Source organism: Pseudomonas sp. IT-P2, assembly GCF_949767575.1.
GTDB classification, from domain to species: domain Bacteria; phylum Pseudomonadota; class Gammaproteobacteria; order Pseudomonadales; family Pseudomonadaceae; genus Aquipseudomonas; species Aquipseudomonas pharyngis.
Map to the genome: position 1 here is coordinate 692,060 of NZ_CATKQA010000011.1, position 57,671 is coordinate 749,730.

The following is a 57,671-nucleotide window of genomic DNA, read 5'->3' on the forward strand; positions in this document are numbered from 1 at the left end:
GAAGGTCTCCTGGACGGCCTGGGCTCAAGGTTGCTGAGCATCGTCGAAGAAAAGGGCATCAAGCGTTTATTCATCGACAGCCTTAGCGGCATGACGCGCGTCTCGACGAATCCAGCCCGAATTACTGACTTTTACAGTGCCCTCATGAACGAATTACGTTCCAGGGGCGTGACCGTGTTTGCCTCTTGGGAGATGCGAGATCTGTTCGGCTCCGAGATCAGTTCACCAAACTCTGACCTGTCCAGCATCGTCGACAATCTGATGCTGATGCGGTTCTTCGAGAATGACTCTGAACTAAGCAGAACCATTTCCATTCTTAAAGTCAGAGATAGCTCTTATGACCCTTCGCGATTTGAAGTGGTCATCCGTGACCAGGACGTTGATCTGAAAAAGGCTTCAAGAAATGAACCGCCAGTTCCTAATCCTGCAGCCCTGCCAGGTTCATTTTCCTAGGTCTTCTATTCAGGTTGCATTCTCATGACCACCATCCTGGTTGTCGACGACGAATATTTGATCGCTGACATTCTCGGCTTTGCGCTGGAGGATGAAGGCTTCATGGTCGTGAAGGCCAGCAATGGCAAAAAAGGGCTTGAGGTACTTGAGCGAGAGCGCCCTGACCTGATCATTACCGACTTCATGATGCCGGTAATGGACGGACTCGAATTCGCCACGGCCGTCCGCGCCCTGCCCTCAGCGCATCTCTTGCCCATCATTCTGATCAGCGGCGCACAAGCCCACCTCGGCATGGAGAGATCGGACTTGTTCAATGCTGTCCTGGAAAAGCCTTTCAATATCGATTCAATCCTTGCTACCGCCAGGCGACTGCTGGCTGCAAAATGAAACGGATTGAATCCATCTCCAAGACTGAACCTGCCCGCTCGGCCCTGCATGCCTGATGGCATGCAGCTTTCACCCTTTGCTGGAACCGCTCGAGATTCATCGATGATTCGCCCAATCACCGAAGTCATGTCGAGTGGGACTCGATGGATCGTAATCCTGCCACCTGCTTGTGATCGGTTGAAGTCGCAAAGGTCTCCCACGATGTGCGAGGCACAAAGGCGCAACACGGCAATACCGCCTACGCTGATGAGGTAACCTCTGGGCCCGTTTCCGAGTTGACGGTATCGAGCCGGGAGAGGATTCCTTTTACCGTCCGCTTATCACCCATCCGGACCTGCCCGCGCATATCGCCAGCAACTGGCTCCTCAATCCAGTCCACCCGACCGGCAGTACGGCGCAATGGGCAAAGCTGCACTCAGTCCCCCCACCTGTCGTTCCCAAGCGACCGATGCCGCAGCACCTCTGGCAACGGGGCGCTGTTCACGTTCTGCCACTGAGGAAAATCAGTATGTATCGGCCGAGCACGATTCCTTATCAGCAGCATCGAGGGTTCAGCCGAACCTTCACGCCGGGGCATTTGAGCCTTGGATTGTTCTTTCCCATGGAGGCCTTCGACGGCGACACGCCGAGCATGCTCAACCAGGTCGCATTGGCGAAACAGGCCGAGGCATTGGGTTTCAGCGCGCTCTGGTTTCGTGACGTGCCGCTTCGCGATCCCGGATTCGGCGATGTCGGCCAAGTCTTCGACCCCTGGGTCTACCTGGGTTATATGGCCGCCCATACATCGGAAATTGCGCTTGGCACCGCCTCCATCGCCATCCCTTTGCACCATCCCCTGCACACGGCCAAGGCGTCAGCCAGCGTCGATCAGTTGAGCGCAGGTCGCTTGATTCTTGGGGTGGCGTCCGGCGACCGCCCGGTGGAGTTCTCGGCTTTTGGCGTCGATCCCGAAAGGCGCGGGGATATCTTTCGCGAGCACTACGCGGTGATTCGCCGAGCCCACAGCACCAGTTTCGAACCCATCCACTGGAGCGCCGGGGAAATGCGCGGCGCGGATCTGATTCCGAAACCGACCACCCAATTCATTCCAATGCTCGTGACCGGCAATAGCCGTCAGTCACTGGATTGGATCGCGCGCGAAAGCAACGGATGGATCAACTATCCACGCATACCGAACATGCAGAGACTGGTCGTGGAAGATTGGCGGCTGGAGGTCACGAAGCAATGTGGTTCCGTCTATAAGCCCTTCACTCAGTCGCTTTACATCGACCTTGATGAAAACCCGTCTACGCCACCCACTCGCATTCATTTGGGGTTCAAACTCGGACGTTACCATTTGCGTTTTTTGCTGGAGTCGCTTGAGGAAATCGGCGTCGATCACGTCATCCTGAATCTCAAATACGGAAAGCGCCCGGCAGCGGACGTTATTGAGGAGCTGGGTACTCACATCATTGCGCAATACGGTGCACAGCCAAGTCCGACAGCGCATTGATCTGTCGGCCACTCCTATCCCCGCAGGATGCTCACTGAGCATCCTGCGCCTCACGGTCCGGCGTTCACTGCACTGGATATTGCCCAGTACCAGCGCTCGCCCGGCAGACCGACCAACCGCTGTTTCCAGGGCAAAACGTTCGGCATCGCGTTAAGGCGCAGCAAGCGCCCTGCGTGGGGGAAGAAGTATTGTCAGATGGTTTTTTTCAGCCTATCTTGATTTATACCTATACAGACCATCCAACCACGTACAACTATTTCGCGATGGCTTGCCCTCACGTACATCGCTGCCGCGAGAAAAACAAAGCCGGCCATCGCCGTAAGACTCTCGTTGACGTCGTCAAAAGTCGAGCGTCAAGACCAGCCGGGGAAAACGATAAACCTGTACATATCCAGCCCACCGTACAAGCAAATGGTTCGAACATGGCCTTCGACACCTTTGCAATCAGGGAGCAAGGCAATGACGCGATTACTGCTGTTACTGACACTGATGCTCAGCATCGCAAGCTGCACCAGCGTGGACGTCGCCCGTTATGCCGATCAACAACCAGCCCTGGATCTGCATCGGTTTTTCAGCCAGCCCGTCAAGGCCTGGGGAATGTTTCAGAAGCGCAGCGGCGAAGTGACCAAGCGTTTCGAAGTCAATATCGTCAGCCGTCGCGAAGGCAACAACCTGATACTTGACGAGCGCTTTCTGTACAGCGATGGCACCCGCCAGCACCGCGTATGGACATTGACGCCCGAGGGCCAGGGACGCTGGAGCGGTCGCGCTGGCGATGTAGTCGGCGTTGCCCAAGGCCAGATGGCGGGCAACACATTTCACTGGCGCTATCGGCTGAACGTACCGGTCGACGATTCGACCTATGAAATGAGCATGGACGACTGGATGTACCTGATGGACGAGGACACGTTGATCAACCGCACCCGCATGTCCAAGTTCGGCGTGGAGGTCGGCCAGGTGACCTTGTTCTTCCGTCGCCAGAGCACCGAAGCAAGCCAATGAACCGCAAAATGAACACTATCCGCCGCTTGTGCCTGGTCCTGGGCGACCAGTTGTCCTTCGACCTCGCTTCCTTACAGGCACTCGATGCGGAGCGCGATACGGTGCTGCTGGTCGAGGTCATGGAAGAAGCCAGCCATGTGCCCCACCATCCACAGAAGATTGCTCTGATCTTCAGCGCCATGCGCCATTTCGCTCAGGCGTTGCGAGACCAAGACATACGTGTTGAATACGTGACCCTGGATGACCCGCAAAACAGCGGCTCGGTGCCGGGTGAACTAAATCGCTGGCAAGCGCTGTTGCAGGCCGAGCAAGTGCACATCACCGAGTGTGGCGACTGGCGGCTGGAGCTTTCGATGAAGGAATCCGGCTTGCCGATTCACTGGCACGCCGACACGCGTTTTCTGTGCAGTCGCGAAGAGTTCGCCGCCTGGGCCGAGGGCAAGAAACAGCTGCGCATGGAGTTTTTCTACCGTGAGATGCGGCGCAAGAGCCGCTTGCTGCTCAATGGTGACGGCTCGCCAGTGGGCGGCGCATGGAACTTCGATGCCGAGAATCGCAAGGCCCTGCCCAAAGGCGTCAAAGCGCCCTACCCGGTACGCTTCAATAACGACGCCATCACCCTCGATGTGCTGGCACTGGTCAAGGCGCGCTTCAGCCAGCACTACGGTGCGCTTGATGACTTCAACTATCCCGTCACCCATGCCGATGCGCAGGCACTCTGGGCGTACTTTCTCGATTATGGCCTGGCGGGGTTTGGCGATTACCAGGACGCCATGGCCAGTGACGAGCCGTTCCTGTTTCATGCGCGCATCAGCGCAGCGCTCAACATTGGCCTGCTGGATTTGCGGCAAATTTGCAGTGATGTGGAGTCGGCGTACTGGGCCGGCAGCGTTGCGCTCAATGCCGCCGAAGGCTTCATTCGGCAACTGATTGGCTGGCGGGAATATGTGCGGGGCGTGTACTGGCTGAAGATGCCGGATTACGCGCTGGGCAACTCTTTTGGCAACAGCCGGCCGCTGCCCGAGTTCTACTGGACGGGTGAGACGCAGATGAACTGCATGCGCCAGGCCATCGGGCAAAGCCTGCAGCATGCCTATGCGCATCACATTCAGCGGCTGATGGTCACCGGCAACTTCGCCCTGCTCGCCGGTATCGCGCCGAGCCAGATCTGCGAGTGGTATCTGGCGATCTACATGGATGCTTTTGACTGGGTCGAGCTGCCCAACACGCTGGGCATGGTCATGCACGCCGATGGCGGTTATCTCGGTTCCAAACCCTATTGCGCCAGCGGCCAGTACATCAATCGCATGTCGGATTACTGCCGCGGTTGCGCGTACAAGGTCAGCGAAAGCACGGTGGACAATGCCTGCCCATTCAACGCGCTGTATTGGCATTTCCTGATGCGCCACGGTGAGCTGCTGCGCGGCAATCAGCGCATGGCCATGATGTACAGGAACCTCGACCGCATGCCGCAAACCAGGCAACAGGCACTCTGGCAACGTGGCCAGGCACTGTTGGCGCGCCTGGATAACGGTGATTCGATTTGAAATCAGCGTTCACCCGAAGCGACCTTGCTCCATCAGTGAAACTTAACGACGACGCAACCTGTCAACGGATGAGCAACCACAGAGCCACACCGCTTCGCGCTGATGGTTGCACCTGACGGGCTTACCCACCCCATGAAAAACCTGACCAAGAAGGCGAGATGGACACCCTCAAACACCTTAGTCGCGAAGCGCTCGAATGCGAGGTCAAGCGATTACGCGCCGCGCTGCAGAGCAATGAAGTCGACATTGAGCGCGACATCACGGCGCGACTGCACGCCAGTCAAGCCGCGCTCGCCCGCAGTGAAGCGCGGCAGCGGGCGGTATTCGAAAGTGCCGTGGATTTTGCCATGGTCGTCACCGACCTTGCCGGGTACATCACCGAGTGGAACTGCGGCGCGACCAACGTGCTCGGCTGGTCTGCCGAAGAGGTTCGCGGCCAGAGCGCGGCCTGCTTTTTCACACCTGAGGACCGCGCTGCCGGCCGTGTAGAAGATGAAATGCAGCGCGCCCTTGGCGAAGGCCGTGCTTACGATGAGCGCTGGCATTTGCGCAAGAACGGCGAGCGATTCTGGGCCTCCGGCGAGCTGATGCCGCTTTACGATGCAGACCAGACTCACTTGGGTTTCGTGAAAATACTCCGCGACCGTACTCAGGAGCATCTCTACGGGCGCGCCATCATCGAAACAAAAGAACGCTATCGACTGGCCGTCATGGCGACCAGCGATGCGGTGTGGGACTGGGACCTGCAAACCAACCAGATCATCTGGAACCAGGCGTTGCAACAGGCGTACGGTTTCCCGCTGGAGAAGGTTGATCCCAGTGGCGACTGGCGGTTCGCGCGGATCCATCCGCAGGATCAGGCGCGGGTGCAGGCATCGATGCGCGCCGCCATCGAAGGCGACGGCACGACATGGAGCGCGGAGTATCGGTTCTGCTGTCAGGACGGCTCCTACGCCGAGGTGCTCGATCGCGGACACTTGATCCGCAATCCCGCCGGCCAGGCCGAACGCATGATCGGCGCGATGCTTGACCTGACGCGCTCGCGCAGTGCCGAAACGGCGCTGCGCCAGAGTGAGGAACGCTTCAGTACCATTCTGGAAACCATCGAGTCGGCGTTCGCTATCGTCAAAGTCAAATTCGACGCCAACGACGAGCCTGTCGACTACTACTTCGTCGAGGCCAACCCGGCGTTCGAGCGCCAGTGCGGGGTCAACCTGCGCGGTAAATGGGTCACCGAGTTCGCGCCCAATCTTGAACGCTTCTGGTTCGAAACCTACGGCCACGTGGCCAAGACCGGGGAACCGGCGAACTTCGAAAATTACGCCAATACCTTTGAACGCTGGTTCGATGTGCGCGCGGTGCGGGTCGGCGATCCGGCCGACCGGCAGATCGCGATCCTGTTCAACGACGTCACCGAGCGGCGCGCCGCCGAGGAACGCTTGCGCGCCAGCGAGGCAATCGCCCGGGAAAACGTCGAACGTGTGCAACTGGCCCTTGCCGCCGGCGCCATCATCGGCACCTGGCACTGGGACCTGCTGACCGACCGTTTTGCCATCGACGAAGGCTTCGCCCAGGTGTTCAACCTCGACCCGGCACTGGGGCGCGAAGGCCTCAGCCTCGAACAAGTGATCACCAGCGTGCACCCCGACGACCGCGATAGCCTGACCATGGCAATCGACGAAGCCATTGGCCGCGGTGGCGCCTATTCCCATCAGTACCGTGTACGGCGCGAGGACGGCAGATTCCAGTGGATCGAAGCCAACGGACGCGTTGAGTGTGCAGATGACGGAGTTCCCCTGCGGTTTCCCGGCGTGCTGATCGACGTCGAGGAGCGGCGCACCGTCGAGGCGGAGCGCGACCGGGCTCTTGCCGCGTTGCGTTCGCTCAACGACACCCTCGAGCAACGGGTTTCATCGCGCACTTCCGAGTTGATGCAGGCAGAGGAAAAACTGCGTCAGTCGCAGAAGATGGAAGCGGTCGGCCAGCTGACGGGAGGCCTCGCTCACGATTTCAACAACTTGTTGGCCGGCATTTCCGGCGCACTGGAGCTGATGGGCGCGCGGATCAATCAGGGCCGTTTGAACGAAGTCGACAAGTACATGGTGACCGCCCAGGGCGCGGTCAAGCGAGCCGCCGCCCTTACCCACCGCCTGCTGGCGTTCTCCAGACGCCAGACCCTCGATCCACGACCGACCGACGTCAACACACTGATGACCGGCATGACCGAGCTGATCCAGCGCACCGTGGGCCCGAGCATTCTCCTGGAAACCATTGGCTCGCCCGTGCTTTGGCCGACACTTGTGGATGCCAGTCAACTGGAGAACGCGCTGCTCAATCTGTGTATCAACGCGCGCGATGCAATGCCCGACGGCGGACGCATCACCATCGAGACGGCCAATCGCATCATGGATGCCGAGATCGCCGGCGCGCTGGACATGCCCGAGGGCGAGTATGTGTGCCTGTGCGTCACCGATACCGGCACCGGCATGTCGGCCGATGTCATCGCCAAGGCCTTCGACCCGTTCTTTACCACCAAGCCGCTGGGCCAGGGCACGGGGCTGGGCTTGTCGATGATCTACGGGTTCGCCAAACAGTCCGGCGGCCAGGTGCGCGTGCACTCGCAGGTCGACCGGGGCACCACGATGTGCATCTACCTGCCTCGTCACCGTGGCGATCCCGTGCAGAGCCACGATGACAAGCACATCGCACCGGCGGTGGTGCCCAAGGCCAGCGAGACCATTCTGGTGGTGGACGACGAGCCGACGGTGCGCGCGCTGCTGACCGATGTGCTTGGCGATCTCGGCTACAACTTGCTTGAGGCGGGCGACAGCGTTGCCGGGCTGAAAGTGTTGCAATCAAACGTGCATATCGACCTGCTGATCACCGATGTCGGCCTGCCGGGTGGCATGAACGGTCGGCAGCTGGCCGACGCCGGCCGGGAGATCCGCCCGAACCTGACGACCCTCTTCATTACCGGTTACGCGGAGAACGCAGTAATCGGCGCCGCCCAACTGGGCCCGGGCATGCAGGTGCTGACCAAGCCGTTCGCGGTCGATACGCTGGTGGCGCGGGTCAGTGAACTGATGTGCTCAAGATCCGAATGAACGACCGCTGCGGCGGAACAAACCAGGCAAACGGGCTGCGGCCAAGGAGTGTGAAATGGTGACTTTCCTGATTTTTCTGATCGCGTGCGGTGCGGCGGCAACCACCGGCATGGTTTTCAAGCCCGGCCAATGGTACGCGCAGCTCAACAAACCGAAGTTCACGCCACCCAACTGGGTGTTTCCGGTGGCCTGGACGACGATCTACCTGCTGCTGGCCTGGGTTGGCTATCGCTTGACCATGATTCCCGGCAGCGAACAGGTGCTGGCATTGTGGGCGGCGCAGATTGCCCTGAACACACTGTGGACGCCTGTGTTCTTCGGCGCGCAGCGGATCGTTGCCGCGATGATTATTCTCGTACTGTTGTGGCTGGTCGTCGCCGTGATGGTGGTCCTGGCCCTGCGCCTGGATGTGATCACCGGGTTGATCCTGTTTCCTTATCTGGCCTGGCTGTGTGTTGCTGCGGCGCTTAATTTTTCGATCATGCGCAACAACCGGGTGGGTCTCGGCTCATGACCGTACTCCAGGCGCATGAAGCACCGCTCAAATTCGATAGTACTGGCGATACCAACTCACAAACTGCGCCACACCCTCTGCAACTTCCACTCGCGGAGAAAACCCGATCCATTGTTCCAATGCCGAAACATCAGCCCAGGTCTTGATGACATCGCCGGCCTGCATCGGCAACAGATTGCGCTGGGCTTTTATGCCCAGTGCCTGTTCGAGGCAGTCGACGAAATCCAGTAACGCGACCGGTTTGCCGCGCCCCAGGTTGAAAATCCGGTTGACGCCACTCGCCTCCTTCTCCGGCGCTGGCGGTTTCAGACACAGGCGGACGATGCTTTCGACAACGTCATCGACGTAAGTAAAGTCCCGCGCCATCTGACCCTGGTTGTAGATGTCGATCGGTCGTCCCTGAAGAATGGCTTCGGTAAATTTGAACAGCGCCATATCCGGCCTGCCCCAGGGCCCGTAAACCGTGAAAAAGCGCAGGCCGCTGGCCTTCAAGCCGTAGAGATGGCAATAGCTGTCGGCGAGAAGCTCATTGGCGCGCTTGGTGGCGGCATACAGCGAGACAGGGTGCTCGACCGCATCATCGACGCTGTATGGCAACTTGCTGTTGGCCCCGTATACCGAGCTGCTCGACGCGTAGATCAGATGCGCGGGCGGATAATGTCGGCAGGCTTCCAGCACATTCAGAAACCCCACCAGGTTCGATTGCGCATAGGCATCCGGGTTGTCGAGCGAATAGCGCACACCCGCCTGAGCGGCCAGATGCACCACCTCGGTGAAATCGTGCGCTTTGAATAACGCCATCAAGGCAGGCTTGTCGACAATATCCAGTGTTTCAAAACTGAAACTCTGCAGACTGCTCAACTGTTCAAGCCGCGACTGTTTGAGATCCACACTGTAGTAATCGTTAAGGTTGTCGATACCGACAACTTCCTGGCCTTGCTGCGCCAATCGTTTGACCGCGTGATAGCCGATAAAGCCCGCAGCGCCTGTAACAAGAACGGTCATAATCCCTGCTCCACACAAGCCGACAGGCGATAAGTTATAGCGCTGGATGACTTATTCAGTCCAGGTTTTATAACAGCACCCAATAGTGGGGAAAGCTTTCGATCTAAATAATAGTCGCGACCATAACAGGCAGAAAAAGTTTCTACCGTTCAGCCAAAAGAATAAGTCATTAAAAAACAGTTAGTTATCCATCGGCAAAAGCATTACTGGATGGATGGCGTGTTTTTTGACTGCTAACGTTTGACAGACCAGAAAGACTGGCCGATAACTACCAAGGTTGATTTTTTGCAGGGCGCGAGCAGTTACTTACTCGCGCCCTGTCGCTTCAGGGACAACTACTTAGTTACCTAACCTTAAGCCTGCATGAACAGACCGTGCGGTAGCTTTGCCCTCTAAAAAGTTGAACCGATGACTCCTCCAGAGGTGCCGCATAACAGAGCGAAACTTCACTGCTCGATGCACACCAATGAAACACTTTGTGATTCATGTTTGAAACACTTCAATAACCCATAATAAAAAAGCACTTTCGCTGACTGCCCTTACTTAGCCCTCAATAGAGCTTCTGCCTGCCATAAACTTTCGATCATTACAGAGTTTACCAGCATGCCAGTCATCAGCTCGGACCACCCCAATTGGTACCTTTTGCAATGCAAGCCACGTCAGGATGAGCGTGCTCATCTCAATCTGCTTCAACAGAATTACGTGGTCTTTCATCCCCAACTCGTCAGCGAGCGCATTATTCGCGGAAAACGCCAGCGAGTGCACGAATCCCTCTTTCCTGGATATTTGTTCATCCAGCTCAGTCGTGACGACAACTGGGCACCCTTGCGTTCCACCCGAGGGGTCAGTCGCTTTGTCGAATTCAATCATGGTCCCGCGACCGTGCCTGAGCACGTCATCGAGCATCTGCGTACGCGTTGCATCGAATCAATGACGTCGGAGCCGGATGAAGCGCTGAAACCCGGAGAGAATCTACAGATTGTCAGCGGCCCGCTCGCGCCACTGGAGGGCGTGTTCCTCGGATTGCACGGAACCGACCGCGTGATGATCCTCCTGCAGTTTCTCAACCGTGAGCAGCCTGTCTGCCTGCCATTGAGCGTGATTGAACGACAACAAGCCGGTTTTCACCCCTACAACTAACGACTTGCCTTATATGCCCTTGCTCAGGAGCTATAACATGGCTTTGAAGTCACGATGCCCTGTCGCGCTGATGATGGCCTGTCTCTATCCCGAAATGGCCTGGAGCATCAATCCGCAAGCCATTGATGTGTATGGATTCGACTTCACGCCATCGTTCCTGTTTTCAGAAAGTTATGACGACAACTTTCGCGAACTGGAAAACAGCAAACAGTCCTCCATGGTCACCAAGCTGGCGCCTTCTTTCGAGCTCAAGGCCGAGGATCGCAACAGTGCCACGCGACTGATCTGGCAACCCACTCGCTACATTTATCACGACGAGTCGGATGCCTCGAACACGGCACAACGCGTGCGTGCCGACAGCATCATGGAGTTCACTGACCGGCATCGTCTGAAGCTCGACGCCGAGTACCGCAAATGGGAGCGCACGGAATCGACGGCGGTCGAAGGCATCAACGACAAGCTCAACAACAAACGGGTGGGCGGTCTCTACACCTTCGGGGCGAAAAGCGCTGACAACCAAATCGATCTCGGGGCCAGTTACGCACAACTGCGCTACGACAACGCCGATGGCATCAACGACGACAAGGAACGCAATACCACTGCCCTGACGAGCACCTGGTATCACCGCATCGGCAGCAACACCCGGGGTCTTGTCGAATATAACCACACCGACTTTGATTACCAGCAGGCCAACAGCCCGCGCAGCAGTAAATCCGACGCCGTCATGGCCGGTGCCGTATGGGATTTCACGGCACGCACGACGGGTAAAGTCCGCGTCGGTTACGAGAAAAAGAACTTCGACAACAGCGAATCCAAAGACCTCGACAACCCGACCTGGCAAGTCGATCTGCAATGGAAACCGCGGACCTATTCGACATTCACCTTCGTCGCTCGCCAGGCCCTCGCCGAGGGTGACGACGGCGCTGATGCCGTGAAGTCGACCTTCACCCAGGTCGGCTGGCGTCACGGCTGGACTGAACGGATTACTACCGTGGCCCAAGCCGGTTACGGGCGTTATGTCTACGAAGGCCAAAGCCGTACCGACAATCTTCAGGACTACAACCTGGCCGTGGTGTACGCCATGCGCCGTTGGCTGGATATTGAACTGGGTTATCGATATCGCGACAACGATTCCGATGCCGACAACGAAAGCTTCACCCGCAACGTGTTCCAGATCAGCTTCAACGTCAGCCTTTAAGAGGGTCTCGACATGAACACTCGCACACTTGTCCTTTTGTTCGCGTTGTTTCTCTTGCCTCACGTCCATGCGGCAGATCCTGCCACGCAATACAAACTCGCTGCCGGCGACGTGTTGCGAATCATCGTTTTCGGTGAACCGGAGTTGAGCATCAAAAAGATCCGACTCAGCGATGCCGGCACCTTCTCCTATCCGTTTCTGGGAGAGATTTCCGCCAAGGGACTGACCCCCAGCCAGGTCGAGAAAATCATCGTCGACGGGCTCAAGCAGGGTTATCTGATCGACCCGAAAGTCAGTCTCAGCCAGATTGAATACCGCTCGTTCTACATCAATGGCGAAGTGAAAAAGCCCGGCAGCTATCCGTTCGTGCCCGGACTGACACTGGAAAAAGCCATTGCACTGGGCGGTGGTTTGACCGAGCGGGCCTCGATGAAGCGAGTGACCATCTTGCGCAGCGAGAGTGGCGAAAGCGTCACCGATAACATTTCACGCAGCACCACGATCGCCCCCGGCGACACCATTTCCATTGCACAAGGCTTTTTCTGATCATGGACAACAGCCCAAGCAACTACGTCGAACGTCCTCTTCAAGCGCATCTGCATCCGCAGCACGCCGAAGACAAGGACACCCTGGATCTGCTCAATCTGTGGAGGATCATCTGGCGCGCCAAGTGGCGCATCGGCTGGCTGGTGCTGCTGAGTTGCGTATTGGCGGCCGTGGTGGTCTCCAATATCACGCCGCAATACATTGGCAGCACCACCCTGCTGTTCAACGACAAAACACCTCCGCTGATGTCGTTCCAGCAAGTCAAGGACTCAGGCGGCAACGCCACAGATTACTTGCAGACTCAGCAGGCGCTCCTGCAATCGCGGGACCTCGCCGAACGCGCGGTGAAAAAACTCGGGCTGACGACTCACCCGGTCACCGATCCGCGCCAGCAGCCAAAGTCCTGGTTTGCGCCGCGCCAATGGCTGGCCGATCTGGACCTTGATCAATGGATCCCGGGGCTAGGTCGATATCTACCGCAAAAGAAAGAGCCACTCACTGAAGCAGACGTTTTCAACCAGGTCACGCAGAACCTCATGCTGCACACCAGCGTCAAGTTCGTTGGCAAAAGCCAGTTGCTCGAAATCGAAGTCGAGTTGCCAGACCCTGTTCTGGCAGCGGCGGCGGCCAACGCACTGGCTCAGGGCTTTACCGACAGCCAGCTCGATACCAGCGAGAAATCGTCGCAAACCACCACGGCCTGGATGAACACGCGTCTGATCAAGCTGCGCGACAACCTGCGTGCGGCCGAGAAAAAACTCCAGGGTTACCGCGAAGAACAAGGTCTTGTGGATGTTGGCGGCGTTGCCACCATCAGCGCCAACGAACTGGAAATGACCGGCAACCGCATGGTCGACGCCCGACGCAACCGCGCTGAAGCCGAGAGCGAGTACCGGCAGGCGAAGGCCCTGGGCAACGGCGACCTGAGCCGACTGTCCAGCGTGCCGGCGGTCTTGAGCAACCCTCTGGTGCAGAAATTCCAGGCCGATCGCGCGGTGGCCCAGGCCAAGGTTGATGAACTGGCCGGGCGCTATGGTCCGAAGCACCCCAGCCTGATCTCCGCACAAACCGAGTTGCGCACCGCCACCACCAGTCTGCAATTGCAGGTGCAGCAAGTGGTGGCCGGTATCGAGCGGCAATACCAGCTCGCCACGGCGAGTGAAGCGTCGCTGCGTCAGTCCTTCAACAGCAACAAGGCGCAAATCCAGGACATCGCGCGCAAAGAGTTCCAGTTGCGCGAATTCCAGCGTGAAGTCGACAGCACGCGCGCGCTGTATGAAACCTTCGTCACACGCCTGAAAGAAACCACGGCCACCGCCGACATGGACTCGACGAAAGTGCGCATCGTCGACCCGGCCATCGTTCCCGTCGACGCGAGCAAACCGCGCAAGACATTGATTGTCGCGATCGTCGGGCTGATTGCAGCGGTGATCGGCGTCGGTTTGGCACTGCTCTTCGAGAGTCTGAGCAATACCTTCAAAACCGATGAATCGATCGAGAGCGTGTTGAATGTTCCACTGCTCAGCGTCGTGCCGCTGGTGATAAAGAAAAGTCGTCGGCAACTGGCGCGCCTGTTCGAGGACAACGACAACCCGCGCTTTTCCGAGACCATTCGCAACCTGCGCACCTGGCTGATGCTGCAAAGCAGCGAAAAACCGTCACAAGTGGTGCTCGTGACCTCCACGGTTGCCGGCGAGGGTAAAAGCACCATCGCCACCAACCTCGCCAGTTCGCTCACGCCGCTGGAACGCGTGCTGCTGATCGATGCCGACATGCGTCAGCCAACCCTGTCGCTGAACTTCGATTTTCCGCCGGACAGCCCCGGACTGGCGAATGTCATTGCCGGCACGGCCAGACTTGAAGACTGCATTGTTTCAGTGGGCAATCTGGACATGCTGCCGGCCGGGAAGGTCTTGCCGCCGTCGCTGGATATGTTCGTTGCGCCACGCCTGCCGTCCCCTGGCGATCCGCTCAACCCGGTTCAGCCACCGCCACAGGATTTGCTCAGCTCGCCGCGCATGGCGCGCATGCTCGAGGCGCTCAGGTCACGTTATCGCCACATCATCATTGATTCTCCCCCAGCGGAGATGATCAGTGACGCGCTGCTGCTGGCAAAACATTCGGACGCGGTGATCTATGTCGTCAAGGCTGACAGCACCTCGATCAGCCAGGTTCAGCGAGGGATTGCCATGTTGCAACAAAGCCATGTGCCGGTCTTCGGCACGGTGCTCAACCAGGTCGACCTGCGCAAGGCGCGCAAGTACGGCTACCACCACTCCCGGGCGTTCTATAACTACGATTTCGCGCCCAGGTAACCATCGGGCGCATACGCCCGCCGCTACGCCCTCTTCTGCCAACGCACCACTCGCTTCACCTCCGCCGAGCTACGGAAAAGCCATCGGGAGGCACGCCGTGCCTGCTCGATTCGCGCTGATGCATGAATGCTGTCTCGAGGTTAAGCCCATGACATCGCTCTATACCGCTCACATGACACACCGCCGAGGCCTGACGTTCTGGGGCCAGTGGCTTTGCGCGCTGTCGCTGGTGACGGCGCTGTTGATATTGCTCGTGCATTGGCGCGTCGGCAGTCTGACCAGCGAATACCGCATCCTGATCATTCTGACGGTGCTCGGCTCGGTGCCGATCTACAGCGTGATGCAGGTCTACCACAAGCGCCATGGCCTGCTGGTCGGGCTCGGCAGATTGCTGGCCGGGTGGTTGACCCTGCTGGCCGTACTGGCGGCGATTGCGTTCTTCACCCAGACCAGCGCCATTTATTCACGCCAGGTGATCATGGTCTGGGCGGTGCTGGGTTTCGTGGTTCAGGCCTTGAGCTTTCTGCCCCTGCATTACCTGGCCCGCCTGTACTCGCGCAAGGTCTGCAACGGACGCCGTTCGGTGATCATCGGTACCTGCCCGACGGCCCATGAACTGGCGAAAAAACTGTCCCGACCGAACCGCGCGCTGGTGCTGGGCTTCATTGCCGCCGAGGACAGCTGTGGCCCTGCCCCCAGCATTCTGCCGTTGCTCGGCCACGTTTCCGCCATCCGCGAGATCATCACGGGCCAGGAAGTGCGCCGCGTCTATATCGTGCTGCCGATGGCCCATGCCGCCACCATCGAAGCGCTGTACATCGACCTGCTGGACATGAACGTCGACGTGGTGTGGATCCCGGATTTCGGCAGCATGGTGCTGCTCAACCATTCGATCTCGGAAATCGAGCGAATGCCGGCCATCTACCTCAACGAGAGCCTGATCAGCTCGCACCCTGCCAGCCTGTTTTGCAAGGATCTGTTTGAACGCAGCCTTGCCGCCCTGGCGATTATCCTGCTCAGCCCGGTGCTGCTGGTGGTGGCCATCGCCGTCAAGCTGACCTCCGCCGGCCCGGTGCTGTTCAAGCAGAACCGTCACGGTTGCAACGGCGAAGTGATCAAGGTCTGGAAGTTTCGCTCGATGCACGTCCACGACGACCAGCAGGTTCGGCAGGCCACCCGCAACGATGATCGCCTGACGCCGATCGGCGGTTTTCTGCGCCGCAGTTCCATCGACGAATTGCCACAACTGTTCAACGTGCTGTCCGGCCGCATGGCGCTGGTCGGCCCGCGTCCGCATGCCGTCACCCACAACCTTTATTACACCGGCAAGGTGCGCGCCTACATGGCCCGGCATCGCCTCAAGCCGGGGATCACCGGGCTGGCCCAGATCACCGGCCATCGTGGCGAAACCGAGACCGTGGAAAAGATGCAGCTGCGCGTCGCCCAGGACCTCAACTACATCAACCAGTGGTCGCTGTGGCTCGACATCAAAATCCTCATCAAGACCCCCTTCACCCTGTTCTCGAAAAACATCTACTAAGCCCGCCCCAACTCTGCCGTCCCCTGCCCGACCGTTGATAACCGTCACCACGATCTGAGGTTCGACCATGAATGTGAGCGTATTCGGTATTGGTTACGTAGGCCTTGTCCAGGGAGCTGCATTGGCCGAGGTCGGGCACAACGTGCTCTGCGTCGACGTCGATGCCGGCAGGGTCGAGGCGCTGAAAGAGGGCACGCTGCCGATCTACGAGCCGGGCCTGAAAAGTCTGGTGCGCGACAACTACCAAAGCGGCCGGCTGCGGTTCGGCACAGACCTGGTGGACGCCGTTCACCATGGCGATGTGCTGTTGATCGCCGTCGGCACACCGCCCGACGAAGACGGTTCGGCGGATCTCCAATACGTGCTGAGCGTGGCGCAGACCATCGCGCTGAACATGGACCGGCACCAGATCATCGTCGACAAATCCACCGTGCCCGTCGGTACGGGCGATCGGGTGCGAGCCTGTATCGAGCAAGTATTGGCCGACAACGGTCGCGGCGATCTGACGTTCGACGTGGTTTCAAACCCGGAATTTCTCAAGGAAGGCTGCGCGGTCGAGGACTGCATGCGCCCGGACCGGATCATCATCGGCACCGACAGCCCGCGTGCCGAAGAGGTCATGCGCGAACTGTATGAACCGTTCAATCGCAGCCGCGAAAAAATCATTGTCATGGACGTTCGCAGCGCCGAGCTGACCAAGTACGCCGCCAACTGCATGCTGGCGACCAAGATCAGCTTCATGAACGAAATGGCCTGCCTCGCCGAAAGGCTCGGCGCCGACATTGAAAAAGTGCGCCACGGCATCGGCGCCGACCCGCGCATCGGTTACCAGTTTATCTACCCAGGTCTGGGCTACGGCGGCTCGTGCTTTCCCAAAGACGTGAAAGCGCTGATACAGGCGGCCGACGCTGTCGACATTGACGCCCGGGTGCTCAAGGCCGTGGAGGCGCGCAACCAGGAACAGAAAGCCAGCCTCTACCGCAAGGTATTCGATCACTTCGACGGCCGCCTTCGCGGCAAGACGTTTGCCCTGTGGGGGCTGAGTTTCAAACCCAATACCGACGACATGCGCGAAGCCCCCAGCCGGGTACTGATGGAGGCTTTGTGGCAAGCCGGCGCCAGCGTGCAGGCGTTTGATCCCAAAGCCATGGAAGAGGCCCAGCGCCTTTACGGCTCGCGCGACGACCTGACGCTGACAGGCACCAAGGAAGCGGCGCTGAAAAATGCCGACGCCCTGATCATCGTCACCGAATGGCAATCGTTTCGGGCACCGGACTTCGACCAGCTCAGCCGGTTGCTCAAACAGCCGTTGATTTTCGACGGGCGCAATCTGTTCGATCCGCAGCGTTTGAGCAAACGTGGGTTCACCTACGTCTCCGTGGGTCGGCAGACCCCTTCAGTTCTCTGAGAGGAGCCGCGCCATGTTCAAACTGGAGATAGTCGGCCACTACTCGGCGAAATTGCTGGAGGCCAACCAGGCCTATTCCTTCATCAACTTTGCCTCGATCGGCAGTTTTTTCGAGCAGAACCCGAGCAGCGTTGCCTATTTTTGCGACGGCATGCTGATGTCAACCTTCATGTCTCGCATCACCGGCAGACCGATTGGCCGGGTCAGCTTCGACTTCACCTCGATAGCCGACGTCGTGCTGCGCAGCGCCGAGCAACAGGGCAAACGCGTCTATTTCGTCGGCGCCCGACAAGCCGAACTCGACCTGTTCATCAGCAAGATCAAGAGCCTTTATCCGCAACTGAGCATCGCCGGCTATCACAACGGCTATTTCGACGCTGCCCAGGCCGAAGACATTCGGTACGACATCTGTCGCAGCGCAGCGGACATTCTGATCGTCGGCCTGGGCGCCGGACGGCAAGAGCAGTTCGAGCAGGATGCCCTGCGCGCAGGCTTTCGCGGGGTCGCCTTCAGCTGTGGCGGGTTCATCCGCCAGGAAGCTTTGGCCACGCGGCAGTACTACCCGGCGCTGATCAATCGCCTGCACTTGCGCGCGTTCTATCGCATGTACCGCGAGCCCCACACGATCAAACGCTACCTCATCGATTACCCAAGCAACTTCCTGCACCTGCTGAACATGATCGTTCGACACAAAGTCGCCATCAGCGTTGGGGAATGACCATGCACATCCTGTTTACCCTCAAGGATTTCAAGCCCGGCGGTGGCGTCGAGCGCGTTCAGCAGCGGCTGTCCGAGCAGTTTCTCAAGGACGGTCGGCGGGTGAGTTTTTTCGTCATGAACGCAGACATGCCCGACACCCGGGACATTCAATGCTACAGCGGTGGCGGCAACGGCCTCGTCGGCCTGTTCAAGTCCATCGTTTTGCTGCGCCGGCTCATACGGCACGAAGGTGTCACCCATCTCATTTCCGCCAAGGAGCAGGCCAACCTCTGCACGTGGTTCGCCACCCTGGGCAGTGCCTGCAAGGTCATCTACAGCCGCCATGCGACCCTCGATTGCAGCGAACAGAAAACCGGCCCCTCAAGCCTGCGCTTTCTCTACGCCTTGTACCTGTGTGGCAGCGGCAAGGTGGTGACGGTGTCCTCGGCGTTGCGCCAGACCCTCGCAGACGCCGTGCCCTGGGGGCGACAGCGCATCCGTTATTGCCCCAACGCGGTCGTCACCGATCAACTGTTTCAAGCCGCCCGGGCGCCCCGGCCCGCCGACTTGCCCCGCAACTACTGGCTGAGCCTGGGGCGTCTGGTCGAACCCAAAGGGTTTCATCTGCTGCTCGATGCCTACGCCTTGGCGCTGCGCAGCGCGGCGCTGCCGGATCTGGTGATCGTCGGTGATGGCCCGTTGCGCGAAGCCTTGGTCACCCAGGCCAGGCAATTGGGTATCGCACAACGGGTGCATTTCAGCGGGTTCATGAGCAATCCCTATCCCGTGCTCAGGCACGCCCGACTGTTCATTCTGAGTTCCCTGCAAGAAGGCATGCCGACCGTGCTGATCGAGGCGTTGGCGCTGGGCACGCCGGTGCTGGCCTGCGATTGCGAGACCGGGCCCAGAGAACTGCTGGACCACGGCCGACTCGGTCAACTGGTGATCGTCAACGACGTACAGGCACTGGCCGAGGGAATGCTGCGCAACCTGATCTCAAGTCATGCCATCGCCCCCGGCGAAGAGACGCTCACTGCCACCCTGCGCCCGTACACCAGTCAGTACGCGGCGCAGGCGTACTACCAGGTCTGGAATCAATGAAAAAGTTACTGATCATCCTCCATGACCTCAGCGCCGGCGGTGCTGAAAAAATGATGGCGCGCCTGGCCAAAGCGCTGGTGGATGCAGGCAACGACGTGACCTTGCTGATGCTCACCGGCGGTGGCCTTCACGCAGCGCATCTCGATCCGCGTGTGAAAAAAGTCGAATTGCACAGCCCGCGCAGCGTCCGTGCGGTGCCGGCACTCACGCGATTTCTGCGTGACAATCGCTTTGACGCCCAGCTGGCAGCCCTCACCCACGTCAACGTGGTGGCGATCATCGCGGCGGCACTGTCCGGCACGCTGGCCCGGCTGCACGTCAGCGAGCGCAATGCCTTTTCCCATGACCGGCACGTGAATCCCGATTTGATGGTGCGCATCGCTTATCGGGTGGCGCCCCTGCTGTACAGGCTGATTCCCAACCCGGTGATCTGCGTTTCACGCGGTGTCGCCCAGGACCTGGTCGATACCACCCTCGCCCGGCGCCAAGACGTGACCATCGCCGACAATCCGGTGCTCGACAACGACTTTCGCGAGAAGACACCGGGACCGCCCCGCCACCGCTGGCTGCTGGAAAAGTCCGGCACCGTGATAGTCGCCGTGGGGCGCCTGGCGCCACAAAAAGGTTTCGACACGCTGATCACAGCGTTCGCCGCACTGCCGGATCAGCATGCCCGCCTGATTATTTTTGGCGAAGGCGTCCTCAGGTCCGAACTGCTTGAACAGGCGAAACAGCTGGGGGTGGCGGAACGCTTCGATCTGCCGGGCTATGCCAACGATCCCCTGGCAGAAGTGGCCGCAGCCGATTGCTTCGTGCTGTCGTCGCGTTTCGAGGGCAGCCCCAACGCGCTGGTCGAGGCGTTATCCACGGGTACGCCGGTGGTGGCGACCCGCTGCCCCCATGGTCCGCAAGACATCCTCCTCGGCGGTCTGGTGGCGCCGCTGGTTGCTGTAGATGATCCGATCGCCCTGGCGCAGGCCATCGCCGAGCAACTGTCCATATCCCGCGATCTGCAGCGTCAGTCACGCCTCGATGCGGCCGCGCGATTCATGAGTGCCAGCGCGGTGCAGACCTACCTCAAAGCGTTGATCGGGAGTCCGTCATCATGAGCACACTGACGATCAGGTATTCGACGTTACGGGACGCCTTCACCGTGTTCGGCATCCTGTTCTACATCCAGGTGATTACCTTTGTCCTGGGTCTGGGCAGTGCCGCGAGCTTCGGCGATATCAACAAGGACCTCGAAGGCAATGTCGCCAATCAGGTCTGCGGCCTCATCACGCTGCTGGTGCCGTTGTTCTTTTTCATCCGCAACAAGGTGTTCCTCAGCAAGACCTTTTATCGCAGCAATTTCTTTCTGCTGGTGTTCCTGCTCTGTGTCATCGCATCGATCGGCTGGTCCCACGACCCGATGCTCAGTCTCAAACGGTTTATCGCCCTGCTCGGCGTGGTGTTTTTTGCAGGCTTCATTGCCTATAACTACTCCCTTGAAAAAATCGCCTTCATGCTCGGCTGCGCCATCGGCATCGCGGCGTTGATCGGGTTGTTGCTCGCCGTGGTCATGCCTGAAGTGGCGTTTCTCTCCGGGGGCATTCGCGACGGCGCGTTCAAAGGTGTTTTCGCCGAAAAGAATGCCGGCGCCCGACTCAATGCGATCGCCATCATGCTGTTGCTGCCGATGATCCGGCAGCGCAATCGCTGGGCGCTCTTCTGTTCGTTCTTTTCGCTGGTCGCGATCCTGCTTGCCCAGTCAGCCACCGGCGTGGCGCTGATCATTTCCGGCACGATCAGCTACTGGTACTTCCTCACGATGATCCGCCTGGGCATCAATCGCTCACAGTTGCTGTTCCTCGGATGCACCCTCCTTTACCTGCTGGTTTGCCTGTTTCTGTACAGCAACTTTGCGGTGCTGCTGGAAATGGCCGGGCGCGATCCGTCACTGACCGATCGGACCCTTATCTGGGAACTGCTCGCGCCTTTCATCGACAGCCAGTTACTCAAGGGCTACGGCTTCGGCGCCTTCTGGGCAAGTCCCGATGCCGATGCGTTCATCACCCGCTGGGGTTACATCGGCAACGCCCACAGCGGCTACATGGAGACCCTGCTCAACGGCGGCCTCATCCAGTTGACGGCGCTGGCATTGATGTTGGGTGAGGCACTGTTCAAGCAATACCGCGCGGTGACGGCGAATCAGGCAGCCCGGTTTCGTGCCAGTGCGCTGGTCATCATCGGCCTGTTCGCCGTCACCAATTATGTGGCGTACGTGATTCCCAACTACCGCTCCGCCGAGTTTCTGGTGTTCTGCACCCTGGCCCTGACCTTCCGGCACCACCACGCGACCTACCCCGAATCCTCACCGGCAGCGCTGCGTCAGCGCTCGTCGGGCCGCGCACTACCGCGCGATTCCGCCCGCGCGTAACCCAAGGAGAATCACCGTGCCAAACCAAGCTCCCCGTTCAGCAGATTCAGTGTGCGTCATCATTCCGATGTACAACGGCGCCGACAGCATCGAGCAGACACTGACCTCCCTGGCCCGGCAAACCCGACTGCCCGATCACGTCATCGTCATCGACGACGGGTCCACCGATGACGGACCACAGCGGGTCAGAGACTTTGTCGCGCCGTTTCGCTTGACGCTGTTACAGCAACCCAACGAAGGCCAGGCCAGCGCCCGTAATCATGGGATGCGGCACTCCGCAGAGACGTTTGTGGCGATGCTCGATGCCGATGACCAATGGCATCCGCGGAAGCTGGAATTACAGCTGGCACTGTATGACGAGCTCACGCGACAGGGTCGACCGGTGGGGCTGATCGACTGCTACGCGCAAGTCAATTACAGCGACGGCAGACGCCAGCGGGACGACCGGTTGAAGAACGGCAGGCATTTCTACGATTTCATCCACGCCAACGTCGTCAATGGTGTCTCCACCGCGCTGGTCAAGCGTGACGTGATCATGCAACTCGGCGGCTTCGATGCCAGCCTGCGTTATTCCGAAGACCGCTTCATGTGGACCCGGATCGCCGAACACTGGGAGATCCACACGGTGCCGGAGGTGTTGCTGGAGCGCACGGTCAATGGCGGCAACATGACCGCGAATCCGAAAAAGTACTACCAGAACAAAATCCGCTTCATCGAGGTGTACCTCGCCCGCTACGGCGCGCAGCTGACCCGGCAGCAGCGGATCGATTTCGTGCTGGGCAACCACACCGATTTTCTCGAGGCGTTTTCCCGACGTGGCGAGCACGACCAGGTCCTCGGCGTGTACCGGCGAATGCTGGATTGCTCCTGGCAGGCCCTGATCTTCGCCAGCGGCAAACCGACCTTGCGCTACCTGTATGCCCGCGCCAGAACCTTGCGCAAGGCAACGGCGTCAACCACGGCTCATTGATCCGGAATCCGCCATGGCCAACCACCGTCTGACGACATTGACCTGGATCTTCACCGAGAAATTCGGCCTGATCCTGCTGTCGATGATTACCTTTGTCGCCTACGCCAGGCTGCTGTCGCCTGCCGAGCTGGGTGTGGGCACGGTAATCATCGCCATCGTCGAGTTGATCGGTCTGGTGTACTCCTCGGTGCTCGAAGACCCGCTGGTCCGGCTTGAGCGACTGGAGGACAAGCACATCAGCACCGCCTACTGGGCGGCGGTGCTGGTCAGTCTGGCGAGCATTGGCGTCATTTCCGGCGCGGTCATGCTGTACACCCCCGACCCGCTGCTGCAATGGATGACGGCGATAGCCTCGATAAAGATCCTGTTCACCATGATGGCGCGGGTCTATGTGGCGCAGATGCGCCGCAGCGGTAACTTCAAGATGCTGGCTTCGCGCACGTTGCTGGGCAAAGTGGCGGGTGGTGTCGGCGGGATTGCCGTGGCGCTTTGGGGACTGGGTGCGTGGGCGGTCATTGCCCAGGCGCTGATCATGGAACTGGTGTCGATCATTGTGTTGATGCGCGCAGACCCACGCCACATCCCCTTTCACATCGACGGCCCGATCCTGCGCGAGTTGTTGAGGTCAGGCGCACCGGTTGCCGTCAACGCGCTGAGCTCGCAAACCTTGCAACGCGGGGTCAACGTGGTGCTGGGCATCACCGCCGGCGCGAACGCGGTCGGCATGTTCAACATGGCGATGCGCATCATCGAACTGCCACGTACCGCGATCTACAACGGCTTGCTGAGCTACGCGCTGCCGGCGTTCTCCCGGCGCAGCGCAGAACCCAAGCGATTGATCGGGATCGTTGGCGACTCAACCGCCGTCAGCGGCTTTCTGTTGACGCCCCTGTTCATCGGACTCGCACTTACGGCAAGCGACCTGATCCTGTTGATCTTCGGCGCCAAATGGGCAGAGGCCATCCCGCTGCTGCAAGTGCTGGCCTGCACCGCCGCCATCGGCAACAGCGCCATGTACGCCACCACCGCACTGGTGGCGGTCAACCGCAGCCACCTCACGATCAAGGCTGAAGTGCTGACCACCGCGCTGGCCCTGGCGCTGGTCTACGCCCTCGGCAACCTGTACGGCGGCATGGCTGCAGCCGTCGCTCTGCTGGCGCGCATGCTGGTCATCACGCCGCTGCAGATCCGTGGCCTGAACACGGCGATCGGTTACAGCTGGCGCGGCTTTTTCGAAGCCAGTTACCGCAGCGTGATCGCTTCCCTGGTCATGGCTGCAACCGTGCTGCTGGTGCTACCGCAGCTGGGTCTCCAGGGTTACCTGCATTTGATCGGCAGCGTCGTGCTCGGCGCACTGAGTTATGCCGTGGGTTACAGCGCCCTGCACCCGCACTGGCCACAGGAATTCAAATCGGTTTTCACCTCCCGCTGAGTTCAGCCCTGAGACAGGAAGGCCTCACCATGCGCAAAACCACGTTGATTACTGGCGGAGCCGGCTACATCGGCTCGCATACGGCTCTGGCCCTCATTAACGCCGGCCACAAGGTGCTGGTGCTCGACAACCTGTGCAACAGCTGTCGAGAGTGCATCCGGCGCCTCGAGCAACTGACCCTGACCCGCGTCGACTTCATCAAGGGCGATATTCGCGACCCGGCCCTGCTCGACGATATCTTCAGCCGGTACGACATCGACGCCGTCGTGCACTTTGCCAGTCTCAAATCCGTCGAGGAAAGCGTGCGCAAGCCGCTGGACTACTACGTCAACAACGTTGCCGGCACGCTTGGCCTGTGTCAGGCGATGGCCCGCAATAACGTATTCCGGCTGGTGTTCAGCTCGTCAGCCACGGTGTACGGGGAGCCGACGCGCACGCCGATTGCCGAAGATTTCGGCACCGGCAAACCGGTCAATCCCTATGGCCGCACCAAGCTCATGATCGAGGAGTTGCTGACGGATCTGTGCAACTCCGATCCGCGCTGGAGCGTTGGATTGTTGCGTTACTTCAACCCGATCGGCGCCCACGAAAGCGGAATGATCGGCGAAGACCCGAGCGGCCGCCCCAACAACCTGTTGCCGTGCCTGACCCAGGTCGCCATAGGCCGGATACCCGAACTCACGGTGTACGGCAGCGACTATCCCACCGTGGACGGGACCTGCGTGCGCGACTACATCCACGTGGTCGACCTGGCCATCGGTCACCTCAAGGCCCTGCAAGTGCTGCAGCACGACAATGGCATTCACTTCTGGAACCTCGGTACCGGCGTCGGCTACAGCGTGCTGCAGATCATCCACAGTTTCGAGGACATCACCGGCATCAGCATTCCCTACCGCTTCGCCCCTCGACGTCTCGGCGACATCGCCAAGTGCTGGGCCGATCCGGCCAAGGCGGGACGCGAACTGGGCTGGAGCGCGCAACGCGGCCTGGAACAGATGATCACCGATAGCTGGCGCTGGCAGTCGTGCAATCCGCAGGGGTATCAATCGTCATTCAAGATTCCGGCACCCGTAGCGGTGAAGTGATGCCGATGCTCAAGGAATGTCTGCTGGTCGTGCTGTTTTCGGTTGCGCTGGCAAGCAACGCCGCGCAAGCGCCAGCGCCAGCGCCTGTACCGACCACCGGCCTGGTGTTGTGGCTGGACGCGGCCGACTCATCCGCGATGACCCTGGATGCGCAGAACCGGCTCCAGCGCTGGAGCGACAAATCCGGCAAGGCCAATGACGCGACGGTCGCTGACACCACCTCACCGCCAAAGTGGATAGGAAACAGCCTCAATGGCCATGCGGTGGTGCGCTTCGACGGCAACTCGGGATTACTCGGCCGGGCCCTGCGCACGGCTAAAGGATCTGTAACCGTACTGATCGTGTCCCGGCGGTTGCCGGACCAGGCCGGAGTCGATCCCTGGCAACGCTTGTTCAGTTCACGCCCGCAGGCCGCCAGCAACGACAACGTGCTGCCGAATTTCGCGGTCAGCCTGGCGCAAACCGGGGAGTACGAGCCGACGGTTTCCGTGCTGGAACTGCACGACGTACCGATCGGCCCCTACGGGGTCGGGCGCAATGCCGTCGGTCACTCGGAAAACTTTCGCGGCGACATCGCCGAAGTGCTGGTGTATGACCGTCCATTCGCCTCGCTCGCCGAGCGCCAGCGCGCCTTTCAATACCTGGCAGACAAATGGTCCGTGGCCATCCCCACGCATGCCGACACCTGGACCCGCGTCGGCCCATTAGGGACATTGCCGACGCGCATCAACGCCCAACTGCCCTTGTCCGATCAGGCCAATGCCGGGCAATGGGTGCTCAACACGAAGCTGTCCGACGAGTTCGATGGCACCACCCTCGACCGCACACGCTGGCACGTCAACAATGCTGTCGGGAATGAGTCACTGGGCCGCAAGCCGGCGCTGTTCACCGAGCGCAACGCCAGTGTCGGCAATGGCAACCTGAACATTGTCTTTCGCAGGGAAACCCTGCCGCAGAAATACGTCGAGCTCGGCTTCAAGGACTACACCTCAGCCATGGTGCGTACCCTTGAACGCGGCTTCTACGGGTACTACGAAGCGCGGGCCAAACCCATGAATTCCGCAGCGTCCAGCGCCTTCTGGCTGGCCTGGACGGGCATGACTGACAACGCCACCGAAATCGACATTTTTGAAATCGGCGGCAAGACCAAAAATGCGCTTTCAGACCGCGCCTACAACATGAACGCCCACCTCTGGGCCACACCGCACAGCACCGAACATATAGCCAACGGCAGCACCTGGACCAGTCCCTGGCGGCTGGCCGGCGACTTTCATGTCTACGGCTTCGACTGGCAGCCCGATACCCTGCGCTGGTACGTCGATGGTGTGCTGGTCAGAGAATCGAAGAACCATTATTTCTTTTTCCCCATGCAGATCGTCTTCGACAGCGAGGCCATGTGGAAATGGTTCGGCGTGGTCGACGATGCTGACCTGCCCTCCACTTTTGAAGTCGATTACATCCGCATGTGGCAACGCAATCCTTGACCCTCACACCAGGCCTGGGGCCAGACGATGAGCCGCCCCAACCGTCATAGCTTTCGCCTTGAGTCGATTTTCACTCGGCACAGTCGTCAGTTTTCAATTCGCGCGAACACCCCCGGAGCGCATGCACATGAACAACCGACGGCTGACAGAACTGGATTTGCTGCGCTTTCTTGCGGCGTTCGCGGTGGTGATCTTTCACTATGCGTTTCGCGGCTATGCGAGGGGTGAGATGTCGGTCATGCCCTATCCACTTTTGGCTGACGTTGCCAAATACGGGTATCTGGGCGTCGAACTGTTTTTCATGATCAGCGGATTCGTGATCCTGATGACCGCTTCGAGCAACAACCTCAAAGTGTTCTTCATTTCTCGGGTCATCCGCCTCTGCCCGGCGTTCTGGGTGTGCTGCACGATCACCTTTCTCATCACGCTGGCCATCGGGCAGCCACGATTTTCGGCCGATTTCTATCAATACCTGATCAACCTGACCTTTCTAGGCGACCTGCTCGGTGTGCCCCCCATAGACGGGGTCTACTGGTCTCTGTTCGTCGAGATAAAGTTCTACTTGATGATCGCGATCCTGTTGGCTTTCAAGAAGATAGAGAAAATAGAAACCTTCCTCGTACTCTGGCTGCTGATCTCGGCCGCAGCGGAAGTCTTTGCTTTCGAAAAGCTGCGCTCGGTCCTGATCACCGACTACGCGGCCTATTTCATCGCTGGCGCGACGTTCTACATCATCTGGGACAAGGGTTTTACCAAATCCCGTATTTCCCTGCTGGCAGCCGCGCAGGCATTGGCCAGCTTCAACGCGATCAAGTGGGCCGAGTCGATTGAACTGAAATATTCGACCGAATACGACTCCTTGATCATCTGCGGCGTCATTGCCCTGTTTTTCATGACCTTTCTTTTTATCGCGACGCATAAGACGTCAGCCGTGGGGAAGTTCGACTGGACAGCATTGGGCGCACTGACTTACCCGCTTTACCTGCTGCATCAAATGATCGGCTTCATGATCTTCAACATCGCTTATCCGACCATCAATCCACACGTGCTGCTCTGGGGCACCATCGCTTTGATGATCGTTGCGTCCTATATCATTCATGAAAAAATCGAGACCCCGTTTGCCAGACTGATGAAAAGATCTCTTTCATCCTCCTTCAATCGTCTCAGAGTGGGTTAGTCGGTCGCGCAACAGGCTTGGCAATATCGGCCTATCGAAAGATGAAAAAGGGGGGGGCCGTGGAATTCGGGAGAAATCGTACGCTAAGCCTCCGGCGTTTTTTCAAGACAGCTCATGACGCCAAGCCACGATTTGTTCATCCTGCCCTCGATGCCGTTCTGCAGGTGTCACGAAGCGGGTTCGGCTATGCCGGTATTAGGGGTTGGACTGGTGTATAAAATCCCTGACCCAATTGAAGTCAGCGCACTACCGTTCTGGACAGTGATTGCGATTACGTCTTGTCAGAGCTCACTCGCAGTTTCGTTATCGCTGATCTCTTTGTTATACCCTCTATTCCGAACACGTTTAAAAAACTGTCATATCTGACAGTACCCCGCATCCCTCTATCGCGAGACGATCCAGCTTCACACGACAGATTGGCAGGTACATAATCATGTTAAGCCCCGGATCGTTAGATTATATTCAGGAGATCAAAAGTAATCCCCCTTACGCAATCGCGGAGTGCACGATAAATTTCGCTGACGGTTCCGTTGGATCGTACACGAATGCGTATGCTTTCCGCTCATCCCCGCCCGCTGTACTGATCACGGATGCGAACGGTATCAATTATTGGCGAGATGTTTCGCAGGCGGTGTACGCACTCGTGCGTTTTCATTCACCAGATGGACCTATGTACACTCAGACCATGAACGCGCAGTCAGACGCAGCGATCTACCGGCGCCCTTGGAAAGGGTATGTACAACAACACACCGGGGAGCTATAGCTATTGTTTCGCATCCGTTTGTGGTGCGCCACCTTCGTACGACCGAGGCGCACCGGCAGACCAATGTATCGAACCCGCACTGGCGTTGATTGGCTGCTTTGCGTGACCATGTCTGCGAGCGTGGTCCGAGTCGCTATGTCAGGAATGCTCTGGCATCTGTTCCTAGGGGCTAACCACTCGAACACATAGGGCAATTGCGGAGTGCAGTTACGTCTGGCGGCAGAGCCGCAAGCCGGAGGACCGTAAATTCAGGTCACTACGGCGGGTCGGAAATCCTTGGCATACGATTTTAAATTCTGTAGGCGTCACAACAAGACGGGAGATGTTTCAGTAAATCGAAACCTCTCCCGTCTTTTTTTGTTTTATGGCGCAGAGCGCCCGTCACAAGGACGATGAGCGCTTCAACGTCTCGCTCGGTAACTCCTTGAACAATGCTCGATAACTGCTTGAAAAACGGCCTAAATGCCAGAATGACCAGTTCATCGCCACTTCCGCCACGGTGGTCTCCGCAGGCGAACGCTTGAGCAATTCGCGCCGCGCACTGTTGAGCCGGCGCAACCGTAGCCAGTGGCTCGGCGACATCCCCGTGTAAGCCTTGAAGGTCTGCTGCAACTGGCGCAGGGAAACCCCGGCGACCCGCGATAACTCGAGCAGATTGAGGGTTTCTTCCGGCGAATCCGCCGCCCACTCGCCCACGCGTTTGAGGGTGATCCGCTCTTCGGCACGGCGCTGCAAACCGCCACCGTCCAGGCACACACTCGCGTTGTCGAGGATGAACAGGCAGTCCTCCAGCAACTGTTGGGTCAGTGCTTCTTTGCCAGACAGATCAATGGGTTGCGACAAATTCGTGAGAGTGGAGCTTAACCAGCGACTGAACAATCCGTTCTGCGCGCCATTGAGCGGTGCCATGAACAAACCCTCCAGCCGGGCCATGTCCAGTCCGTTGCGCTGGACGAATTCCGGGCCGAACACCACAGCGATTTCCTGGTAGTTCTCCGGGGTGATCCAGATGTTGCGGCTCTCTTCATTGAGCAGATACAGCGCGTTGTCGCTGCGATCGAAACAGAACGCCAGCGCCCCTTGCGGCGCGCTGAAATTCTGCTCGACCCGGGTGTTCATCTGTTCTTCGTAAACCTCCACTCCCTGCAAATCCAGATAGCGGATCTGCCCGGCGAAATGCCCTGGCGACATCTGCTGGTAATGCTGCACCCAACCCGGCGTGGCGCGGATTTGTTCGGTGACATCGGCGGTGTTGAACGCTTGAACCTGAAGCGGATTGCACGTCGTCATGGGGAACCTTGCGCACTCTTTTGGTGCGCTTTGGTGCTGCTGAAAGTGGATAGATGGAACGGCAAGGCCCGCCCAAGATAGTCGTCAACGCGCCACAGGGGAAGCCTGCGAAAGATGAAATCGCGTTCCCCCGCGTCAACAAAACCAACGACGAGGTCTTTATGAATGCCCCTTTCGATCAGCTGTTCACATGGCTGAAAGATCACAAGATTACCGAAGTGGAATGCGTGGTCAGCGACCTGACCGGCATCGCCCGCGGCAAGATCGCACCGACCAACAAGTTCCTGCATGAGCGAGGCATGCGCCTGCCGGAAAGTGTGCTGCTGCAAACGGTAACCGGGGATTTTGTCGATGACGACATCTACTACGACCTGCTCGACCCGGCCGATATCGACATGGTCTGCAAGCCGGTGAGCGACGCGGTGTACGTGATTCCGTGGGCCATCGAGCCGACCGCCATCGTGATCCACGACACCTTCGACAAGTTCGGCAACCCGATCGAACTGTCGCCGCGCAACGTGCTGAAGAAAGTCCTGCAGCTGTACACCGACAAAGGCTGGAAGCCGATCGTGGCGCCGGAAATGGAGTTCTACCTGACCCAGCGCTGCGAAGACCCGGACTTGCCATTGAAAGCACCGCTGGGCCGTTCCGGTCGCGCCGAAAGCGGTCGTCAGTCGTTCTCCATCGACGCCGCCAACGAATTCGATCCGCTGTTCGAAGACGTCTACGACTGGTGCGAACTGCAAGGCCTGGACCTGGACACGCTGATCCACGAAGACGGCCCGGCGCAGATGGAAATCAACTTCCGCCACGGCGATGCACTGGATCTGGCCGACCAGATCACCGTGTTCAAACGCACCCTGCGTGAAGCCGCGCTCAAGCACAACGTCACCGCAACCTTCATGGCCAAGCCGATCGGCGATGAGCCCGGCAGCGCCATGCACCTGCACCAGAGCGTGGTCGAGATCGCCAGCGGCCAGCCGATTTTCGCCAATGCCGACGGCAGCATGAGCGACCTGTTCCGCCATCACATCGGCGGTCTGCAGAAGTACATCCCGAAGGTGCTGCCGATGTTCGCGCCGAACGTAAACTCGTTCCGCCGCTTCCTGCCGGACACCTCGGCACCGGTCAACGTCGAATGGGGCGAAGAAAACCGCACCGTCGGCCTGCGGGTGCCGACCTCCGGCCCTGAGGCGATGCGGGTTGAAAACCGTCTGCCGGGCGCCGACGCCAACCCGTACCTGGCCATCGCCGCGAGCCTGCTGTGCGGTTACATCGGCATGGTCGAAGGCATCGAACCGAGCGCTGCCGTCGAAGGTCGGGCCTACGAGCGCCGCAACCTGCGCCTGCCGATCACCATCGAAGAAGCCCTGACCCAGATGGAAGAGTGCGACACCGTCGCGCAATACCTGGGCAACAAGTTCGTGCGCGGCTACGTCGCGGTGAAACGCGCCGAACATGAAAACTTCAAGCGCGTGATCAGTTCCTGGGAGCGGGAGTTCCTGTTGCTGAGCGTGTAACCAAAATAAAAACAACCCAACCCAACGATCGTTCCCACGCTCCGCGTGGGAATGCCTCAATGGACGCTCTGCGTCCGCTTTGGGACGCGGAGCGTCTCGGGCTGCATTCCCACGCGGAGCGTGGGAACGATCAGCATGGGAAGATCAATCGAAGAGGTGTCGATATGCGTCTGTTGAAATCCCTGATTCCCGCCACCCTGGCATTGGCATGCAGTGCCGGTGCCTTCGCCCAACCCCAGGTCAGCGTCTACAACTGGACCGATTACATTGGCGAAACCACCCTCGCCGACTTCCAGTCCTCCAGCGGGATCAAGGTGATCTATGACGTCTTCGACTCCAACGAAACCCTCGAAGGCAAACTGCTCGCCGGGCGTACCGGGTATGACGTGGTGGTGCCGTCCAACCACTTCCTCGCCCGTCAGGTAAAGGCCGGCGCCTTCCTCAAACTGGACCGCGCGCAACTGCCGAACTGGAAAAACCTCGACCCGAAACTGCTGGCCCTGCTTGAGAAAAACGATCCGGGCAACGAGCACTCGGTGCCGTACCTGTGGGGCACCAACGGCATCGGCTACAACGTCGACAAGGTCAAGCAAGTGCTGGGCATCGATCACATCGACTCCTGGGCCGTGCTGTTCGAACCGGAAAACCTGAAGAAACTCACCCAGTGCGGTGTGTCGATGATGGACTCGGCCGATGAAGTGTTCCCGGCGATCCTCAACTACATGGGCATGGATCCGCGCAGCGAGAAACCCGAGGACTACAAGAAGGCCGAAGAGAAACTGCTGAGCATCCGGCCGTACATCACCTATTTCCATTCCTCGAAATACGTGTCCGACCTGGCCAACGGCGACATCTGCGTGGCCTTCGGTTATTCCGGCGACGTGTTCCAGGCCGCCAACCGCGCCAAGGAAGCCAAGAACGGCGTGAACATCGCGTACTCAATTCCCAAGGAAGGCGCGAACCTGTGGTTCGACCTGCTGGCGATTCCCGCCGACGCCGGCAACACCAGGGAAGCTCACGCGTTCATCAATTACCTGCTCGATCCGCAAGTGATCGCCAAGGTCAGCGCCTCGGTCGGCTACGCCAACCCGAACCCGGCGGCCAAGCAATACATGGATCCGGAGCTGGTCAACAATCCCGAGGTCTATCCGTCTCAGGAAGTCCTCGACAAGCTCTACATCTCCTCTACCCCGCCCCAGTCGATCATGCGTCTGATGACCCGGTCCTGGAGCAAAGTGAAGTCGAACAAATGAATCAGTACACCCAGGAACACGCCCGCTCCTATTACGCCGCGTCGGCCCGGGCCAGCACACCCTATCCGGAACTGACGGGTGACTTGATTGCCGATGTCTGCGTGATCGGTGGCGGGTTCACCGGCGTCAATACGGCGATTGAACTGGCGCAGCGCGGGCTTTCGGTGATTCTGCTCGAAGCCCGGCGCATCGGCTGGGGCGCCAGCGGGCGCAATGGCGGGCAGCTGATTCGCGGGATCGGTCATGACGTCGAAGGCTTCGCCCGGCACGTTGGCAGCGAAGGCGTGCGTTACCTGCACCGGGCCGGAATCGACTCGGTGGAACTGGTGCGCCAGCGCATCACCGACAATGCCATCGAGTGCGACCTGCGCTGGGGCTTCTGCGAACTGGCCAACACTCCAGGGCAGTTCGAAGCCTTCAAGACCGAGCAGGACAGCTTGGCGCAGTTGGACTACCGCCATGAAACGCGGCTGGTTGCCCCGGAGCTGATTCGTCAGCAAGTGGTGAACGCGGGGGTCTACAAGGGCGGCCTGATCGACATGGGCTCGGGCCATCTGCACCCGCTCGACCTGGTGCAGGGTGAAGCGCGGCTGGCGGCGTCCCTTGGGGTGCGGATTTTCGAGCAGAGCCCGGTGCTGGAAATCCTCCACGGTTCGACCGTTCAAGTCCGCACCCGGACCGGCAGCGTGCGCGCCGGCAGTCTGGTACTCGGCTGCAACGCGCATCTGGACGAACTCGAACAGCAACTCAGTGGCAAGGTCCTGCCCGCCGGCAGCTACATCATCGCCACTGAACCGCTGTCGGCGGAGCGCGCCGCCGAATTGATCCCGCAGACCCTGGCGCTGTGCGACCAGAAAGTCGGCCTCGATTACTACCGGCTCTCGGCAGACCGGCGCTTGCTGTTCGGCGGTGCCTGCCATTATTCGGGACGGGATCCGGCAGACATCGCTGCCTACATGCGACCGAAGATGCTCAAGGTGTTCCCGCAACTGGCGGATGTGCGCATCGACTATCAGTGGGGCGGCAAGATCGGCATCACCGCCAACCGCTTCCCGCAGGTCGGTCGATTGAAACAGCACCCGAATGTGTTCTACGCCCAGGGCTATTCCGGCCATGGCCTGAACGTCACCCACTGGTGCGCCAAGCTGCTGGGCGAAGCAATTCATGCCGGTCACAGTCAGGGCATGGACGTATTCAGCAGCGTGCCGCACATGACCTTCCCCGGCGGCCCGGCGCTGCGCTCGCCGCTGCTGGCACTGGGCATGTTCTGGTATCGCCTGCGGGAACTGCTGGGATGAGGCCTGCCGGTTAAAGCGCCCTGCACATTTGCTCTATCGCGAAGCACTTCTATATTGATGAAGTGCTTTTGCGTTCCTGACGCTCAGTGCCCAACACACCCTGGAGGTCATGGATGGAGTCGTCAGCCGCCGATCAACCGCGAGCGCCCGGCCAGGCGCCGGTCAAGACCCGGCGTTTCAGCATTTCGCTGGTGTGGATCGTGCCGATCGTCGCGGTGTTGGTGGGCCTTTCGCTGGTGGTGCACAACCTGATGCAGGAAGGCCCCACCATCACCGTCACCTTCAAGACCGGCAGCGGCCTGACCGCCAACAAGACCGAAGTCAAATACCGCAACGTGGTCATCGGCCAGGTCACAGACGTCGAATTGAGCGACGACCAGAAAAGCGTCAACGCCACCATCAAACTGGCCAAGCAGGCCGAAACCTTTACCCGCGAAGATTCGCAGTTCTGGGTCGTCCGGCCGCGCATCGGTGCGGGTGGCGTCTCGGGCATCGACACATTGCTGTCCGGTGACTACATCGGCGCCGATATCGGTCAGTCCAACTCGCGCGCCAAACACTTCAAAGGCCTTGAAAACCCGCCGCCGATTACCTACGGCGAGCCGGGCAAACGCTTCAACCTGCACGCCTCGGACCTTGGCTCGCTGGATATCGGCTCGCCGGTCTATTACCGCAAGATCCCGGTGGGCCAGGTGGTGGCCTACGCACTGGACGCCGATGGCAAAGGGGTCAACATCGAGGTGTTCATCCATGCGCCGAACGACGCCTACGTCACGGAAAACACCCGGTTCTGGAACGCCAGCGGCATTGACGTCAACGTCGGCGCCAACGGCTTTGCGGTGAAAACCGAATCGTTGTCGACCTTGCTGGTGGGCGGCATCGCTTTTCGCGCGCCGGAATACAGCCCCAATGATGTCGCCGCCGCCGAAGAAAGAACTTACGACCTGTTCGACGACCAGCAAACCGCCCTCGCCCCGCCCAACGGCAAGGCGCAATACCTGACTCTGCGTTTCGATCAGGCCCTGCGCGGGTTGAAAGTCGGCGCACCGGTGGAGTTTCTCGGCATCGAAATCGGCCGGGTAGTGAGCGTCAACCTGGACTTCGATGCGAAAAAACGCAGCTTCCCGCTCAACGTCGGCATCGTGATCTACCCGCAACGCCTCGGTCAGGCTCACGTCAAGATGCTCAAGGTACTCGACCACAATCCGGACGACGAAGCCGCTGCCGTGCGCCTGATCGGCACCTTTATCGACAACGGTCTGCGTGCCCAGGCTCGCAGCGGCAATCTGCTGACCGGTCAGTTGTACATCGCGCTGGATTTCTTCCCCAAAGCCGAAAAAGTCGCGTTTGACCCCACCGCCCGCCCGATCAGCGTTCCGACCGTCCCCGGCAGCCTCGAACAGTTGCAGGAAAAACTCGAAGCGATGATCGACAAGCTCAACAAGCTGCCGGTGGAACGGATTGCCGGCAACCTCGACAGCAACCTCGTGGAATTGCGCAAAGGCCTGACCCAGTTCAATGCCAGGACCCTGCCCGGCGTGCAGAACACCCTCGCCGACCTGAGCAAGACCCTGCAGTCGGCCAGCTCGACCCTGGCCGAAGATTCGCCGCAACGCGAACAACTGACCGAGACCCTCGACGAGCTTGGGCGCATGTCGCGTTCGCTGCGTGAACTGTCCGATTACCTGGGCCGTCATCCGGAATCGTTGATTCGCGGCCGCCCCGACAACGCCGCGCCGCTGGACCTCAAAGGGCCGCCGCGCAACTGAGCACAGGAGCTGTCCCATGGCTTTAAAGCTGAAGTTCACCGTGCTCGCGATCGGCCTGTTGCTCGGCGCCTGCAAAAGCGCCCCGATCAGCTTTCACACCCTGACGCCGACGCAACCGATGGCCGGCCGCGCCGGTTCGGAAATCGCCATCGAAGGCATCAGCGTGCCGCCGCAGGTCGACCGGCCACAAATCGTGATCCGCCAAGGCAACAGCGGCCTGGCGATTCTCGAGACCGAATGGTGGGGCGCCAGCCTCAGCGATGAATTGCGCAGCGCACTGGTGGATCAGCTCAGTAATGCCGGCGGCCCGCGCAAAACCTCGGTGCGCATCGATGTGCAACGCTTCGATTCGATTCCCGGGCAATACGGGCTGATCGACGTCAAATGGCGCCTGCGCCAGGCCAACACCGGTGACGACGCCCTGCTCGCCTGCCGCTCGCTGCTGCAAACCCCGTCCGGGCCGAGCATTGACGATCTGGTGGCGGCCCAGCAGAACAACGTCAAGCGTCTCGCCGCGTTGATCGGTCAGGCGGCGGGCACTGCGCGGGGCTGTCCACCGGCGTCCTGAGCGTCCGTCTTCAAAAGGACGGTAAAGCGACAACCGTGGGGCTCACGGGTTGTCAGCTCGACCTGCCAGTGCTCGCGATTGCAAATCCGCTGCACCAGTGACAACCCCAGCCCAAGCCCCTCGCCTCGACGCTCGTCACCCCGCACGAATGGCTGGAACATCGCTTGTCGGCGTTCTTCGGGAATGCCGATGCCACTGTCTTCAACCACAAACCCGCATTCCCCGACGGTCAGCCTCACAAAACCCTGATCGGTGTAATGCCAGGCATTGCGCAGCAGGTTACCCATCACTGACTGCAAAAAGGTCTGGTTGTAACGAGCCGTGCCGGCCGGATTGATGTCGCAGAAAAATTCCAGCCCTTTTTCGCGGATCAGCCGCCCCCAGATCTCCGCCTGAACGCGTGCAACTTCCCCAAGGGAAACGCAAATGTCGCCACCGGTATCTTCCTGGGCGCGGGCGAGCATCAGGAAGGTATCCACCAATTGACGCATTTCATGACTGGCCCGTGCGATGCGGTTGACCTGCGCGGCCGAGCGGGTATCGAGCGACGGATTGGCGAGCAGCAACTCGCAGGCACCGCCGAGCACCATCAACGGTGTGCGAAGTTCATGGCTCACGTCGCTGGTGAACAGTTTTTCCCGGCTCAGCGTTTCGCGCAGCCGGCCCAGTGTCTGATCGAACGAGAGTGCCAGTTCTCCGACTTCGTCCGCCGCGTAGTCCGGATGCAGAGGCGGCGCCAGCACCAGTAACTGGTCGCGGTGACGCACCTGGCGCGCCAGACGGATGACCGGAGCCATTACCCGTCGTGCCAGCAATCGGCCGAGCACAATCGCCAGCAGAATGCTCAGGATGAACCCGACCGCCACCACAATGAACAACAGACGCTCACGCTGTTCGAGACTTTCCTGATCACGCAACAGCACGTACTTGCGTCCGCCCACCATCTCGACCATGGCGAAAAAGCCATCGCCCTCGAACATGACCTCCTGAAACCCCGGCGACAGAGCCGCCAGTGACGGAACGAGCGCCATGGCGCCCGGTCCACCTTCGAAGAAAAACAGCTCGCTCTTTTCCGGTCGATGGCTCCAGCGACTGATGTCATCCATTGCCAGCAGACGATGCAGTCCGCCCATCAAGGTCGTGGCCGTCAACTTGTGTTCCACCACATGCACGGTGGCTACGATTCCCAGCGCAAATACGCCGGCCACCAGCGCACTCATCGAGGCGAATACGATGACGATCCGTTTCGTCAGGCTTTGCTTGAAATCCATTCGGCTGGAGGACTCCACCTCGGTTATCAGACTCAGCGGTCAACATCAGGTGTGTACTCAATAGATGGACCGAACAGATTCAGCTTCACCTCAAACAGCAACAGTTGTTAAGCCAGCCCGGTAAAAAAAGCGTATTTGAGTCTGGTTATCAGAAACTTGATTAATTGCACATTTTCAACTCCCGCAAATTTTTCACATGTTCTTCACTGCGGCCCGACGTGAATAGCCCCAACATTCAGCCAGCATTCAAGTACGCAACCATAAAGTTGATTAAATCGCAGGCCAGTTGCGCCTGCGAAGTTAAGGGGCATGGCGTGGAGCGACAGATGCTATTAACAGCAGTCTATAAACAACGTCGAATATTGCGACCTGGAAAACTGCTGACAGTCATCGGTGCAGGGGTGGCGATTGCACTGGTCAGCGGCTTTGTCTGGGTCACCCGCTCCCCCATTGATCTGGGCCACGCGGGGCAGGCCTCAAGGGCTGATTGGACCAGGGCCTGGCAGGCGGGCGAAGTGGTGGCACTGGTGCGCCATGCTGAACGTTGCGACCGCTCCGACCATCTTTGTCTGGGCCCGGAAGACGGCATCACTCAGGTAGGCAATGACTCGGCTGCGCGGGTGGGCAAGGGTTTCACGCGCCTGGGCATGCAGCAGGCACAGGTGTTCACCAGCCCGCTGACCCGAACCGTGCAAACGGCGCGTGCCATGTTCGGGCAGGACGCTACTGCACAGACCTGGCTCGAATCCTGCGGTTCGTCGCTGCGTAACGAGGTGGTGGCGCACAAAGTTGCACAGCGCAATCTGGTGCTGGTCACCCACAGCGGCTGCATCAGCGACTTTGAAAAACAGACCGGTTTCCCCCACGCGATCGCCGCTGATTATGGAAGCACGCTGTTTGTTCGCATTGATGCCAAGGGGCAACTTGAAGTGCTGGGCATTCTGAATGCCGAGGCCTGGTCACGACTCAATAGCGATTAACGTCCTGGTTACAGCTAATTGACAGTTCTGAGCTGTTTTTAATTAAACAAAGCACACTTCATTAAATTTTAATGAGAAATGTATCTACCCCCCAACTTGCTGGACAGCTGGTTTTTTCATGCTTGGCTATATCGCGAGAACTTCGGCCTGGAGGTACGACAGTTCTCTGGATACAGGAAATGCCCCGACACCTGCATTCATTCAACACGATGACTCGCCCGCTCAGGAACACGCCGGGCAGGTCATCGACATCAGAACTTCGTACGGTACCAAGGCTTTGTCATGACGTCTGAAAACAACCCGCTGCGACACACTGCCCTTTTCCCTTCGACGACTGCGGTCGAACGCTGGGCCATCCCCGGCCTCATTCTGGCGTTCGTAATGTTTTACCTGCTGCCATTGATGAGCCACGGCCTGTGGATCCCCGATGAAACCCGCTACGGCCAGATCAGCCAGGAAATGCTGCTGAGTGGCAATTGGGTCGCCCCGCACTTCATGGGCATCCGTTATTTCGAGAAACCGATTGCCGGCTACTGGATGATTGCCATCGGCCAGGCGATTTTCGGTGACAACCTGTTCGGCGTGCGTATCGCTTCGGCGCTGAGTACCGGCGCCAGCGTCTGGCTGACGTACCTGATGGCCCGCCGGCTCTGGAACAACCCGCGCATCAGCGCCGCCAGCGCCCTGCTTTATATGAGTTTCGGGCTGATCGCAGGTCAAGCCGGCTATGCCAACCTCGATCCGCAATTCACCTTGTGGGTCAACCTAAGCATGGTGGCTGTGTGGTTTGCCATCGACAGCCGCACGCCCCGCGCTCGCCTCGGTGGCTGGGCGCTGCTGGGTGTTGCGTGCGGCATGGGTCTGATGACCAAAGGGTTCCTGGCCCTGCTGTTGCCGGTGCTGATCGCCCTGCCCTACATGCTCTGGCAACGGCGGTTCGGTGAGCTGGTGCGTTACGGACTGGTCGCCGTGGTGGCCTGCGCCCTCGTCAGCCTGCCGTGGGTATTGGCAGTCCATTACCGGGAACCGGACTTCTGGCGGTTCTTCTTCTGGCACGAACACATCCGTCGTTTTGCCGCCGGTGACGACGCGCAACATGCCCGCCCGTGGTGGTTCTACCTGCCGTTGCTGTTTGCCTCGACCCTGCCGTGGGCGCTGCTTCTGCCTTCGACCTTGCTGCGCATGTGGCGCGAAAAGCGTGAGGCAAAAACCGCTTACCTGGCACTGTGGTTCCTGCTGCCACTGGCCTTTTTCAGTCTGAGCAGCGGCAAACTTCCTACGTACATCATGCCGTGCCTGCTGCCCGTCGCGCTGTTGATGGGGCAGACCGTGGTCAAGTGGCTGGATCAACGCAATGGCCGGCTCTTGCGTCTGAACGGTGTGATCAACACGGTGCTCGCCAGTGCTGCGCTGGTGGCCCTGCTCTATCTTCAGGCCACGAAGGAAATCTACGAAAACACCGAGATGTTCAGCCTGTCGCTGGCCTATATCGTGCTGGTGGGCTGGATCATCGCCAACGCCTTGCAAGTGCTGCGGCCACTGACATTGTGGGCAATGCCGGCGCTGGGCATCGGCCTGCTTGTGGCGTTGCTGCCCGCCGCCATGCCGGCGCAGATCGTCAACAGCAAGATGCCGGATCAGTTCATCGCCGAGCATCAACGGGAACTGAGTGAAACCGCGTCCCTGCTGAGCAACGACCTGGGGGCGGCCTCGGCGCTGGCGTGGCGCTTGAAACGCCCGCAAGTGGATCTGTTCAACACCATTGGCGAACTGAAGTACGGCCTCGAAGACCCGGCCATGGCGGCACGCAAAGTCACCCTGGACAGCGTCGGCCAGTGGATGACTGACGCGCGGAAAAAAGGCGCCGTCGGTGTGGTCTTGCGCGTCAACAGTACGCAGGAAGAACAGGAAGTCGAATTGCTGCCCGTGGACGGCAAGCATTATCGGCGCGGCAATCTGCACATTTTCATCTTTGCGCAGAAACAGCCATGACGGTGCGCAACAACGACCGCGCCGCCCTGTTGCTCCTGCTGGCGGCCAGCGCCCTGATGTTGCTGCTCGGCCTGGGCAGTCGCGAACTGTGGGGCGCGGAAACCCGCTGGGCCAACATCGCGTTGCAGATGTTGCAAAGCGGTGATTACTTCGACCCGTACCTCAAGGGTGATCCCTACTACGACAAGCCGCTTTTGTCGTACTGGCTGATCACCGCGACCGCCTGGCTGACCGGCAGTCTCGATCACTGGTCGCTGCGCCTGTCTTCGGTGGTGTCCGCATGGTTTAGCGTGTGGCTGGTGTATCAACTGGGCGAGCAGCGGTTTCGCAAGGGCACGGGACTGATCGCCGGGTGGATGCTGGCGACCACCTTCTACTTCGTGTTCTGGGCGCGGGTCGCCACTGCCGACATCCTGACGGTCTGCGGTGTGCTGGCGGCGGTCTGGTGGTACTGGCGCGGGCCGGACGATACGCGGTTTTCGCGCTATCTGGTGTTCTGCGTCCTGCTGTCCCTGACGTCGTTGTTCAAAGGCCTGATCGGTTTCATCCTGCCCGGGCTGGTGCTGCTGCCGCACCTATTGCATGAAGGCCGCTGGAAGCGTCATCTCAATCTACGTCTGCTGGCAGCGCTGGTGATTGCCGGGGCGTTCTACATGACGCCGTTCCTGCTGTCCCACCTCTACGGCGCGCCAAATTACGGGGAAAGCGGCCTCGGGCTGGTCTTGCGGGAAAACGTCGTGCGGTTTTTCCAGCCATTCGACAACATCGGTCCGATCTACACCTATTTGCTGTACCTGCCGATTTATACCCTGCCTTGGGCGCCGTGCTGGATCATTGCCTTGTGGGTCGCGGCGCGGAACTGGAAACACATCGAACCGGACACCCGCTGGCTGATTCAGGGCCTCGGGTTGTTGATGCTGTTCTTCACCGCCAGCGGCAGCCGGCGCAGTTACTACGTGTTGCCACTGGTGCCGTTCGCGCAACTGCTCGGGGCGTGGTGGATCACCCGGCGTCTGGCGGCTCGAAATGCCGCAGGCCCGTTCGGCGGGCGTGGTTTGAAAATCGGTTTCGGCGTGGCCACTGTCCTACTGCTCGGCATACTCGGTGTGCTTTACCCGTGGACCAACAGCGGAGGCGGTGCAATCCGTTTCGGCGAAACCGTGCGCCTGCAAGCCAGCCAACGCGCTCCCTTGAGTCAATGGCACGTGGTCATGGTCGAGGTCGACAATAAAGTGCCGATGTACCTGCAGACCGGCGGTGCGCCGTTCTACTACGTGCCGCAGAGCCGGGATTTCCCGCGCGACGGCGATACCGCAGCCATGATCGCCTGGCTGGAACGCACCAGCGGCCAGCACTGGGATCCGCAGCGGACCCTCTTTGTCGCCCAGTACCGCACCGGCGATCCCGTTCCGCTGAGTCACCTCAGCCGCGATCATCAGGTCATTACCACCACGCCCACCCGCGGCGAACAGCTGTTCCACGGTCGCGAGGATCAAAGCGTCGCCTACCTGCCCCAAGGCTCCTGAAAGACGGCGCCGGGTTCGCCCGGCGTCCCCGCCGAGTGACTGCTAACCTGAATGGCAATGACATGTATTAACGGTTGTTTTGACGTTTTTTTCTCATTTGCCTCTCTACATTGCCAGCCAGCCAACATATGCAAATCATTCGCATTGAAACTCCCGCGAATGCTTGCCCATAACGTCTAAAAACAGGAGCAGCCCCCGCCATGAGTCCATCCCTTCCGTCCTTTCTGAAACAGGCCGCGCTGGCGACTGCGCTGCTCGCTGCCGGTCAGGTGTTTGCCGCCGACTCCGTCGGCCTTGTGGTCTACAACGCCCAGCACGAAACCCTGACCAAGGCCTGGGTCGCCGGCTTCACCGAGGAAACCGGGATCCCGGTCACCGTGCGCAACGGCGACGACACGGAAATGGGCAACCAGATTGTCCAGGAAGGCGCGTCCTCTCCTGCCGACGTATTCCTGACGGAAAACTCCCCGGCCATGGTGCTGGTGGACAACGCCAAGCTGTTCGCGCCGGTGGCTCCGGCGACTCTTGAGCAAGTCGACGCAGCGTATCGCCCGGCCCACGGCCAATGGGTCGGTATCGCCGCGCGCTCCACGGTGTTCGTCTATAACCCGGCCAAACTGCCGGAAAAGGACCTGCCCAAATCCCTGATGGACCTCGCGAGCCCAGCCTGGAAAGGTCGTTGGGCCGCGTCGCCTGCCGGTGCGGATTTCCAAGCCATCGTCGCCGCCGTGCTGGAACAGAAAGGCGAAGCCGCCACCCTCGAATGGCTCAAGGGCATGAAAGCCAATTTCACCGCCTACCGGGGCAATAGTTCGGTGCTCAAAGCGGTGAATGCCGGGCAAGTCGACAGCGGCGTGATCTACCACTATTACGCGTTCGTCGATCAGGCCAAGACCGGCGAAAACAGCAAGAACACTGCCCTGCACTACTTCAAGCATCAGGACCCGGGCGCGTTCGTGAGCATTTCCGGCGGCGGCGTGCTGGCTTCCAGCAAACACCAGGAGGACGCGCAGAAATTCCTCCAGTACATCACCGGCAAACAAGGCCAGGAAGTCCTGCGCACCGGCAATTCCTTTGAATACGCCGTGGGCAAGGACTCGGCCTCCAACCCCAAGCTGGTGCCGTTGAAGGATCTGGACGCGCCGAAAGTCGATGCATCGAAGCTCGACAGCAAGAAAGCCGTCGAACTGATGACCCAGGCAGGACTGCTTTAATTGATGCCTGAAACTCTACCGGCGGGGATCGCTGCGGCGCCCTCCGCCCATTTGTCACGCCGGCCCCGCGCCCTCAATGGGCGCGGAAGTCCGTGGGTGGTCGTGCTGGCCATCGCGGTGTCGCTGCTGTCATTGGTGCCGATCGGCTTTGTGATCGGCGTGTCGTGGTACACCGGCTGGGCGACCATCGAAGCCTTGATCTTCCGTCCGCGGGTCGCCGAGTTGCTGATCAACACTGTGTTGCTGGTACTGATCACGCTGCCGATCTGCATCGTGCTCGGCACCACGCTGGCGTGGTTGACCGAACGCACCGACCTGCCGGGGCGACGGCTGTGGTCATTGCTGGCGGTTGCGCCGCTGGCGGTCCCGGCGTTCGTGCACAGCTACGCGTGGGTCAGCCTTTTTCCGTCGATTCATGGGCTGCCGGCCGGGGTGCTGGTGTCGGTGATCGCCTATTTTCCGTTCCTCTATCTGCCGATTGCGGCGACGTTACGTCGTCTCGATCCGGCGATTGAAGACGTGGCCGAATCCCTCGGCCTGAAACCGTGGGCCGTGTTCTTCCGGGTGGTGCTGCCGCAATTACGGCTGGCGATCTGTGGCGGTGCGTTGCTGGTCGGCCTGCACTTGCTGGCCGAATATGGCCTGTACGCAATGATTCGTTTCGACACCTTCACCACGGCGATCTTCGACCAGTTCAAATCGACCTTTAACGGCCCGGCCGCCAACATGCTCGCCAGCGTTCTGGCGTTGTGCTGCCTGGCGATGCTGGTGGTGGAATCCGGCGCCCGTGGTCATGCGCGATACGCCCGCGTCGGCTCCGGTAGCGCTCGCGAACAACGCACCGTGCGCCTGCAACGACGCACTACCGCGCTGGGATTGTGCCTGCAAGGCGTGACCTGCCTGCTGGCCCTCGGCGTGCCGATGCTGACGTTGGGCAAATGGCTGATCGCCGGCGGTGCCGAGGTCTGGGAAGGCGAAGAACTGCTGCCTGCATTGCTTCAGACCCTGTCATTCGGCGTGGCCGGCGCGCTGTTGACCAGTCTGGCGGCAATCCCGATTGCCTGGCTGTCGATCCGCGCGCCCGGCAAGCTGCAACGCCTGCTTGAGGGCTGCAATTACATCACCAGCGCATTACCTGGAATTGTCGTGGCGCTGGCGCTGGTCACCGTGACCATCCATTTCGCCCGACCGATCTACCAGACCACCATTACCGTGCTGCTGGCCTACCTGCTGATGTTCCTGCCCCGCGCGCTGGTCAGCCTGCGCGCCGGGTTTGCACAGGCACCGGTGGAGCTGGAAAACATCGCACAAAGCCTCGGCCGTTCACCGTTGCGCGCCCTGTGGCTGATTACCTTGCGCCTTGCTGCACCCGGTGCGGCGGCGGGCGCGGCGCTGGTGTTTCTGGCGATCACCAATGAACTGACCGCGACCCTGCTGCTCGCGCCCAACGGCACGCGCACCCTGGCCACCGGTTTCTGGGCCATGACCAGCGAAATCGACTACGCCGCCGCAGCGCCTTACGCACTGCTGATGGTGCTGCTGTCGCTGCCGCTCACGGCCATCCTCTATCACCAATCCAGGCGCAGTGCCGGCCGATGAACGCTCTCGACATCATCAATCTCAGCAAATCCTTCGGCGCACAGACGGCGCTGGACTCCATCAACCTGTCCGTCCCGACCGGCAGCCGCACGGTGATCGTCGGTCCGTCCGGCTCCGGCAAGACCACCCTGTTGCGGATGATCGCCGGGTTCGAATTCCCCGACGCCGGCAGTCTGACGCTCAACGGCCAGACCCTGGTCGACCGCACCCACGCCGTGCCCGCGTATCAGCGGCAGATCGGTTACGTGCCGCAGGACGGCGCGCTGTTCCCGCACATGACCGTGGCCGACAACATCGGTTTCGGCTTGGCAGAAACCGGCAGCGCCAGAGCCGAACGTATTCAGGCGCTGATGGACAACGTCGCCCTGAACGCCGACATGGCCACACGCTGGCCCCACGAGTTGTCCGGCGGCCAACAGCAGCGGGTGTCCCTCGCCCGGGCACTGGCCCAACGTCCACGCCTGATGCTGCTCGACGAACCCTTCTCCGCCCTCGACACCGGCCTGCGCGGCGCCATGCGCAAAATGGTCGCGCGCCTGCTGGAAGAGGCTGGCGTGACCACGATTCTGGTGACCCACGATCAGGGCGAAGCGCTGTCGTTCGCCGATCAGTTGGCGGTCATGCGCGACGGTCGGCTGGTGCAGTCAGGCCATCCGATGGACCTCTACCGCTACCCCAACGATGAGCAAACTGCGCATTTTCTCGGCGAAGCCGTGGTCATGCCCGCCCGGATCGAAGCCGGCTGGGCGCACTGCGACCTGGGCCGGGTGATGGTCAACAGCAACGGGTTTTCCGGCGCCGCGCAGATCATGCTGCGGCCCGAGCAACTGCAACTGTCGGACATTCCCGCCGACCTTCAGGGCTGCCACGCAGTGGTGACGGATCGGGACTTTGGCGGCAACGTCTGCACCCTGACGGTGGAGCTGCGCACGCAAGCCAGCCCCGGTCGCTCACTGCTGGTGCGCAGCTCCGGCATGCACACGCCACCGGCCGGCAGCGCCGTGCAATTGTCCATTCTGGGGGCGGCCCACGTCTTTGCAACGCCCTGACTACAGGTCGAAGCGATCCACCGCGCGGCGCCGCTCGTTGTCGTCGCGCACGTCGTAGTTGGCGGTCGTCTGGATATTGCTGTGGTGGGCGAGCTTCTGGGCAATCGACAGGTCATGCTCCTCGATCACTCGGGTGATGAACGAACGGCGGAAATCATGAGGCATGATCTTCACCCCGACCTGGGTGCCGCGCTGGCGGGCGATGTAATAGATCGCGTGCTTGGTGATGCGCTCGCGGGTGATGTGGCTGCCACGGCGAATACGGTTGAACAGAAACGCGTCGTCGCTCTCGCCTTCCTTGAGTTCCGAACGACGAAACTCCAGCCACGCATTCAATTTGGCGAACGCCCAGGCCGGCGCGTACTTGATCAGCTGTTTATTGCCCTTAGCGGTGACACACAAGCTGCGCTCGGTGAAGTCCACCTGATTCAGGTCCAGATCCACCGACTCCGACTTGCGCATGCCGGTGCCGTACAACAGCGCAATCACCGCCGCATCGCGCAAACCTTGTGGCCGTGGATCGGCGGCGCAGACTTCCATCAATTCATGAATCAGCGTGCGCTTCAAATTGCGCCCCTGAGACAGTCGTGTGCCGGCAATGCCTTTGACCGAGCGCATTTTCAATAGATGTTCCTGGCTGATCAGGCTCATGCGCCAGGCTTCATTCATTACACCGCGAATGGCGTTTACATACAGCGAAGAAGTATTCGGTGCGTAATTGTCGGCGCGCAATGCAGCGACTAATGCAACCACATCTTCCGGTTGCAGCGCATGCCAGGGAATTTCTTCGACGTTCATGTCTTCGAAACCGAGACGGTCGGCGGCATCTTGTAAAACGTAACGCATGGTGAGTTGGCTGGAGGGAGCCAGACGCGCCAGATACACGGTCATCGGGTTGGTTTTCAGGGGGTCGGGGGATGCAACGGGTAAGTCAATCAAACGTCGGGCCTTGAGTAAAAACAGTTCAACACAGCAACTAACAACTGCAACATTCTTAATATAAGGGGAACACTTCCGTAGGACTTTTCTACTAAAAACCGCGATAAACGGTAGAAGTCTGAACAGTGGCTGTATGGGTTTCAGATAAACGATTCGCCGACCGGTTTTTCATGTTCCTTTCACAAAAACGGGCATAACCTTAATTCCACTGAGTCCTGTGCCGGCGCCGCCCAAGCTGCCGGGCAATGCCTGAAAAGTCAACCGAACCCGACGTTATGTCGTCTTGGCAACTTATTGATGCAAAGGATTTTTTCGCGTCTACGCTTTGATTGGATCCGATTTTTCTGTGGATCTATTTCTTTTTTCTTTGCAATGAGGTGTGCATGAGTCAGGCGTTTCTCCCCTTCTCCCGCCCCAGTATCGGTGATGAAGAAATTGCCGCCGTGGAGCAAGTCCTGCGCTCCGGCTGGATCACCACCGGGCCGAAAAACCAGGCCCTCGAAGAACAGTTTGCCCAGTACGTCGGTAGTCGTCACGCCGTGGCACTTTCCTCGGCCACCGGTGCCATGCATGTAACGTTGCTGGCATTGGGAATCGGCCCCGGCGATGAAGTCATCACCCCGTCGCAGACCTGGGTGTCCACCGCCAACATGATTTCCCTGCTCGGCGCCACGCCGGTGTTCGTCGATGTCGACCGCGACACCCTGATGACCGACGCCGCGCGCATCGAAGCCGCCATCACCTCGCGCACCAAAGCAATCATTCCGGTGCATTACGCCGGCGCCGCGTTTGATCTCGACCCGCTCTACGCGCTGGCCGACAAGCATGGCATCGCCGTGATCGAAGACGCCGCCCACGCCGCTGGCACCCGCTACAAGGGTCGTCACGTCGGCTCGCAAGGCACCGCAATCTTTTCTTTCCACGCGATCAAGAACATGACCTGCGCCGAAGGCGCGATGTTCGTCACCGATGATGAAGCCTTGGCCAACCGCGTGCGCATGCTCAAGTTCCATGGCCTCGGTGTCGATGCCTACGACCGCCTGACCCACGGCCGCAAACCCCAGGCCCAGGTGATCGAGCCCGGTTTCAAATACAACCTGGCCGACATCAACGCCGCGATTGCCCTGGTGCAACTCGAGCGCCTGGACGCAATCAACACCCGCCGCACCGAGCTGGCCACGCAATACCTGCAAAAACTCGAAGGCCTGCCGGTGCAACCGCTGGCGGTGCCTGCCTACGCGCAAACCCACGCCTGGCACCTGTTCATCCTGCGTATCGACAGCGAACGCTGCGGCATCGACCGCGAAACCTTCATGAAGGGTTTGCAGGAGCAAGGTATCGGCACCGGCATCCACTTCATCGCCACCCACCTGCACACCTGGTATCGCCAGCGTGATCCGCACCTGTCCCTGCCCGATACCGAGTGGAACTCGGCACGGCTGTGCTCGATTCCCTTGTTTCCCGACATGACCGACCAGGATCTGGACCGGGTCGTCGGGGCCATTGAACACCTGATGGGGAAACGCCCGTGAGACCTTATCCGATTCATTGCGTGTCGATCGTCATCCCGGTCTACAACGAAGAAGACAGCCTGCCGGAACTGCTGCGCCGTACCCAGGCCGCCTGCCAGCAACTGCATCATGATTACGAAATCGTGCTGGTCGACGACGGCAGCCGCGACGCCTCCGCGCAACTGCTCGAGGACGCTGCCTCGGTCGATGACAGCCCGTTTGTGGCCGTCATCCTCAACCGCAACTACGGCCAGCACGCGGCGATCATGGCCGGTTTCGAACAGTGCAAGGGCGACGTGGTGATCACTCTCGACGCCGATCTGCAGAACCCGCCGGAAGAAATCCCGCGCCTGGTGGCCGAGGCTGAAAAAGGCTTTGACGTGGTCGGCACCGTACGCGGCAATCGCCAGGATTCGGCGCTGCGTCGCTACCCCTCGAAACTGATCAACCTCGCCGTGCAGCGCTCCACCGGCGTCGCGATGAGCGACTACGGCTGCATGCTCCGCGCCTACCGCCGCACGATCATCGACGCGATGCTCGCCTGCCGCGAACGCAGCACGTTCATTCCGATCCTGGCCAACAGCTTCGCCCGCCACACAACGGAAATCACCGTGGCCCACGCCGAGCGCGAACACGGCGATTCGAAATACAGCCCGATGCGTTTGATCAACCTGATGTTCGACCTGATCACTTGCATGACCACCACGCCCCTGCGCCTGCTGAGCATCGTCGGTTTCGCCATGGCCGGGCTCGGCGTGCTGTTCGCGGCGGCGCTGATCTTCATGCGCCTGGCCTTTGGTGCCGGATGGGCCGGCGATGGCCTGTTCGTACTGTTCGCCGTGCTGTTCGTGTTCACTGGCGGCCAGTTCATCGGCATGGGCCTGCTCGGCGAATACCTGGGCCGCATGTACAGCGACGTGCGCGCTCGTCCACGTTTCTTCATTGAAAAAGTCCTGCGCGGCCATCCCGCCACGCCGGCCCCCGCCATCACCGTTGACGGCCTCACTTCCAACTCCACGTCCGATCAGGTTCTCTCATGAGCGCAAAAACCGTTGTCTTCGCTTACCACGATATTGGCTGCGCCGGCATTCAAGCCCTGCTCGACAGTGGCTATGACATTGCGGCGGTATTCACCCATGCCGATGATCCCAAGGAGAACACCTTCTACGCCTCGGTTGCACAACTGTGCGCCAACAAAGGCATCGCGGTTCACGCACCGGAAGACGCCAACCATCCGCTGTGGATCGAGCGGATCGCCAAGCTCGACCCGGATTACATCTTCTCGTTCTACTACCGCAACCTGCTGAGCGAGCCGCTGCTGGCGCTGGCCAAAAAAGGCGCGTTCAACCTGCACGGCTCCCTGCTGCCGCGCTACCGTGGCCGCGCTCCGGCCAACTGGGTACTGGTCAACGGCGAAACCGAAACCGGCGTCACCCTGCACCGCATGGTCAAACGCGCCGACGCCGGCGCCATCCTCGCCCAGCAACGCGTGGCCATCGAACGCAGCGACACAGCGCTGAGCCTGCACGGCAAACTGCGGATCACCGCCAGCGACCTGCTGCGCGATGCACTGCCTGCAATGCTTCAGGGCAAAATCACCGAAACCCCGCAAGACGAATCCAAAGCCACGGTGTTCGGCCGTCGAACCGCGGCAGACGGCAAACTGGTCTGGGCCCAACCGGCAGAGCAACTGTTCAACCTCGTGCGGGCCGTGACTCAGCCCTACCCCGGCGCCTTCTGCGCCGTGGGCGAGCACAAGCTGATCGTCTGGAGCGCCGACGTGGTCAAGGGCAACGAAGGCCAGGCGCCGGGCCGGGTCATCAGTGTCGATCCGCTGCGCATCGCCTGCGGTGAAGACTCGCTGGTGATCAACGCCGGCCAGCGCAACGACAACGGCCTGTACCTGAGCGGCCCGCAACTGGCCAATGAACTCGGCCTGGTGGACGGCTCGCTGCTGCGCGGTGCCGAGTCCGGTCGTGGCCCGCGTCGCACGCGGGTGCTGATCCTTGGCGTCAACGGCTTCATCGGCAACCATTTGTCCGAGCGCCTGCTGCGTGACGAGCGCTACGAAGTCTATGGCCTGGACATCGGCTCCGACGCCATCGACCGCCTGCGCAGCCATCCGCGTTTTCACTTCGTCGAAGGCGACATCAGCATTCACTCGGAGTGGATCGAGTACCACATCAAGAAATGCGACGTGGTCCTGCCGCTGGTGGCCATCGCCACGCCGATCGAATACACGCGCAATCCGCTGCGGGTGTTCGAACTCGACTTCGAAGAAAACCTGAAACTGGTGCGCTACTGCGTCAAATACAACAAGCGCGTGATCTTCCCGTCGACCTCGGAAGTCTATGGCATGTGCCAGGACAAGCACTTTGACGAGGACAGCTCCAACCTGATTGTCGGCCCGATCAACAAGCAGCGCTGGATCTACTCGGTGTCCAAGCAACTGCTGGACCGGGTGATCTGGGCCTACGGCGCCAAAGGCCTGAACTTCACCCTGTTCCGTCCCTTCAATTGGATGGGCCCACGGCTGGATCGCCTCGATTCGGCGCGCATCGGCAGTTCCCGCGCCATCACCCAGTTGATCCTCAACCTGGTGGAAGGCACGCCGATCCGCCTGTTCGACGGCGGCGAGCAGAAGCGCTGCTTCACCGACATCGCCGACGGCGTCGAAGCACTGGCGCGGATCATCGATAACGACAACGACGTCTGCAACGGCCAGATCATCAACATCGGCAACCCGGACAACGAGGCCAGCATCCGCCAGTTGGGCGAAGAACTGCTGCGCCAGTTCGAGGCACATCCGTTGCGCAGCAACTTCCCGCCGTTCGCCGGGTTCCGCGACGTGGAAAGCAAGGCGTTCTACGGCGCCGGTTACCAGGACGTCGAGCACCGCAAACCGAGCATCGCCAACGCCAAGCGCCTGCTGGACTGGACGCCGACCGTGGAAATGCGCGAGACCATCGGCAACACGCTGGACTTCTTCCTGCGTGAGGCCATGGCCGAAATCGAGAGCAAGCGTTGATGCAGGCCGGCTTGCGCATCGATGTCGACACCTTTCGCGGCACCCGTGAGGGCGTGCCGCGTCTGCTCGACATGCTCGACGAGGCGCAGATCAAGGCGACGTTTTTCTTCAGTGTCGGCCCGGACAACATGGGCCGGCATCTGTGGCGCCTGATCCGTCCGCAGTTCCTGTGGAAGATGCTGCGCTCCAACGCCGCCGGCCTGTACGGCTGGGACATCCTGCTGGCCGGCACAGCGTGGCCGGGCAAACCGATCGGTCGCGACCTCGGGCACCTGATGCGTCAGGCCCGGGCCGCCGGCCACGAGGTCGGCCTGCACGCCTGGGATCACCACGGCTGGCAGGCCAATGCCGGGCGCTGGAGCGATGCGCAACTGGTCGAGCAGATCCGTCAGGGCGTCGACACCTTGAGCGACATCCTTGGCGAAAAAGTCACATGTTCGGCCGCCGCCGGTTGGCGCGCGGACGAGCGTGTGATCGAAGCCAAACAGGCCTTCGGCTTTCGCTACAACAGCGATTGCCGTGGGCAGCGGCTGTTTCGCCCATTGCTGTCTGACGGCTCGGTCGGTGCGCCGCAGATTCCGGTGGACCTGCCGACCTTCGATGAGGTGGTCGGGCCGAGTGTGGCAGCGAAGGATTTCAACGCCTTCATCCTCGACCGGTTCCGCCCGGACAACCTCAACGTCTACACCATTCACGCCGAAGTAGAAGGGATTCTGATGGCCGAAGACTTTCGTCGACTGCTGGCCGACGCGCGCCAGCGAAACATCAACTTTCAACCGCTGGGCGACTTGCTGCCCGAGTTTCTCAACACACTGCCCGTCGGCCGTGTGCAACGCGGCGCCCTCGAAGGCCGCGAAGGCTGGCTGGGAGTGCAAGGCGCATGAGCAAACGCTGGGCATTGCCGCTGTTGCTGGGGATTTTCCTGCTGGCGTATCTGCTGCCGCTGGGCAGTCATGGTCTGTGGATTCCCGATGAAACCCGTTATGCGCAAATCAGCCAGGAAATGCTGCTGAGCGGCAACTGGGTGTCGCCGCATTTCATGAACCTGCGTTACTTCGAAAAACCGGCGGCCGGTTACTGGATGATCGCCCTCGGGCAGGCCGTGTTCGGGCAGAACCTGTTCGGTGTGCGGTTTGCCTCGGCCCTGAGCACCGGGCTGAGCGTGCTGCTGTGCTTCCTCATTGCCCGTCGTTTGTGGAATGAGCCGCGCAAAAGCTTCGTCTGCGCCCTGCTCTACATGAGCTTCGTCATCGTCGCCGGCCAGGCTGGTTACGCCAACCTCGATCCGCAATTCACCTTTTGGGTCAACCTGAGTCTGGTGGCGCTGTGGTTTGCCCTCGACAGCCGCGCCAACGGCCAGCGCCTGGCCGGTTGGGCGGTGCTGGGCCTGGCCTGCGGCATGGGGTTCATGACCAAGGGTTTTCTCGCCTGGTTGCTGCCGGTGCTGATCGCGTTGCCGTGGATGCTCTGGCAAAAACGCTGGAAGGAATTGCTGCTGTACGGCCCGGTGGCCATCGCGGTGGCGATCATCGTCAGCCTGCCGTGGATGCTGGCGGTGCACGGTCAGGAACCGGATTACTGGCGGTTCTTCTTCTGGCACGAGCACATCCGCCGCTTTGCCGGGGACGATGCCCAGCATGACGCGCCGTGGTGGTTCTATCTGCCGCTGCTGGTGGCGTTCAGTTTGCCGTGGGTCGGGATGCTACCGGTAGCGTTGAAGCAAGCGTGGCAGACCCGCCGCGAAACCGGCATCGCGTTTCTAGGCCTGTGGCTGTTGATGCCGCTGCTGTTCTTCAGCCTGAGCAACGGCAAGCTGCCGACCTACATCCTGCCGTGCCTGCTGCCGCTGGCGTTGCTGCTGGGCCACGCGCTGGCCGATCGCTTGCGTCTGGAGCAAGGCCGGGCGCTGGGCCTCAATGGTCTACTGAATCTGTTGCTGGGCATCGTCACGCTGATCGGGCTGGTTTACGTGCAGCTCAAGCGTCCGCTGTACGACCACGAATTGCACAGTCTGGTGCTGGTGTTCATCGCCCTGACCGGCTGGATCATCAGCAACCTGCTGCAAGCCTTCCGTCCGTTGCAATGCTGGGCGGCGCCGGCGGTGGGCAGTCTGCTGCTGATCGCATTGCTGCCGGCGGCACTGCCCAAATCGGTGGTGGCGAACAAGATGCCGGACCAGTTCGTCCTCGCCCACCAAGCGGAACTGGCGAGCGCCGCTCACCTGTTGAGCAACGACCTGGGCGCCGCGTCGGCCCTGTCCTGGCGCCTCAAACGCCCGCAGGTGGCGCTGTACAACACGATAGGCGAATTGAAATATGGCCTTGCCTATCCTGACGGCATCCAACAACGGGTCGATCCCGATCAGGTGCAGCAGTGGATGCGCCAAGCCCGCAAGACCGGTTCGGTCGGCGTGGTGATGCGGGTCAAGGGGCAAGACGAACTGGACGAACTCGACAGACTGCCCAAGGACGGCGTTCGTTATGAGCAGGGCAACCTGGTGATCATGATCCTGCCGCAGGAGGCGTCATGAGCCTGTTGCTGCTGTTGGCCGCCTGCCTGCTGACCTGCCTGGGCCAGGTCGCGCAGAAATTTGCCGTCGAGCGCTGGCGCGGCGCGAGCCTGTCGTGGTCGAGCAAATTGCGCTCGCCGTGGCTATGGCTGGCCCTGCTCGCCCTCGGCGCGGGCCTGCTGGTGTGGCTGCTGGTGTTGCAGCGCCTGCCGGTCAGCATCGCCTATCCGATGCTCAGCCTCAATTTCGTGATCATCACCCTGATCGCTCGCTTCGTATTCAGGGAGCCCGTCGACGCTCAGCACTGGTTCGGTGTGGTGCTGGTGATTGGTGGCGTGGCGCTGCTGGGGCAACAGTCATGAACCGGTGCCGTGGAATCTTCTTCGCCCTGGCCAGCGTGCTGCTGGTCAGCGTGGCGCAACTGAGCATGCGCTGGAGCATGACGCGCCTGCCCCGACCGGATCAGTGGCTGGCCCTGCCCAGTGTCGACTCAGTCGCGCTGGTCGTGGTGCTGGCGGCGATCTTCGCCTATGCGCTGTCGATGCTCTGCTGGCTCGCCGCCCTGCGCGATCTGCCGCTGGGCCGGGCCTATTCGCTGCTGAGTATCAGCTACGCGCTGGTGTACCTGCTGGCGGCCAGTCTGCCGCTGTTCAACGAATCCTTCAGTTTCTCCAAATCACTGGGCGTGGCGCTGGTCATGCTCGGGGTCATCACCATCAACACTCGTCCGGCCCGTGCGCCCGAATTGAGGAGTTCGCCATGAAAATCACAGTGTTTGGTAGCGGTTATGTCGGCCTGGTGCAGGCCGCCGTGCTGGCCGAGGTCGGCCATGACGTGGTGTGCATGGACATCGACGAGAAAAAAGTCGAGCTGCTGCGCCAGGGTCACGTCAGCATCTTCGAACCGGGGCTGGCCAGCCTGGTCCGCGAGGGCCTGGACGCCGGGCGCCTGCAATTCACCTGCGATGAAAAACTCGCGGTGCAGCACGGCAAGGTCGCGTTCATCGCCGTTGGCACCCCGTCGAAAGAAGACGGCTCGGCCGACCTGCGTTACGTGCTGTCGGTGGGGGACGCCGTGGCCCGGCACCGTGAACAACCGCTGATTCTGGTGGAAAAATCCACCGTACCCGTCGGCACCGGCGACACCTTGCGCACGCACCTGGACAAAGCCTTGGTCAAGGCCGGACGTCTGTTGCAGTTCGATATCGTCTCCAACCCGGAATTTCTCAAGGAAGGCTCAGCCGTCGCCGATTGCCGCCGGCCGGACCGGATCGTCATCGGCTGCGAACGCGAAGAAGTACGCGACGTAATGCGCGACCTGTACTCGCCGTTCAACCGCAACCACGACCGCATCATGTTCATGGACCTGCGCAGCGCCGAGCTGACCAAGTACGCTGCCAACTGCATGCTGGCGACCAAGATCAGCTTCATCAACCAGATCGCCGAACTGGCCGAACACCTGGGCGCGGACATCGAGTCGGTGCGCCAGGGCATCGGCGCCGACAGCCGTATCGGCTACCACTTCATCTACCCCGGTTGCGGTTACGGCGGCTCGTGCTTCCCCAAAGACATGCGCGCGCTGATCCACAGCGCCGAAGAAGCGCACTGCTCCAGCGATCTGCTGCAAGCGGTGGAAGCGATCAACCAGCGGCAAAAACACAAATTGTTCGAGCGCATCAACGCGTTCTACAAGGGCGAACTGCGCGGCAAGACCTTCGCCGTCTGGGGCCTGGCCTTCAAACCCAACACCGACGACATGCGCGACGCGCCGAGCCGGGTCCTGCTCGAATCGCTGTGGGCCGCCGGCGCCAATGTGCGGGCGTTTGATCCGGAAGCGATGCAGGAAACCCAGCATCTGTACCCGGACGAATCGAAACTGATGCTGATGGGCACCCCGGAATCGGTACTTGCCGGTTCCGACGCGCTGATCATCTGCACCGAATGGCAGCAGTTCAAGGCGCCGGATTTCGACCTGATCCAGCAACGCCTCAAGGCTCCGGTGATCTTCGATGGCCGCAACCTGTACGACGCCGAACGCCTGGCCCGCAACGGCTTCCATTACTTCCCGATGGGCCGTGGCGAATCGCGCACCCTGCCGATTCCGTTGCAGCAATGGCCGCACGCTTCGGACGTGGCTTGATCGGGTTGTCCTGTGCCATTCGCCGGCAGTCCTTGATCGCAGGGCTGCTGGCGTTGGTGCTGTTCATCGCCGGCGTGTACGGGCAGGCGCCCATCGGTTTCGACTCGCGCTTCGTGTTGTTCGCCCAGGAAATGCTGCGCCACGGGCCCAGTGTATTTCCCACCACTTACGGTGAGCCGTACGCCGATTATTCGGCGCTCTCGACCTTGTTCATCTGGCTGTTGTCGCTGCCGCTCGGGACGGTCAACAGCCTGACGGCGTGGCTGCCGAGCGCTTTCGCCGGCGCGGTGATCGTGACGTTGATGTATCGATTGCTCGCGCCCTCGTCCGTGCGCTGGGCGATCGTCAGCATCGCGTTGCTGATGCTCACCAGCACCTTCATCACCGAGACCCGGGCGGTGTCGCAGGACCTGATGCTCGCCGCCGTAGCGTTTTCGGTGTTCTACCTCGGCTATGCCCACGACCATTTCGCTGCCGGTCGGCGCTGGCCACTGGTGTTCATTCTGTTGCTGCTGGGGTTCGGCATTCGGGGGCCGATCGGGCTGGTGGTTCCAACCGGCATGCTCTGCAGTTACTACCTGCTGGATCGCCAATGGTCACGCTTGTTGACCTTCGGTGTGCTGGCGTCGCTCTTGCTGGCGGCCTGCGTGGGGCTGCTGTTGTGGCTGGCGGAGGTCAGCGGCGGGCCGGCGTTTCGGCAGGACGTGATCCGCATGCAGTTCATGGGGCGCATGGACGGCAGCGAAGGCGTCAGCGGTTCGCTGTATTACTTCACCAGTTCTCTGGGCAACTATGCGCTGGCGTATCCGCTGGCCTTGCTCGCGCTGGCGGCGGTGTGGCTGAGCAAGCCCCGGCAACGCGGCCCGGCCTTGCGCCTGGTGCAGTATTGCGCCGCTGCGGGTTTGATCGTGATGGTCGGGCTGTCGATTCCCCAGGCGAAAAAGGCCCGTTACCTGCTGCCGATGCTGCCCATGGCGGCGATCATTGCGGCGTACCCGTTTCAGGTGGTGCACGGCCGGGTGTTTGCCTGGCTGCGCGTCGGCATGCAGGGGCTGTGGTTGTTGATTCCCGCGTTGTTGATCGCTTTGTTGTGGGTGGCGAAGCGGCGGTTTCCCGAGTCGTTGACCGATCTGACGCTGGTAATGATCGTGCTGGGATTGCTGCAACTGGCCGCTTTGTCACGGTTGTGGCGACCGCGCTGGCGAACCGAAGTCCTCGCGTTCAGCGCTGTGCTGGCGGTCTGGTCGGCCTACGTTCTGGTGTTCGAGCCGGTGGAACGGCTGCTCTACGACACACGAAGCTTCAGCCAGTCGGCGCTTGCGCGAATCCACGCGCAACCCGCGCCGCTGGTGTTGCACGGCATGGGCAAGGACGCCAAGGCCATCAAGTTCATGGTCAACGTCGATCAGGATCTGCAACCGCAGTTCAGCGAAAC

The 57,671-nt window shown here is 60.4% G+C and carries 46 protein-coding genes (2 of these 46 running past the window's edge); 42 read left to right on the forward strand and 4 right to left on the reverse strand.

Going from position 1 to position 57,671, the window contains the following annotated elements; translation table 11 throughout:
- The 7 genes from ACM6JM_RS09870 to tspO form a co-directional block, all read left to right on the forward strand.
- Positions 1–453, forward strand: the 3' end of a protein-coding gene (locus tag ACM6JM_RS09870) for an ATPase domain-containing protein (RefSeq protein WP_166742306.1). It extends 993 nt beyond the left edge of the window; 453 of the gene's 1,446 nt are visible here — the last part of the coding sequence; its start codon lies off the left edge, out of view; it ends in the stop codon at positions 451–453.
- A gap of 24 nt (positions 454–477) precedes the next feature.
- Positions 478–840 carry a response regulator gene (locus ACM6JM_RS09875; protein WP_414881759.1) on the forward strand — a complete coding sequence of 121 codons (363 nt, stop codon included), beginning with the start codon at positions 478–480 and terminating at the stop codon, positions 838–840.
- A 508-nt stretch (positions 841–1,348) separates the two neighbouring features.
- Entirely contained in the window at positions 1,349–2,332 is a 984-nt protein-coding gene (locus tag ACM6JM_RS09880) for an LLM class oxidoreductase (RefSeq protein ID WP_210710664.1), read from the forward strand.
- A 459-nt stretch (positions 2,333–2,791) separates the two neighbouring features.
- Complete coding sequence (locus ACM6JM_RS09885) at positions 2,792–3,334, forward strand: DUF3833 domain-containing protein (protein WP_103385241.1); 543 nt, start codon at positions 2,792–2,794, stop codon at positions 3,332–3,334.
- 8 nt (positions 3,335–3,342) lie between these two features.
- Positions 3,343–4,881, forward strand: coding sequence for a cryptochrome/photolyase family protein (locus ACM6JM_RS09890; RefSeq protein ID WP_210710663.1), 1,539 nt, complete (start codon positions 3,343–3,345; stop codon positions 4,879–4,881).
- A 158-nt stretch (positions 4,882–5,039) separates the two neighbouring features.
- Entirely contained in the window at positions 5,040–7,985 is a 2,946-nt protein-coding gene (locus ACM6JM_RS09895; RefSeq protein WP_414881760.1) for a PAS domain S-box protein, read from the forward strand.
- 58 nt (positions 7,986–8,043) lie between these two features.
- Entirely contained in the window at positions 8,044–8,499 is a 456-nt protein-coding gene (tspO, locus tag ACM6JM_RS09900) for a tryptophan-rich sensory protein TspO (protein ID WP_064600841.1), read from the forward strand.
- 27 nt (positions 8,500–8,526) lie between these two features.
- Here the strand turns inward: tspO and ACM6JM_RS09905 are convergent, their stop codons facing one another.
- Complete coding sequence (locus ACM6JM_RS09905; RefSeq protein ID WP_414881761.1) at positions 8,527–9,504, reverse strand: NAD-dependent epimerase; 978 nt, start codon at positions 9,502–9,504, stop codon at positions 8,527–8,529.
- 603 nt (positions 9,505–10,107) lie between these two features.
- Between ACM6JM_RS09905 and rfaH the strand changes: the two genes are divergently transcribed.
- The 15 genes from rfaH to ACM6JM_RS09980 all read left to right on the forward strand — a co-directional run bounded on the left by rfaH (position 10,108) and on the right by ACM6JM_RS09980 (position 28,018).
- Positions 10,108–10,644, forward strand: coding sequence for a transcription/translation regulatory transformer protein RfaH (rfaH, locus tag ACM6JM_RS09910; RefSeq protein ID WP_414881762.1), 537 nt, complete (start codon positions 10,108–10,110; stop codon positions 10,642–10,644).
- A gap of 37 nt (positions 10,645–10,681) precedes the next feature.
- Complete coding sequence (locus tag ACM6JM_RS09915; protein ID WP_039768571.1) at positions 10,682–11,842, forward strand: outer membrane beta-barrel protein; 1,161 nt, start codon at positions 10,682–10,684, stop codon at positions 11,840–11,842.
- Positions 11,843–11,854: 12 nt separating this feature from the next.
- On the forward strand, positions 11,855–12,388 hold the full coding sequence (locus ACM6JM_RS09920) for a polysaccharide biosynthesis/export family protein (RefSeq protein ID WP_039768572.1): 534 nt from the start codon (positions 11,855–11,857) through the stop codon (positions 12,386–12,388).
- Between the two features lie 2 nt (positions 12,389–12,390).
- The gene (locus ACM6JM_RS09925) at positions 12,391–14,703 is read left to right on the forward strand and encodes a GumC family protein (protein WP_039768574.1); all 2,313 of its coding nucleotides are present in this window, start codon (positions 12,391–12,393) and stop codon (positions 14,701–14,703) included.
- A gap of 148 nt (positions 14,704–14,851) precedes the next feature.
- The gene (locus ACM6JM_RS09930) at positions 14,852–16,243 is read left to right on the forward strand and encodes an undecaprenyl-phosphate glucose phosphotransferase (protein ID WP_064596757.1); all 1,392 of its coding nucleotides are present in this window, start codon (positions 14,852–14,854) and stop codon (positions 16,241–16,243) included.
- A gap of 67 nt (positions 16,244–16,310) precedes the next feature.
- The gene (locus tag ACM6JM_RS09935; protein WP_414881763.1) at positions 16,311–17,651 is read left to right on the forward strand and encodes a UDP-glucose dehydrogenase family protein; all 1,341 of its coding nucleotides are present in this window, start codon (positions 16,311–16,313) and stop codon (positions 17,649–17,651) included.
- A 13-nt stretch (positions 17,652–17,664) separates the two neighbouring features.
- Positions 17,665–18,369, forward strand: a complete 705-nt coding sequence (locus ACM6JM_RS09940; RefSeq protein WP_039768580.1) for a WecB/TagA/CpsF family glycosyltransferase — start codon at positions 17,665–17,667, stop codon at positions 18,367–18,369.
- A gap of 2 nt (positions 18,370–18,371) precedes the next feature.
- Complete coding sequence (locus ACM6JM_RS09945) at positions 18,372–19,451, forward strand: glycosyltransferase (protein WP_103385308.1); 1,080 nt, start codon at positions 18,372–18,374, stop codon at positions 19,449–19,451.
- Positions 19,448–20,560, forward strand: coding sequence for a glycosyltransferase (locus ACM6JM_RS09950; RefSeq protein ID WP_414881764.1), 1,113 nt, complete (start codon positions 19,448–19,450; stop codon positions 20,558–20,560). Before ACM6JM_RS09945 ends, ACM6JM_RS09950 begins: the two co-directional genes overlap by 4 nt.
- Positions 20,557–21,870 carry an O-antigen ligase family protein gene (locus ACM6JM_RS09955; RefSeq protein ID WP_039768584.1) on the forward strand — a complete coding sequence of 438 codons (1,314 nt, stop codon included), beginning with the start codon at positions 20,557–20,559 and terminating at the stop codon, positions 21,868–21,870. Before ACM6JM_RS09950 ends, ACM6JM_RS09955 begins: the two co-directional genes overlap by 4 nt.
- 16 nt (positions 21,871–21,886) lie before the next feature.
- Complete coding sequence (locus ACM6JM_RS09960) at positions 21,887–22,840, forward strand: glycosyltransferase family 2 protein (protein ID WP_414881765.1); 954 nt, start codon at positions 21,887–21,889, stop codon at positions 22,838–22,840.
- 13 nt (positions 22,841–22,853) lie between these two features.
- A complete protein-coding gene (locus tag ACM6JM_RS09965; RefSeq protein ID WP_103385232.1) occupies positions 22,854–24,272 on the forward strand; it encodes an oligosaccharide flippase family protein in 1,419 nt (472 codons plus the stop codon).
- A 29-nt stretch (positions 24,273–24,301) separates the two neighbouring features.
- Complete coding sequence (galE, locus tag ACM6JM_RS09970; protein ID WP_039768589.1) at positions 24,302–25,357, forward strand: UDP-glucose 4-epimerase GalE; 1,056 nt, start codon at positions 24,302–24,304, stop codon at positions 25,355–25,357.
- Positions 25,357–26,841: a family 16 glycosylhydrolase gene (locus ACM6JM_RS09975; RefSeq protein WP_414881766.1), complete on the forward strand. Its 1,485-nt coding sequence runs from the start codon at positions 25,357–25,359 to the stop codon at positions 26,839–26,841. Before galE ends, ACM6JM_RS09975 begins: the two co-directional genes overlap by 1 nt.
- Before the next feature lie 127 nt (positions 26,842–26,968).
- Positions 26,969–28,018 (forward strand): acyltransferase family protein, encoded by a 1,050-nt coding sequence (locus ACM6JM_RS09980; RefSeq protein WP_414881767.1) that lies wholly within the window; start codon positions 26,969–26,971, stop codon positions 28,016–28,018.
- 1,144 nt (positions 28,019–29,162) lie between these two features.
- On the opposite strand, the gene ACM6JM_RS09985 is transcribed toward ACM6JM_RS09980, so the two are convergent.
- Positions 29,163–30,071 (reverse strand): helix-turn-helix domain-containing protein, encoded by a 909-nt coding sequence (locus ACM6JM_RS09985; RefSeq protein WP_414881768.1) that lies wholly within the window; start codon positions 30,069–30,071, stop codon positions 29,163–29,165.
- A gap of 161 nt (positions 30,072–30,232) precedes the next feature.
- Here ACM6JM_RS09985 and ACM6JM_RS09990 point away from each other — a divergent pair, with 161 nt between their 5' ends.
- From ACM6JM_RS09990 to ACM6JM_RS10010, 5 genes are all read left to right on the forward strand, one after another.
- Entirely contained in the window at positions 30,233–31,591 is a 1,359-nt protein-coding gene (locus ACM6JM_RS09990) for a glutamine synthetase family protein (RefSeq protein WP_064600843.1), read from the forward strand.
- Positions 31,592–31,755: 164 nt separating this feature from the next.
- Complete coding sequence (locus tag ACM6JM_RS09995) at positions 31,756–32,844, forward strand: polyamine ABC transporter substrate-binding protein (RefSeq protein WP_414881769.1); 1,089 nt, start codon at positions 31,756–31,758, stop codon at positions 32,842–32,844.
- Positions 32,841–34,142: an NAD(P)/FAD-dependent oxidoreductase gene (locus ACM6JM_RS10000; RefSeq protein WP_414881770.1), complete on the forward strand. Its 1,302-nt coding sequence runs from the start codon at positions 32,841–32,843 to the stop codon at positions 34,140–34,142. The genes ACM6JM_RS09995 and ACM6JM_RS10000 overlap by 4 nt, the downstream gene beginning before the upstream one ends.
- A 113-nt stretch (positions 34,143–34,255) precedes the next feature.
- A complete protein-coding gene (locus tag ACM6JM_RS10005) occupies positions 34,256–35,911 on the forward strand; it encodes an intermembrane transport protein PqiB (protein WP_414881771.1) in 1,656 nt (551 codons plus the stop codon).
- Between the two features lie 16 nt (positions 35,912–35,927).
- Entirely contained in the window at positions 35,928–36,479 is a 552-nt protein-coding gene (locus tag ACM6JM_RS10010; protein ID WP_414881772.1) for a membrane integrity-associated transporter subunit PqiC, read from the forward strand.
- On the opposite strand, the gene ACM6JM_RS10015 is transcribed toward ACM6JM_RS10010, so the two are convergent.
- Positions 36,437–37,750 (reverse strand): sensor histidine kinase, encoded by a 1,314-nt coding sequence (locus ACM6JM_RS10015; protein ID WP_414881773.1) that lies wholly within the window; start codon positions 37,748–37,750, stop codon positions 36,437–36,439. The two genes, ACM6JM_RS10010 and ACM6JM_RS10015, sit on opposite strands and share 43 nt — an antisense overlap.
- A gap of 326 nt (positions 37,751–38,076) precedes the next feature.
- Between ACM6JM_RS10015 and ACM6JM_RS10020 the strand changes: the two genes are divergently transcribed.
- The 6 genes from ACM6JM_RS10020 to ACM6JM_RS10045 all read left to right on the forward strand — a co-directional run bounded on the left by ACM6JM_RS10020 (position 38,077) and on the right by ACM6JM_RS10045 (position 46,110).
- On the forward strand, positions 38,077–38,730 hold the full coding sequence (locus ACM6JM_RS10020) for a histidine phosphatase family protein (protein WP_414881914.1): 654 nt from the start codon (positions 38,077–38,079) through the stop codon (positions 38,728–38,730).
- Between the two features lie 282 nt (positions 38,731–39,012).
- The gene (gene arnT, locus ACM6JM_RS10025) at positions 39,013–40,722 is read left to right on the forward strand and encodes a lipid IV(A) 4-amino-4-deoxy-L-arabinosyltransferase (RefSeq protein WP_414881774.1); all 1,710 of its coding nucleotides are present in this window, start codon (positions 39,013–39,015) and stop codon (positions 40,720–40,722) included.
- Positions 40,719–42,248 carry an ArnT family glycosyltransferase gene (locus tag ACM6JM_RS10030; protein ID WP_414881775.1) on the forward strand — a complete coding sequence of 510 codons (1,530 nt, stop codon included), beginning with the start codon at positions 40,719–40,721 and terminating at the stop codon, positions 42,246–42,248. Before arnT (ACM6JM_RS10025) ends, ACM6JM_RS10030 begins: the two co-directional genes overlap by 4 nt.
- A gap of 200 nt (positions 42,249–42,448) precedes the next feature.
- Complete coding sequence (locus ACM6JM_RS10035; RefSeq protein WP_414881776.1) at positions 42,449–43,462, forward strand: iron ABC transporter substrate-binding protein; 1,014 nt, start codon at positions 42,449–42,451, stop codon at positions 43,460–43,462.
- Positions 43,463–43,465: 3 nt separating this feature from the next.
- Positions 43,466–45,061 carry an ABC transporter permease gene (locus ACM6JM_RS10040; RefSeq protein WP_414881777.1) on the forward strand — a complete coding sequence of 532 codons (1,596 nt, stop codon included), beginning with the start codon at positions 43,466–43,468 and terminating at the stop codon, positions 45,059–45,061.
- A complete protein-coding gene (locus ACM6JM_RS10045; protein ID WP_414881778.1) occupies positions 45,058–46,110 on the forward strand; it encodes an ABC transporter ATP-binding protein in 1,053 nt (350 codons plus the stop codon). The genes ACM6JM_RS10040 and ACM6JM_RS10045 overlap by 4 nt, the downstream gene beginning before the upstream one ends.
- On the opposite strand, the gene xerC is transcribed toward ACM6JM_RS10045, so the two are convergent.
- A complete protein-coding gene (xerC, locus tag ACM6JM_RS10050; RefSeq protein ID WP_139834466.1) occupies positions 46,111–47,001 on the reverse strand; it encodes a tyrosine recombinase XerC in 891 nt (296 codons plus the stop codon).
- Positions 47,002–47,432: 431 nt separating this feature from the next.
- On the opposite strand from xerC, the gene arnB reads away from it, so the two are divergent.
- The 9 genes in view from arnB to ACM6JM_RS10095 are tightly spaced (each overlapping or abutting the next) and all read left to right on the forward strand, a layout consistent with a single transcriptional unit that may run on beyond the window.
- Positions 47,433–48,581 (forward strand): UDP-4-amino-4-deoxy-L-arabinose aminotransferase, encoded by a 1,149-nt coding sequence (gene arnB / locus ACM6JM_RS10055; RefSeq protein WP_414881779.1) that lies wholly within the window; start codon positions 47,433–47,435, stop codon positions 48,579–48,581.
- On the forward strand, positions 48,578–49,600 hold the full coding sequence (gene arnC, locus ACM6JM_RS10060) for an undecaprenyl-phosphate 4-deoxy-4-formamido-L-arabinose transferase (RefSeq protein WP_103385223.1): 1,023 nt from the start codon (positions 48,578–48,580) through the stop codon (positions 49,598–49,600). Before arnB ends, arnC begins: the two co-directional genes overlap by 4 nt.
- Positions 49,597–51,588: a bifunctional UDP-4-amino-4-deoxy-L-arabinose formyltransferase/UDP-glucuronic acid oxidase ArnA gene (gene arnA, locus ACM6JM_RS10065; protein ID WP_414881780.1), complete on the forward strand. Its 1,992-nt coding sequence runs from the start codon at positions 49,597–49,599 to the stop codon at positions 51,586–51,588. Before arnC ends, arnA begins: the two co-directional genes overlap by 4 nt.
- Positions 51,588–52,472, forward strand: coding sequence for a 4-deoxy-4-formamido-L-arabinose-phosphoundecaprenol deformylase (gene arnD / locus ACM6JM_RS10070; protein WP_210710650.1), 885 nt, complete (start codon positions 51,588–51,590; stop codon positions 52,470–52,472). The genes arnA and arnD overlap by 1 nt, the downstream gene beginning before the upstream one ends.
- On the forward strand, positions 52,469–54,118 hold the full coding sequence (gene arnT / locus ACM6JM_RS10075) for a lipid IV(A) 4-amino-4-deoxy-L-arabinosyltransferase (RefSeq protein ID WP_414881781.1): 1,650 nt from the start codon (positions 52,469–52,471) through the stop codon (positions 54,116–54,118). The genes arnD and arnT (ACM6JM_RS10075) overlap by 4 nt, the downstream gene beginning before the upstream one ends.
- Positions 54,115–54,459 carry a 4-amino-4-deoxy-L-arabinose-phosphoundecaprenol flippase subunit ArnE gene (arnE, locus tag ACM6JM_RS10080; protein ID WP_414881782.1) on the forward strand — a complete coding sequence of 115 codons (345 nt, stop codon included), beginning with the start codon at positions 54,115–54,117 and terminating at the stop codon, positions 54,457–54,459. Before arnT (ACM6JM_RS10075) ends, arnE begins: the two co-directional genes overlap by 4 nt.
- Positions 54,456–54,860, forward strand: coding sequence for a 4-amino-4-deoxy-L-arabinose-phosphoundecaprenol flippase subunit ArnF (gene arnF / locus ACM6JM_RS10085; RefSeq protein ID WP_103385219.1), 405 nt, complete (start codon positions 54,456–54,458; stop codon positions 54,858–54,860). Before arnE ends, arnF begins: the two co-directional genes overlap by 4 nt.
- Positions 54,857–56,236, forward strand: a complete 1,380-nt coding sequence (locus ACM6JM_RS10090) for a UDP-glucose dehydrogenase family protein (RefSeq protein WP_085610361.1) — start codon at positions 54,857–54,859, stop codon at positions 56,234–56,236. Before arnF ends, ACM6JM_RS10090 begins: the two co-directional genes overlap by 4 nt.
- Positions 56,209–57,671, forward strand: the 5' portion of a protein-coding gene (locus ACM6JM_RS10095; protein ID WP_414881783.1) for an ArnT family glycosyltransferase. Its footprint extends 157 nt past the window's final position; 1,463 of the gene's 1,620 nt are visible here — the first part of the coding sequence; the start codon lies at positions 56,209–56,211; its stop codon lies off the right edge, out of view. The genes ACM6JM_RS10090 and ACM6JM_RS10095 overlap by 28 nt, the downstream gene beginning before the upstream one ends.

What these genes read in the sequence shown, in the direction of transcription:
- ACM6JM_RS09925 (WP_039768574.1), top strand. Translation starts at nt 12,391, where the DNA reads ATGGACAACAGCCCAAGCAACTACGTCGAACGTCCTCTTCAAGCGCAT.
- ACM6JM_RS09995 (WP_414881769.1), top strand. Translation starts at nt 31,756, where the DNA reads ATGCGTCTGTTGAAATCCCTGATTCCCGCCACCCTGGCATTGGCATGC.
- arnD (WP_210710650.1), top strand. Translation starts at nt 51,588, where the DNA reads ATGCAGGCCGGCTTGCGCATCGATGTCGACACCTTTCGCGGCACCCGT.
- arnT (WP_414881774.1), top strand. Translation starts at nt 39,013, where the DNA reads ATGACGTCTGAAAACAACCCGCTGCGACACACTGCCCTTTTCCCTTCG.
- ACM6JM_RS10030 (WP_414881775.1), top strand. Translation starts at nt 40,719, where the DNA reads ATGACGGTGCGCAACAACGACCGCGCCGCCCTGTTGCTCCTGCTGGCG.
- ACM6JM_RS09990 (WP_064600843.1), top strand. Translation starts at nt 30,233, where the DNA reads ATGAATGCCCCTTTCGATCAGCTGTTCACATGGCTGAAAGATCACAAG.
- ACM6JM_RS09885 (WP_103385241.1), top strand. Translation starts at nt 2,792, where the DNA reads ATGACGCGATTACTGCTGTTACTGACACTGATGCTCAGCATCGCAAGC.
- ACM6JM_RS10000 (WP_414881770.1), top strand. Translation starts at nt 32,841, where the DNA reads ATGAATCAGTACACCCAGGAACACGCCCGCTCCTATTACGCCGCGTCG.
- ACM6JM_RS09930 (WP_064596757.1), top strand. Translation starts at nt 14,852, where the DNA reads ATGACATCGCTCTATACCGCTCACATGACACACCGCCGAGGCCTGACG.
- ACM6JM_RS09935 (WP_414881763.1), top strand. Translation starts at nt 16,311, where the DNA reads ATGAATGTGAGCGTATTCGGTATTGGTTACGTAGGCCTTGTCCAGGGA.
- xerC (WP_139834466.1), bottom strand. Translation starts at nt 47,001, where the DNA reads ATGACCGTGTATCTGGCGCGTCTGGCTCCCTCCAGCCAACTCACCATG.
- ACM6JM_RS09945 (WP_103385308.1), top strand. Translation starts at nt 18,372, where the DNA reads ATGCACATCCTGTTTACCCTCAAGGATTTCAAGCCCGGCGGTGGCGTC.
- ACM6JM_RS09905 (WP_414881761.1), bottom strand. Translation starts at nt 9,504, where the DNA reads ATGACCGTTCTTGTTACAGGCGCTGCGGGCTTTATCGGCTATCACGCG.
- ACM6JM_RS09920 (WP_039768572.1), top strand. Translation starts at nt 11,855, where the DNA reads ATGAACACTCGCACACTTGTCCTTTTGTTCGCGTTGTTTCTCTTGCCT.
- arnB (WP_414881779.1), top strand. Translation starts at nt 47,433, where the DNA reads ATGAGTCAGGCGTTTCTCCCCTTCTCCCGCCCCAGTATCGGTGATGAA.
- ACM6JM_RS10015 (WP_414881773.1), bottom strand. Translation starts at nt 37,750, where the DNA reads ATGGATTTCAAGCAAAGCCTGACGAAACGGATCGTCATCGTATTCGCC.
- ACM6JM_RS09980 (WP_414881767.1), top strand. Translation starts at nt 26,969, where the DNA reads ATGAACAACCGACGGCTGACAGAACTGGATTTGCTGCGCTTTCTTGCG.
- ACM6JM_RS10090 (WP_085610361.1), top strand. Translation starts at nt 54,857, where the DNA reads ATGAAAATCACAGTGTTTGGTAGCGGTTATGTCGGCCTGGTGCAGGCC.
- ACM6JM_RS09915 (WP_039768571.1), top strand. Translation starts at nt 10,682, where the DNA reads ATGGCTTTGAAGTCACGATGCCCTGTCGCGCTGATGATGGCCTGTCTC.
- arnE (WP_414881782.1), top strand. Translation starts at nt 54,115, where the DNA reads ATGAGCCTGTTGCTGCTGTTGGCCGCCTGCCTGCTGACCTGCCTGGGC.
- ACM6JM_RS09890 (WP_210710663.1), top strand. Translation starts at nt 3,343, where the DNA reads ATGAACACTATCCGCCGCTTGTGCCTGGTCCTGGGCGACCAGTTGTCC.
- rfaH (WP_414881762.1), top strand. Translation starts at nt 10,108, where the DNA reads ATGCCAGTCATCAGCTCGGACCACCCCAATTGGTACCTTTTGCAATGC.
- arnF (WP_103385219.1), top strand. Translation starts at nt 54,456, where the DNA reads ATGAACCGGTGCCGTGGAATCTTCTTCGCCCTGGCCAGCGTGCTGCTG.
- ACM6JM_RS10045 (WP_414881778.1), top strand. Translation starts at nt 45,058, where the DNA reads ATGAACGCTCTCGACATCATCAATCTCAGCAAATCCTTCGGCGCACAG.
- ACM6JM_RS09940 (WP_039768580.1), top strand. Translation starts at nt 17,665, where the DNA reads ATGTTCAAACTGGAGATAGTCGGCCACTACTCGGCGAAATTGCTGGAG.
- galE (WP_039768589.1), top strand. Translation starts at nt 24,302, where the DNA reads ATGCGCAAAACCACGTTGATTACTGGCGGAGCCGGCTACATCGGCTCG.
- ACM6JM_RS10035 (WP_414881776.1), top strand. Translation starts at nt 42,449, where the DNA reads ATGAGTCCATCCCTTCCGTCCTTTCTGAAACAGGCCGCGCTGGCGACT.
- ACM6JM_RS09875 (WP_414881759.1), top strand. Translation starts at nt 478, where the DNA reads ATGACCACCATCCTGGTTGTCGACGACGAATATTTGATCGCTGACATT.
- ACM6JM_RS10020 (WP_414881914.1), top strand. Translation starts at nt 38,077, where the DNA reads ATGCTATTAACAGCAGTCTATAAACAACGTCGAATATTGCGACCTGGA.
- ACM6JM_RS09950 (WP_414881764.1), top strand. Translation starts at nt 19,448, where the DNA reads ATGAAAAAGTTACTGATCATCCTCCATGACCTCAGCGCCGGCGGTGCT.
- ACM6JM_RS10040 (WP_414881777.1), top strand. Translation starts at nt 43,466, where the DNA reads ATGCCTGAAACTCTACCGGCGGGGATCGCTGCGGCGCCCTCCGCCCAT.
- ACM6JM_RS09985 (WP_414881768.1), bottom strand. Translation starts at nt 30,071, where the DNA reads ATGACGACGTGCAATCCGCTTCAGGTTCAAGCGTTCAACACCGCCGAT.
- ACM6JM_RS09880 (WP_210710664.1), top strand. Translation starts at nt 1,349, where the DNA reads ATGTATCGGCCGAGCACGATTCCTTATCAGCAGCATCGAGGGTTCAGC.
- ACM6JM_RS09895 (WP_414881760.1), top strand. Translation starts at nt 5,040, where the DNA reads ATGGACACCCTCAAACACCTTAGTCGCGAAGCGCTCGAATGCGAGGTC.
- ACM6JM_RS09955 (WP_039768584.1), top strand. Translation starts at nt 20,557, where the DNA reads ATGAGCACACTGACGATCAGGTATTCGACGTTACGGGACGCCTTCACC.
- ACM6JM_RS09965 (WP_103385232.1), top strand. Translation starts at nt 22,854, where the DNA reads ATGGCCAACCACCGTCTGACGACATTGACCTGGATCTTCACCGAGAAA.
- arnA (WP_414881780.1), top strand. Translation starts at nt 49,597, where the DNA reads ATGAGCGCAAAAACCGTTGTCTTCGCTTACCACGATATTGGCTGCGCC.
- ACM6JM_RS10010 (WP_414881772.1), top strand. Translation starts at nt 35,928, where the DNA reads ATGGCTTTAAAGCTGAAGTTCACCGTGCTCGCGATCGGCCTGTTGCTC.
- ACM6JM_RS09975 (WP_414881766.1), top strand. Translation starts at nt 25,357, where the DNA reads ATGCCGATGCTCAAGGAATGTCTGCTGGTCGTGCTGTTTTCGGTTGCG.
- arnT (WP_414881781.1), top strand. Translation starts at nt 52,469, where the DNA reads ATGAGCAAACGCTGGGCATTGCCGCTGTTGCTGGGGATTTTCCTGCTG.
- ACM6JM_RS10005 (WP_414881771.1), top strand. Translation starts at nt 34,256, where the DNA reads ATGGAGTCGTCAGCCGCCGATCAACCGCGAGCGCCCGGCCAGGCGCCG.